Origin of the sequence: Haloarcula onubensis, from assembly GCF_031624605.1 — an archaeon.
GTDB lineage: Archaea > Halobacteriota > Halobacteria > Halobacteriales > Haloarculaceae > Haloarcula > Haloarcula onubensis.
In genome coordinates this window covers 114829-172353 of the sequence record NZ_JAMQOS010000006.1, presented here as the reverse complement: position 1 = coordinate 172353, position 57525 = coordinate 114829, and the positions used below count along the sequence as shown (strand labels likewise).

The window sequence follows — 57525 nt, the reverse complement described above, 5'->3', positions numbered from 1 at the left end:
TCGAATCGAATTAGAGAACTGCGGTGACGGCGTTGCAGAGAACTTGTATGTCCGTCCGAGTCTAACCGTTCAGCACAGGCCCGATAGTGACGCGATTGATATCGAGGACGCTTGTTTTATCAGTGACGACGGTGACCAGATTGAAATCGTTCCGAGATACGCTCGGTTAACGCGCACTGACGGGGATTTTATCGAGAATGACTCGGTTCAAGGCGGTGTGTTAAGCACAAATGAGGGTCGAGTGACGTTCTCGTCGCAAATAGAATTTCAGGACGTGACGCACAGGCCCGACGGCGGGACGGATTGGACGCGAGTGTCAGTGTCTGAGGCGATGGAACGGCTGTACAGTGCCGGGATTCGACGTCTTATATTCACGGTTCACGTGTTATTCACGGACGCGAATAAGAACCTGTACGCGGAGCAAATCATAGGGAAGAGAGGCGATCTCACAGGAGGACTGACGTTAGAAGACATTCAGGATTTCAAGTATTCGGTCGAATCCCCTTCGAATGAGCGTGTTCTGTCGAAGGTTGAGGATTCGATGAAGTACCCGCCGTGAGACGGTCAGCCTGCTCCCCTTCAAATCTCTTCACCATGCGTTGTAGTCTGGTCGCGTCGAGCCAAACGTCTTAGGTACTACGGCTCGTAGTACTTTGCATGAGCACTGACGCAGACGAGAAAACAACACGCGTCACTCGGAAAGGCCAGGTCACCATCCCGAAGGAACTGCGTGAGGAGTTCGGGCTTGAGGAAGGCGATGAGCTCCGCTGGGAAAAGACAGAGGATGGTATTCAGATCCGGAAGGCAACACAGTCGGCTGGACGCGGAATGCTCGTCGACGATGATATCTCTGAAGAAAAGCGGGAGGAAATGGCCGAAGAAATGGAAGCTGATATTCGCGAGAAGCGGCGGTCGGAGTGGCAGCCGTGAGCCACTACACTGCCGACGGCGTCGCAATGGCGCGGTACCTCGTCGACCGACTCCCTCCGGCTGCTGATGAAGTGTTCGAGCGCGCTGAGCAGGGTGTTGATGTGATCGAGGCTCCGACGGTTGCAGTAAGTGAGGCTATTTGGACTGTAGTCAACAAGGGTAATATCGCGGGTATCGAGGTCGATACTACACCGAATGCAGTGCTACGCGGGCTAGTTAATGACGGCCCCATCCAGATTGCACCGACCGATGAGCAGGATCTTGCGGTCTATGGGAGTCTGATTGACCACCATACGCTCCACGACGCATTGCTGATTGCAAACCACCGAGTCCGAGGGACTGACGCTATTATTTCAGCAGACGAAGAATTTGCCTCCGAATCAGTCATCTGGAACTAAGTAGACAAGAGTACTAATACCGAAACCTGTGTATGGATCTGACTGATATCCCTGGCGACGTGACTGAAGATGATGAAGCACGACCAGACTTCGATGCGTGGGAGTCTCCCGACGAGGTACTGAGGGAAGGGCCGACCAGAGAGCGGATATTCGATGTCATCGTGCAGTTGCGGGAGCCAACGGAGGTGTCAGTCATCGCTGCCCGAGCAGACTGTGGTACAGAGATAGCCCGCGACTATCTCGAATGGTTTGCTGAGATGGGGATTGTCCGTGAGCTATCCGGACAGCCGGTTCGATATGAGCGAAACGACTCCTATCTGCAGTGGCGCAGAATCGAGCAGATTCGCCAAAGCTATTCAGAGACAGAGATCGTGGCACATCTCACAGAGACGCTCGATGCGGTCACAGAGTATCGAGAACGCTTCGATACCGACTCGCCAAGCGATGTCTCGCCTGTCGCTGAGAGCATTGAGGCGTCTGTAGAAGATGTCTGGGAGGCCCTTTCTGAGTGGAAGGCGCTAGAGCAGCGAGCAGCACTATTGGATTCCGCTCGTCATCGGTAATCCGGGGATTGGCAGTGATCTTGCTTTTTTAGTTACAACATAGATACCCCCTCGGTTTCGCGTTTCGCCCTTCCCGGGTATTTGGCCCCAAAGGGGACTGAGGGAGTCAGGAGTGGCGCGAGTCATACTCGTCCACGGATTGGTTCCAGCAGTGCTCGCTTCCGACCGGGGGAGAGTCAGCGTTCATCTTCCGACTTCGGCCGTGAGGTCAGTGAGAAACCTTCTCAGAAACTCGCTTCGCATTTCCCGCGTATTAGCCCCCAAAGGGGGCTGAGGGGATGCGGGGCGGAGCAGGTGCGAGAGATAGTTGTGATGTCATGACTATCGAGGTCTCGTATCTTGTACATGTCCACCCCGTGACCCCTTCAGAGAGACGACCATGAGTGTCAACACTAACTCCGACGTAGCGTCCCGTGCGGCAAACATCAGCGGCGAATTCGAGACAATCGGTGTCGACATGTCGCCGGCATCGGTCGAAGAGCAGATGGAGTCGATGACCGCGTTCAAGGTGCCTGTCGACGACGCACAGGTGGCGGTTGTTCGCAAGCTCATCGATGAGTTCGACCTTTCGGACGACGACGTCTCCGAGGACCTCGCGGCTCTGGCGGGCTACAGTTCCAGTGGCGGTCGGTCAGAAGACTTCGACCGAACGCTGCTCAGTGAGATAGCGGACCTCGGCGACGAAGAGTGGGTGGACGTTCGAGCACAGGTCGTCGACCTCTGGGATGTAACGCATGACTCCATGGCTCAGGTCGGCCTCGTGGCAGACGAGAGTGCTCAGATGAAGTTCGTCAAGTGGGCGAAGAATACTGACGAGCTCCCGATTCTCGAAGAAGGTGTGACCTACGACTTCTCGTCGGTCATCACCAACGAGTACGAGGGCAAGTTCAGCATCTCGCTCAACAAAGCCAGTAGCGTCGTGGAGGCCGAGGAGGACGTCATCCCGGCCGACGGCTCTGTGAGTGCCACCGGGACGCTCGTCGCAATCGAGGATGGCTCTGGGCTCATCAAGCGCTGCCCGGAGGAGAACTGCAGTCGACTGGTGACGAACGGCCGCTGCGCTGAACACGGTGAGGTCGATGGTGAGTTCGACCTTCGTATCAAGGCGATTCTCGACGATGGTCAGTCGGCAGTCCGGGCGCTGTTCAACGACGAAATGACCGAAGCGGTCTCTGGCATGAGCCTGGAGGAAGCTATCGAGATGGCGATGGAAACAGTGGATCCCACTGTCGTACTCAACGCCTTCCGAGACCAGCTCATCGGCCGAACCTTCGAGGTCAGTGGTCCCGTCATCGGCGACTACTTCCTCGTCGACGATGTAGCCCAGACGGTCTACTCCAGTGAACAGCCTGGTCTGGAAGACGGTGCCCTCGATCCGGCACGAACGCAGCGCCAACCGGCCAAGCGTGTCTTTGCACAGGACCTGAATCAGGCGACGCACTCCTTCACCCGTCCCGAAGACGGTGAGGAGGACCGAGCGCCGAACTTCTCACTGCTCCCCTCCGGTGAAGCAGCCAACCGGGTCTTCGTCGTTGGAACGCTCATGGAGACGAAGGATGTCGGGACGGACTCAGAGTACTGGCGCGGGACGGTCATGGCGGCTTCTGAGTCGGTCAGTGTCTACGCTGGTGAGTACCAGCCGGAGGCGATGCAGGTCCTCTCTTCGACCGAGACACCCTGCTATGTGGCTGTAATCGGGAAGATACACAGCTACGAAACGGATTACGGAATCAACGTCTCGCTCCAGCCTGAACACATTTCGGTGGTGGACGAAGCGGTTCGGGACTCGTGGGTAGCAGAGACGCTGGACGCTACGCAGGACCGACTGGGCGCACTGGAAAGCGGTGAGACGGAGGAAGCAGACGCTGTGTTGGCTGTTTACGAGGGGAATACGGCCGACGTCGAGGCGGCGGTTGAGGACGCTGTCGAGGAACTGGTAGCCGAGATGGACGTCCCGGAGACACCAGCTCAGTAGGAGCCCCCGTTCTATCTGTGATTGTCTGTTGGACCCGGTTGAGAAGAGCAAGGCTGCTTACGGTAGCGTCGGAAAACATCTTGGACAGAAGACGCTGGCAAACCAGCTTTTCACCACACCGAACCCACATTCCAAGCTCATCTAGCAGGAACCATGTCATAGGAGGAGTTTATCTATCCTCGGTGGAATTATTCTCACATGATTGAAACTGATACGATTCCCGTTTCTGTCCCGCTAAAACCCGGGATATCTTCCAGTATCACAGTTCCCCAGGGAGAAGCTATCATGTATTGGTGTGCTTTAGAGCCGTCAATCCCAGGAACTGACGATAATGCCAATGCGCGAACTACTATCCGTAATAGACTTGCTGAATTTTGTACGGCAACTCTCTACGTCGATGACGAACCAGTTGGGGTATTGGATGAATTCATTGGACAACATGGTTTGGCGTACTGGACATTGACTGACCCCCTGCCTGTTGGGCCACATGAGATTACATTCACCATTGCAGATAACGGAGGGAGCCTTTCAAAGGATGATTTACCACCGGTTTGCAGGCGAACTGATGGTGCTGAAATTTCGTGGCAAGACAGGGAAGTAATAGGGCAGATAGACCTCATAGTTACCGAGGCCGATGCAGCGGCATGTGAAATTACATCTGATCCATTATGGGAGAAAAAAGATGTTTACATTCCTATTGAGTACGTCACTCGAAATGAGCAGTGAGGCACGTGATAAAATAGCTCAGCCATGATGACAGAACGTGAGTACTGCGACGACTACGTATCAAATCAGTCGGAAGAATATGAACGAGAAGTTCCTGTTGGAAACATCTTGCTTAGAGACGTTGATTCTCTTCCGGATGCAGGGTCTGGTTCGCTTTCTTGCTCAATCGACAGATTACACACACCATCGGACATCGGTCGTGAGCGGCTTGTAGAATGCAAAAAGGAACCTACTTTCCAAGCCCTCGGACAACTCCTAATTTATACATATCTCAGACGGCGGGACCGGGAATTAATTTGGGATAAATATAACAGACGGGACGGCGGCTGGGAAGCAAAAACAGATATTAGTAGATTTGACAGTCATGTTTATAAAACCGATAAAAGATACCATGTGAAGCCGCTTATTGAAAATATCAATCAGATTCTTGTGATAGGTGAAGTAGACTCATCAGATAGTTTACTGCTTTCAACTTGCTTAGATTTTGGAATTCAGGTTGAACACCGGACTAGCGGAACATGGCGAGAATTGAGTGCTGAGATATTCCAAACTAAATCCACCGACAGATTACGACTGACATCTGAGTGGCTCCAGACTAACTCCCGAAGTACTCTGGACAGTTCTGCTGAGGAGAAACTATGGGATAATGCGTCAGATCGTTTTGAGGGTGGGCGTGTCTTCAAAGAAGTCCCTGTTGGCTCGACTCTTTATCAGGATAGACCAGAATCACATAGAGCCGATGTTATGGTTCGTGCTAAAGACCATTGGTTCATTGTTGAAGTAAAGAAAAGCACGAATGAGTCCGCAATGACGGATTTCCAGCAAGCATTTGGACAAGCAACCTCTTACGCAAATCTCTTCGCCCGTGAATGGGGGATACCTTCGGATCACGTTGCACCCGTCGTCATTCAAGACCCACTTGCGTTACTTGGAGGGGTTTACCGCCAGGACAGATATGGGGAGGACTACCATACAATGCGTGACGCTGCTTTCGCGGACTCGTCAGAGCCGTTTATACTTGGATCCCCTCAAACATTTGCGAAATGAGGTCTTGCAGGGCGAGTTTGTAAAGAGAGGAAATTTTGTTTCGCGAACTGGCCTATTACTAGGGATAAAATCCGCATTCAGTACAACCCCTCTCTCTGAATGTTTCTCTGAGATCGGCCCCACAACCAGGACATTCAGCCGCTTGTGCCTGACGAACTTGGTCTACCGAAATCTCAATCTCTATCGGTTCACGAGGGTCTAAATCTTCTGGAACCGGAGCACTGGAAATGATTAGCATCGCATCATACATTTTGTTCTCATCGGGTGGTTTCTGAATTGTCACATGAGATTCGATAACATCCTTGTCAAGCCAGACTGTTACCATCGGTCGATTCTTCTGGATATTAGATGGCCCGAACGGTTGACTCACCGCTACAGTAATATCATCTGTGTCTATATCTGAGATTTGAATTCGGCCTTGACCGTCACCAATTCCCTCGATTGCGTGGATGACCCCTTGTTCATGCATTGTCTTAACAATATTCGACCTCTCGAAATATACCTTTCTCCCGGTATGGCTATCAAGGAAGCAACCATTTGGATTGATGCGATTCGAAATGGTCTGCTCGCACATCTACTGAAAGGTATCTTGTTTCAATCACGTCTACCAGAGAGATATTCAACAACCGTTCCGTGCCGCTGCTCAGCTGAGAATCTCGAAGACTTCGACCGCTTTGTACTCTTTCCCGCGCTCTTTCCCGGTTACCTCTTCAAGGAGCCCGTCTGCTTCGAGGTCATCCACGATCTTGTAGGCAGTGCGGCGTGAGATATCGAGGTAGTCCACCAGATCTGGAGCCGTGAAATACGGGTACTGAAGCAACTGTTGGGCAAACTTGTCCGTATTCGTGTTGCCGGAGTATTCCTTTTCGTAGCGCTCTTGTAGTTCTCTCAGCTGCTGTGTCCGTTCGTAGGATGTCTCGGCTTGGCTTCTGAGCCCTTCGAGGAAGAACGTCAGCCACTCCTCCCACGCGCCTTCTTCACTCACGGCACGCATTCGCTCAACGTATTCGACTTTATTCCGGTTGAAGTACGCGCTGGGGTAGATGTACGGACTCTCGAGGTAGCCGTTCTTCGCAAGGTAAAGGATGATCAGCAGCCGTCCAAGCCGTCCATTCCCATCTGAAAATGGATGGACTGTCTCGAAGTAATAGTGGATGATGGCGGCATCGACGAGTGGGTGATATTGGCCGCCCATCTGGATATAGGATTCAAGCGACTGCATCAGCGGGGTGAGTCCTTCCGGCGTCGGTGGGACGAACGGATGCTTTCCCGGCCGTGGGCTCGTCAGGTGGACCATGTGGTCGCGGAAATCACCGACCACGTCGCCGTCATTTCGGACGTCTTCGAGAAGCATCGAATGGAGTTCTTTGATCAGCGAGAGCGTTATTTCCTCCCCGCTTTCGAGCCGGTCGAGTCCATACGTCAGCGCGGCTTCGTAGTTGAGGGCCTCTTTCAGGTCTTTCTCGACTGTCGCGTCTTCGTCCCCCGAGGGGTTCTGGGTGTGATACGCTTCGACGTCCTGGTACTCGACGTCAGCGCCTTCGATACGCGCTGATTCGACCGCTTCGATACGTATAAGAGAAGTGTAGAGAACTGCAGCAAAATCGACCGTTGAGCTAATTCCGTCGACACGACCGATTTGATACGCTGCTTCAGAAACTAGATCATGCACTTGCGCAGAAATTTCGAGCTTTGGCTCCACCGGCAACGGCTCTGGTGAATAGTACGGATTTGGATGATAGGGGACGTATTTTCCCGGTGCACTGTCGGGTAGGTCCTTCTCAGCCATTTCAGTAGTCCAATGTCTTCCCTCTATTGGTATAGTTGTTTTTATACTCGGTATACGTATACTGAGTGAGAGGCCGCTGATGTAACATTCTGCTCGAATTGTATACGTGGAGGCGCTGATTCCTGCTCTATGTGAAGAGGATACTTAAACAACTATATTACTGTGGTAGGATACCTGACCGACGTGCTAGATAGGTGGTGCTGCTGCACTTATTGTCCGGATTGTAATAGCGGATATCAGCCCAAATGACATCCTCCGCGCGTTAAACGGCGCGGTTTCCTCCGTGGGAGTCTCGGCTATGCCGATTCCCCGGAGGCAACATTCCCGTCAGGGTGGACGGTACTCGGGTCTGTGCGCTGTTCTTTGGGACTTTCGTGAGAGCGTGGTAACCCCGACCAGTTGTGGTCGTCCCACTCGAACCGCACGGGCCGTGCCATCGGCCTGACTGTCTGTTCTGTGTGCCGTCTCAGGAACGTGTCTGACGCTGTAAGGTCAGCGTGCCCTTCAAATCCACACGGACAGGTGAGTGTGTCTTGGTGCCGTGTTGTTCGGTCCGTCGAACCGCACTGCGGGCACTCTTGGCTGGTCCACGCTTCCGACCGGACTTTCACCGAGATACCGTACTCTTCGGCGGTACAGACCAGTCGTTCGGTGAACTTCTTGAACGACCAGAAGTTGTGGGTCTTGGCGTTCGTTTTGACCGACCAGTGTGTCTCCAGCACGTCGGTCAACCCACCGATATACACTGTGTCCACACCATCCTCATGCAGTCGGTCCAGTAGGTCACGACACAGTGCCTCTTGAGCGTGGTCACGGCGACGAGTCCGTTTCCGGTACAGCCGCCGGATGCGCTTGCTGCTGTATCGGCCAGCTTCGAGTTTCGACTGTAACCGGGCGATTTCTCGCGTCGTCTGCCGGAAACGGTCGAACAACCTGCGGCCTTCGTACAGGTATTGCTGGCCGGTCGTGGTGGTACAGGCAACGAGATTGTTTGCACCAATGTCCAGAGCGGCCTTCTCTGAGGCCAGTGGAGTGTCCCGTGTCCCGTCAGAAACAGTCACGGGTTGCGAAGCTCGGAAGGTGCTTTCTGTCTCGTCGTACCACAGTTCGAGGCGGCTCTGGTCCTCGTAGTCGGGCCAGTTCGGGTCGCCAACGATTTCCATCCGGAGACGACTGTTCGGGCTGTTGTGCCTGTCTCGCAGGGTTTCACCGACGACAATCTCTAGCCGGGACCGCTCGCCCCATTCGACGGTGTACGCATCTTTGCGAATGACGCCTTTGAGAACACGTCCGTCGTCTTCGTTCCCACGGAATCCCGGTGGTTCGGGGTGTTCCGTGACCGACGTGTTTGACTCGTCGTGATACTGGTCTTTGAGCGTGAAGAACGACTCCCACGCTTCGGTGTTTTTCCCAATTACTTGTTGGGCAGTGGATGCACCGAGAACGCCTTTGTACTTACCTTCGAGTCGGCCTGTATCGGCGTCCCACACGCCGCCCTTGAAGCCGTCTTCGTCGTTGTAGCGCATGAGGCGCTGGTAATTCGTCTCATTCCAGAGAGCGGCGGAAGCGTCCAACAGGTCCCGTAGCACCTGCTCATCGTCGTGGGTGAGCGGTCGCACGGCGAACGTATTGGAACGCTTCATCAGCAATTCAATATACCTTTGCGGAGGGCTTGAACCTCACCCATCCACGGTGAAAGTAAAGTTCGGGGACGCTCGTTGGAGACTCAAAACGAGCAATAACATGGCGGTATTTCACCGGAGCTTACGCGATTCACGCCCGCCCTGTTCAGTCCTCGGTTCCGACGGACCGTCGGCACGCTTGTCCCTCACGGAAAGGCCGGGACTCTCTCGCTGTCAAAGGTAGGAGGGTGCGTGTGCCCTTACTTGATTAGGAGGGTAAGGAGGGCACGAACATTAGTAGGGGGTGCAGTAAGAAAAACTAAGAGCCTGATATACACTGTCTTCAATATTTTTGATACTATTTCAAGACAATGTCTTGTTATCTCCAGATTTGTTGGTGTTTCTGGAACTCGAACGATCTGTAGCCCCCTGACGATTCTCTGCTGGAAGACCGAGTTCGGCAAACGAGACCGATGAGTCTTCGATGTCGTCGACGGGGATCGAGTCGACGACTGTTAGTGGGATATCTTTCATCCGAGAGCCGAGTTCGCGTTTGACCAGGATCGTGCTTTCATCTACTGAGCTGGCCTCTATCTCCACTGTAATGTCCAGTACGACCATGGCGTAGCCGTGTGTGCAAAGCACTGCTTCCATCTCCCATTCACAGTTTGGGCAAGCAACGTCCTGGACCGATATATCGGCAGAGCGAACCGCCGAGGCGTCTGCTCGACGGCCTACCTCCGCAACGGCGATATTGATTGTATCTTGGACGCCCGGAGCTCCCGGCACGACCCACGGCAGCGTGAGTCGTACTTGATACCAGCCTTCTGACTGTGCTACATCCGTGCTCATAGCACGCTCCTAATGGGTGTATTCGTCTTCACACAGCTAGGTACATCGAGTGCTCCGTTGGCTGTTGAAACTGTGCTACTCTTCAAAATCTGGCTATGGATCATGATTCGGGGGGTATCCAAACGAGAACTAGCAGGAGGGCTGACACATTGGAGGGCCATGACCCCTCTCCTGTTATCGACGAGGGGTAATTTGATGTGCTGACTATGGAGGGCTATCTCACCCGCAAGCGGCGCATTGCAGGGCTTCGATTCAGGCTTTCTCCGCAATGCACTCTTTAGCGGGGATTGATATAATGACTCCAGAGTTACAACGGTTGCAACGGTGCCTGATTCTTATCGATATGGTTGGTTCCGACCAATTATTAGCGGCCTTCAAGCAGTCCTAGGGGTGGACATGAGATCGTTTCAGACCAGCTCAACCGCACAGAACACCTATGACCTCGCATCTCCGATGTCAATCTGTGCAAGTCGGTCCCTCTTTGGTCGAGAATCCACTGCTAGGTGCAGCCCTCACTCTGACAGTGATAATCCTGGTCGGAAACTTGGTGGCGTTGGGATACTGGGCTCAGGCGGAGGCGTCGGCACGAGACGGTTCGACACTGTGGACGTTCATCATGCTCTCTTCGGGCTACGGGCTGGTCTACTACGTCTGGGTCCGCTACATCAGAAACAATTGGGCAGCCCGCACGCAGCCAGCTGACCGGCGCGAACGGCTGGTCACCGCTTACTCGGTGGCAGTCCTGCTGGCGTTCGTGGTCGGGGCGTTTGTCACACCCCCTGACCCGTTCACGCAGGTCCTCACATTCCCGGTGCTGTTTGTTGGGTCGTTTGTCCTTTCGTTCCTCTTGGTCTCGCGAGATTCAGTTGGCGGCAGCGGTGGCCATGCTGCCTAAGTTTTATCGACATCCCTTGCTCATTGGCGACAGCGTAGTTGGTGTGGGCTAGCTGGCCCGGGCTCACAGAGTCTGTCCCCGCAGTGGCCCGAGGCGACTACCTACTGGTCAATACCACTTGTCACCCACTGTCACGAACACTACCATCGGCCCTGCGCTGACTCCAAACTCTCTCTCGACTAGTCTTAACCAACATCCCAGACAAATCCCTGCAGAGTGTTGGTTAACTGTGTAAACAAAATACACTCTCCCAGGCCTAGCTCGCCACCTGGTCCCTCGCGTGAATTTATCTTGGCAGCTAATCGGTCCGAACGTCCGGCGCGACGGGTTTTATCTGACCGCTGGTCATCGAGAGCGAGTATGGTCGTCGTTGAGGAGGTCACCAAACTGAGTGAGCGCCGTACCCAAACCTCGTCCGAGGCGTTTCCAGACGAAGCACTGATGTCGGTTCGATCGGCCGTCGACGCTGTTCCGGCGAGCGTCTTCGATGGCTCGACCAAGCATATCGAGGTCGGTGGGTTCGATGCCGCGATCGCCGACGGCCTCTCGCAGTACGAGTACGAAGGTGACGCTGCCGGCGGCTACAACCCGAGCTGCAAGCTCTGGTCGCATCTGGGGTTCAATTACAGCGTCGACCTCTACGACGCCGACGCCCGAATCGCCATCGAGGTCGAGAAGAGCGAGCGGAAGAACGTCAGCGACGATCTGCTCAAGTTGCAAAAGGGGTACCGCACCCAGAAAGACGGCCGGCCGAAGATCGAGTTCGGCTGTCTGGTGGTGCCGGTGAATTATCTCGGGCGACATAACCTCTATCGGCACAGCCTGACCAAGCTCGACTTCATGAAGGGCGTCCTGTTCATCGACGACGTCGCCGTCATCGGCTATCGGGACCCGCGACCGGACTGACGCTGTCCGCCCTGGCTGTTTGTCGGCACCGGGGGGCGTGCTGCGCGCGACAGATGCGCGGCTGAAATTACCATGCTTGGTTCCGATCCTCACGACGATACGAGTTCCGACTACGAACAGTTCGAGAAAGAACAGCTCGCAAAAGAGCGCGACGCCATCGGGGTCGACACAGCGGATGTTGACGACGCGACGGCTCAGAACCTGGTCAGCGACCTCGTCATCGCGGATGTCGTCACTCCGGTTCCCGAGGACCGAGTTCTGGTTCACGAACCGAGCGGCGCCGCGTTCGACTCGACGGCACAGCTTGCCGTCTTCCACCGTGGCTGGACGGCCGGTCGTGATACCGACGCAGAGGCCGAATGATGCAGCACTCGCTCACGGGGTGTGCGTTCTGCGATGCCCCGCCCGGTAGCTAGACTAGCGAGGTCCACACCTGGGGCCCGGACGAGCGGGTCATCCACCCGATCTGCGTTGACTGTGCCATCCAGACCGAGCCGGATCCCGACGAGCGCGATCACTACGCCTGCGACGACAGTGGGTCGTTGTCGACGCGCTGGCAGCGCTGACGTGCTTCCTCGTGGAACTCGGCCATTTCGAAGGCCCGGTGTAGCTGTGCGAACGATGTAGCCCAGGTGGCTTAGCGACGTACTGGACGTGCGACCTCGAGGGACACTCGTTGCCGACTGTCGAAGCAGTGTTCTAGCGTATCCCCAACTATCGATGCATCCTACACCCCCATGTTTGATGGACTTACACAGTACGTTGAACACCGTGGACAGCATCCAGAATGATATGGACTGCCCCGCGTGCGGGTCCTCGGTAACACTCGAAGTCGGGCCGGACCACCCGCTTTCGGCATCACCCACCGACGCCCTACTTGCAGCGGATGAAGACGAGTGCATAGAGGTCTCACGGAATTGTTGGAACTGTGGATGGCACGAGGAGCGGAAGGTTTGCGTTGCCTCAATCGAGACGACCGAGGGAGACGAGGCTGCTATCGAACGAGCTGCACTTCTCGACGAGATTACCGACGAATCTGCGGCGATCGAAAGTCTAGCCGCGCTCGAAGATGCCTTGGCCGAGGTTCGCCGGAAGCGACGATTGGAGCAATCGACAGCTGATACTGACGCGGATACCTCAGAGTGAGTGCCGATGTCCGGATCAGAGACTCCCTACGACGTTCGCGAACGTACCGAGAATCCAGAGCATGCATCAGTAGACGACGTGGTAGAACTTGTGTTCGAGCGCGCCCAGCATCCCCGGACAGATCACCAGGACGGGCATCTCGACGAGCTAATGGCGAGTGTCGTCGACAGGCACGGGAACGGCCCTGTTCGTACCGTTATTCAGCGTGTTCTCGTTGGCGGTACGCCTTTCCGGACCGCCACTTACAATCTCGAAATGGCCAACGTCGACGGCGTTCGTATCGGAACGACCGCAGGCCTGTTCCTCAACGAACTGAACTCACAGGGCGATTGAGTCCAATCCTGATACCGCCCCTCAGAAGGTTCCGAGCAGAACCCCCGGCAGCCTTGGGTAGTGTATTCGACAGTCCTCCACGTCGGGTCTCCCATGCGATATACCCGAGCTCCATTTCGGAGATATCCTACAACAACTAGGGTACATACGGACCGAAGGCAATTAGGAGCCCACTCAGCATGTGGGGCCACTCGTTCGACAGCTTCCAATTCTCGATCAACAAGTGCAGATACCACATACCGACCACGGGTAGGAGCCCACCGGTCTGGACTACAACGAACGGTAAGGGTTCGACCAGCTGAGGAATCACAACGTCGACCAGGAGGCCGGCGCCGACACCAACTCCGAGGATAATCTTGACATCCCCCCGCGCCTGAAGACGCGGGAATCCCACGGCACCGCACCGCTGGATTGGGATATTAGGGTTTGCAGTCCACCACTTGTTCCTGCGGTTGGAATCCGCAGGACAAGTCATACAGGTAGACTCCGGGCTGTGCCAACCAGCCGGTACTCCTATCCTCGTCCAAACTGGCCGAAGACTCGGGGTTACTTTCGTCGTTGATATTCAGACGGATGTTCTCCGCCCCGTTCACGTCTGCGTTGAACGCCCCATCACACTCTTCACATACGAACAGGCCACGCTCGACGCGCTGGCTATCGTCCTCTCTACCGCACACACAACACGTCTTACTCGTGTCGCGCTCCGACACTTCCACAACTTCGATGCCCTTGACCTTCGCCTTGTACGTGAGTATCGACGTGAAGCGGTCGAACGCCCACCCGTGCAAGTCGAGGTTGCCGTGCTTGCCCCAGTTTTTCGACTCGCCATTCTCGTCCTCACGGACACCAGCGAGCTTCCCGACGTTGACTCGGCCAACCTCCTTCTCGACACACTGCTCGGTGATGTGCTTCGCTAAGGAGTGGAAGAAGTGAGTGCGGCGCTCCGACCACTTCGAGTGTAACCGAGTGGCTCGTTCGCCACCCGAGTCGTCACATTTGGCGATTTCTTTCGGGAAGTAGTAGCCGTCCTGTTTCAAGCGGTTGCCGGGGTACAGGTCGGTTTCCTCGGTGCTGTAGGCGACAGCGGCGAAGTTGCAGATGCCGAGGTCGATACCTGCTGTCTCCTCGCCGGGTGCGGTGGGTGTCTCGATTTCGTCTTTGCAGACGAGGTGAAGTTCCCATCGTCCCTTCGCCTTGTCGTAGATGGCGCGAACTTGTTGCAGGTTCTCGACGGTGACGCCGGGACGAGTTTCGTATTCGAGAAGGATGTATTCCCACGCTTTTGGATGTTCCTTGTGATTAGCGCCTTTCGAGAGTCTGACTCGGTTGTTCTTGGTGTCGTGTTTGATACCGTTCTGCTTCCACGTCACCGTGCTACGCGGGTGTTCTTCGTGGACGCGGTTTCCGTGGTCGTCGTAGTAGTTTTTCTTGCGGTAGCCGGGCGGATTCGCTCGGTCATCAGACTTCCTCTTAGCATACCATGAATTGAAGGCTTCAGCGAGTTCCTCCAGAACGCGCTGACTGGACTGCGAATGCAGCCCCTTGTACATATTGTGGGTCTTCAACTCGTCTTTGAGGTCGCCGTGGTCGGGAATCTTGCCCGTATTCTCCCACACTTCGCGGGAGTGGTAGTTGGCGACGTTCCAGAGTTTGCTAGCCGACCACCCGTGTCGGTCAAGTGGTTCCTCTACCTGCTGGTGGTTGAGGATTTTCGCTTGGTGGGTGCGGTGAACTTCTAGCATTCTGAACGTCTGTATAATCACTTATACTCGTGTTTGTGTAAAAATTCGGATTGAGAATGTGGAATATCCAGCACTGCTATCGACGGTGGACTGTGTCCGAGTTGTCGGATTCATCCCGCGCCTAAAGGCGCGCGGATTCTTCTCGCTCTTTATAATCGCATCATAGATTCCAGACATTCGGGTTCTGATAGTGAGCATACGTTTGTAAAGCATCACCGTCGGCGTGTCAGATCTTCCGGAGCGCCCAGAACGAGGATCTGCTTCGGGGTAGATTCATTGAGGCCATCGCCGCGGCCAGCGTGTACGGGGCCTGCCGGTGCAATGTCCTCTCGTGGTTGGTGGATGACAGCATCGAGATGGCCTGCGTCGCGGAGTCACGGGTCACGAACGCCTACAAAACGCTGAACGGAGAGTTCGGACTCCCTGCCGAACCCATTTCCCTAGCATGCTCGTGCCGCGACTCGCCTCGGATTTCGAGTGTCCGGACAAAATCCGTCAGCGGGCTCGAACCCTCGCGGAGGAGAGCGACTTGACGACGGGCGCAATCCGGCCGGGTTCGCAGCGGCCTGCTTCTACAAGGCCGGCCGCGTAGAGGACCGATGGCTGACTTAAGATGACCTTGCCGAGTCCGGTAACGTCATGCCAACTACGGTTCGGAGACATCACGAGACGTTAGAGGAGCAAATAGCCTGACAATACCTGTGTACAAGCTCTGCCATTAGATAGTTTTCTCAGGAAATTATTTGTTCCTAGAGCGCGTAACACCCAGTATGACCGAGACGTGGGACGACGTCAACGAGCAGGTCAAAGCGGACTGGAAAGACGATACCACACCGTTTGAGCGGGTGTACGAAATAGTCGAACAGACCCATGACGGGCAATCGGCAGCTAAGATTGCCGACCGGGCTCTTGTGAGCGAGCCGACTGCCCGTCGCCATTGCAAGACCCTCGTGAACACCGGGTTCGCGGAGACGGAACAGGATGGCCAAACAACGCTGTACAAGCGCAACAGCGACCGGGTTTTGATGTCCCGAATCCGCGAGCTGCGTGAGGAGGTTACTCGGCCGGAGTTGCTTGACAGTATCCAGGATATGAAGGCCGAAATCCGACGCTACGAGGACCGTTACGAAGTGGTGTCTCCAGAGGAACTCGCCCAGCAACTCGACGCCGACGAGACGGATGGCTGGGACGACCTCACCGCATGGCGCACGACGCGGCAGAATCTCGCCGTTGCCCAAGCAGCACTCGCCTACGACGAGGCTAGTCACCAGCTCGCTGTATGAGCGATGACGACCGCGCCGGCGAGTTCGGACCGATCTATCTTCCGGCACTCCAGCGGATTCGTGACCTCTGGCTCGAACTCGAGCCGTTAGTCGATACAACGTCGTATGATGACATCGTCGCACCCACGGAACTGCAGATCAGTCTCAGCGACGGGCTCGGCGACGCCGAGAGCGCTCGGCTCGATATCCAGTGGAGCGAACTGGGGATGTATTCGTTCCATTATGTCGATAGCGGCGACGTCAATTGGCGCTTCGATCGCCACCCCAATACACACTCTCCCGAGATCCATTTCCACCCGCCGCCCGAGGCCGCGACGACGGACGCCGAACCGTCCTGTATCGGGGTGACCGAGGTGTCACTCGTGACGCGTGCAGTTCATGCGATGTGGCGGGCAGCGTACGAGAACGACCACATCGATCAGCTGAATAGCGCATCAAACCCCCCGTAAGCCGACATTAGCGCATGGTTCGGTCAGCCACGTCGATCATCTGGTCGCGAGCAGCTTCGACATCCGAGTAGAGTTCCAGTGCATGCCTGATGAGGCGGCGGTCGTCCAGATTCTCCTCCCACTGCGTGATTACGTCGCGGCGTTCTCGGAGCTCGGCACTTGTGAGGTCGCCGTTGGCGAGTGACTGTTCGAGCTCCTCCCACGTCTCGATGTCGTAGGTCGCCTGCCACTCCTCAATCTCCTCGGTGATTGCGGTCAATTCGTTCCGCAACTCCTCGCGCGTGTTTGTCTCGATGAGCGTACGGATCTCCTCAAAGAGCAGTCGCGTGTAGTCCGGCTGGTAGCACGTCGTCTCGCCGGCCTCGACGCGGCGCAGCTGGCCTTGTTCGACGAGAGCCTGGAGTTCCTCGTTGGTCGTGCTCCAGGCGGCGTCGGCCTGCTCGCTGATCCAGTTGACCGAGCGGGGTTCGCGAAGCGTCTCGACGACTGCCCGTATACGGTCGCGGGCGCTCATCGACTCAGTCCACGACTGGACCCCATCTCGCGAGGATTCGAACATGGTTGGCACCTCTTATGACAGTGTTGGCGCTATACTCTCATATATATTTGTACACTCTCGCATAATTGTGAAGTGATTTCGAGCGAGGGCGTCCGGACGTTGAAATGCCGGTTCTGTATTTCCAACCATCTCGGGAGTGAAGCCATCAGCATGGAGAGGCGGCATCGACGACTGATTCAAGATCGGAAAGCGCATCGTTGGCGGCGTGTTAACCAACACTGGAGGGGCCTCAAGCGGATTTGTTGGTTAAGACAAGCGGACACTTCCGCTCGGGAGGTATCGAAGGAAAGGATAGAGTTCTGAGTTCGTTGCTGAACTCGGGGGGTGTTAGTAGTCGTTACAGTTCGGTTGGACAGCTGTAGGACTCTCGCTAGTGAGAGAGACGTACACTGAAGTTCTCACGGCGGTTTTGGGAGTGTTCAGTGGTGAACCTCCTGGGGCCGGAGTTCTTCGTACTCAGAGCAGCTGTCGACACCAGCACGGTCGAGGCAGATTGGGTGATAGAACGCCCGGACATCGCTGTCGTAGGACATCGAGCCGGATTGCTGTTGGCACACCCAGCAGGCTGAGGAATCCCATGCACTATCCGAAGATAGGTGGGTATCAGTCTGCTCATCCGCTCCGTTGGAGACAGTCTCACCGGCGGTGGGTTGCGCCATCGTCGATTGACGGGTGACGGTAGCGATCTCGGCAGACATAATCCAATTCAGCCAGTCCGAATCGGGCCATTCAGTCGAGGTATCGCCAGTGTATCTCGCCATTGCGTTCGCAGATTCGCCCGTAGACTCGTCTTCACTGGCAGCGTTGCTGCGCTTGTGGGTCGGAGGCGTAGGGCGGTGTTGCGTTGGCGGTCGTCTCGTTGACGTTCGAGCAGCCTTCTCGAGGATGCGAATGTCGCTATCCCATCGAGAATTAAGTGAGGGCTGGTCATTGAACTCGCCTTTGCGGAAGTCCGTGAGACGAACCAAATCGCCTTCGTTCGGTTCCACAAAGATGCTCTCAGACACAATAACCTCGCCGTCGGCATCATCTGGATCCGAAGTCGAACGGGTGATGACTCGTTCGCTGGGTTTCCAGACTGCAACGTACGCGAAGCCGGAATCATCCTCCAGAATAAACCCGAACTTGATCTTCGGATTATCCGGATAATACACTCGCTTCACTCGTCCCTGAGTGGAGACATACCCCCTCGTAGAGTAGGTATTGGTGTACTGGATGTTGCCAATCTTCAGTACGTTCCGAGGATCGTGTTTCTCCAGTTCTGATTGGCTCAGGACTGCAGATGAGAGATCGCGTCCATCTAACACGCAGCGTGCTAAGACGGATGCCATCTGGACAGGCGTCTTCGTTCGAATTTCGTGGGCATGCGGGAAGTCCGTATAGAAGCGCTTGGCTTCAGCCAAGACTTCAGGCACACTCTCAGGATAGCTTGCTTCGAGTTCTCGAAGCGGGTCTGATTGTTCCTGAACCGATTGTTCGAATCGCTCGCTACGTCGCTGTGGGACGATGCTGTTCTGCTCCTCGCGATAGATCGCTAAGGCATCAGTGTGTGCATCGAGTACAGCAGCAACGCCAGACGTCTGACCGTGTTGGTCGATTCCGTTGGTCACCTTCTTGAGCTCGTAATCGAGTGCAAGTCGGCGTTCGATACCTGGAATCGAGGACCGCGAGTACTGCTCCGGGTTTGGAACGATTGCTCCGAGTGGGAGCGTCGAACCATCCGGGAGTGATACTTCGAGGTCGCTCGGTTCTATCCCCAAAGCAGACGCAGGCGTCTGCTCTGCGTTCGGGATGTAGTCACGCGAACGGAGTCGAAGCGTCCGGAAATCGAGTTGATTCCATGGGACGAGCTTCTGGTCCGTTGGCGTCGTGGTATCAGCGGAACCACTGGGGTAAGATTCATCGAGGCCAGAGGACACACCAACTAACTGATCGCCAGTCGGGTCGGTGAGTTTGTCTGCGCCTTTCAGGATAAGTGCGCTGCTCGGCGGAACAGAGTCAGGTTCGGACAGTGCATCGGGTGCGCTGCCGATCATGTTGATCTCTGCCCTCCGTTCGTCGCTACGAGAGGGAACCATGGGTTGCCCATCGAACCATCCGTAGCAGTCGCTCTCGGGGAACGTCGCGCTTTCCTGCCCAGCCACGTCCCAGTCAGCAGGAATGTCGTCACTGCGAGCCTCGACCGCATTGAGGCCCATGTAGCGTCGGACATACGGGGACTGGGGAACGTCGCCATGGTGGGTGTCGGTACTACCGCTCTTCTTGTGATCGTCCTCGTCGGAGCGATCGCTGTTGCTGTCGCTGTTCATGTAACATAGAAAGCAAGCCGATGCTTTCCAGTCTCTAAAACGCTTGAACTGAGTATAACTGTAGCTGCTGATTACTTCGCTATCAGGCGATTATCGAAGGATAACCACACATAATCCACACATCCACCGTGGGGGCTGTTTTTGTGGTGTTCACTGTCTTGGTATCGGTTGATTTCTAGTGGCTTGCCTGTTCAGAAGTGGCTCAGGAATATTGAAAGGAAAGGCGAGGTTTGCCTTTCTATGTTACATGGGACCGTTCAAGGTCCGTCTTCGGATACGCTGAGCGTGGATATAACCATAGCGGTGGAGGTGGTTTGCTTCGGACGACGTTTCACGCCTCCAGAAGCAAACAGAGGGGTAGATGCACTATTCTACAGTCGAGATATTCCCGAGTCAAGAATAATACTCTAAAGTATCATACTCTAGAGTACGATTCTCCAAAGTATTATTATCTGTGAGGGGTTATGTGGACCATGGTGGATTTCGTAAATCGGACAGAGGAACTCTCTCGGCTTCATTCCCTATATGAGTCCGAGGAAGCTGAACTCGCCGTGATATTCGGACGACGTCGACTTGGAAAAACAGCGTTGGTTAAGCAGTCTCTCGAAGCCTATGATGATGCCGTGGTGTATCAAGCGAAACAGAAAACCACGGACCTTCAACTCCAGCAGTTCATCGATGCGGCTTCTGACACATATCCGGGCGTGAAACGAATTAGAGAGGACTGGGAGGACGTTCTTGGATATCTCGCTGAAGAGGATGCGATTATCGTTCTCGACGAATTTCCGTATCTCGTTGAGCAGGACGAGAGTCTTCCGTCCGTATTACAAGCGATGTTCGATCACGAACTCGATGAGTCTGCTGCGACGTTCGTGCTTGTCGGGTCGTCAATCAGTATGATGGAAGAAGCTGCGCTGCTGGGCAATAGTCCACTGTATGGCCGCTCGTCGCTCAAGCTGGATATCAGACAGCTCCCGTTCGCGGCTGCGATGGAGTTTTTCGATGACGCCTATACCCCGGCTGAACAGGTCCTTACGTGGGGTGTCTTCGGTGGCGTTCCATACTATTTAGAGGAGGTCTCTCCTGGGGCCTCACTCGGAGAGAACATTCAGGAAACCATCCTTTCCCGGCACGGGACGCTCCATGACGAACCAGACTACGTCCTCCGTATGGAACTCAGGGAACCGACGCGATACTTCTCGATTCTTGAGGCCATTGCAGGTGGGAGCACAAGTCGGAACGAAATTGCGGGGACGACTGGCATCGCTTACAACCAGCTCTCAAAGTATCTCAAACGGTTGTCTCGGCTCCGTTTGGTCGACCAGCACGTTCCGATCACGGAGCAGAAAGAGCGGAGTAAGCGGAGTCGGTATCGTATCCGGGACCCGTTCTTCCGCTTTTGGTTCCACTTCGTCTACGGTACTGGAGAGCAATATGACGAACTCGGTATCGATGCATATGAAACACTGATAGAACCTGAGTTACCAGATTTCGTTAGTCGATCATTTGAAGACCTCTCTTGTTCGGCGCTGCGTACCCTCTACCCAGACCATACTATTACGCAAACCGGGCAGTGGTGGTACGATGACCACGAAATCGATGTTGTTGGTCTGACCACTGCTGAGACGCTAATCGTTGGTGAATGTAAGTTCCAACAGTCACCGCTGGGATACGACGCACTCTCGAAACTCGAGAGTCACACAGCAGAACTTAGATGGACGCCTGATTCTGGTGGAGATCGAACTGAGCGATATGCACTTTTCTCACGCAGTGGCTTCAAATCGTCAGTCGAAGAAGCTGCTGCAGAACGTGACGACCTCCGGCTCTTCACCGTTGGAGATGTTGTGAAAGCACTGGATGGGTCAGAGACTGCTCGTTAATCTCTTGCCACCGATATCATTTTGAACCACGCCGAGATGGGCATGTCTTCCTCCATAGCCTCCCCTGTTCGAGACGAACGACGACAGCGTCCCCACGGCGGAGTTCTAACACGGGCTCTTTAATCAAGTCCGTTCCACGCCTCAGCCGATGTCACGTCCCACTCCCCTGACAGTGAGATGGCGTTCTCAGATGCATCTTGGTATGCCGCTGCCAGTTCTTCCTCTTCAGGTCGGTCTTTGTCCACTGTGACCACAACGACTATACTCTGATTTCATCCGCGCAAGCATATTTTTTTCAGCACTCTCTCTTCTTTATGAGTGGGTGGTAGTGCGACTCGCGGCTGGATGATACACGATTCGTGTTCACTCATCGTTCAGCTCTCGGAGATTCGACAGTCCTCGCTCGAACTGCTTTTGATGGATAGGCGACCCGGATTCGATTCGCTCTAGCAGGAATTGCTCGAACGACTCGTACTCAGAGCGGGAGAGATTGGCTGCAACGACAGACTCGACGAAGCCGTCCAGGCCCTCGCTGAAGACCGTTGCGTAGTGGTCGTACGCTCCATCGACGAGTTCGATATTGTCGTCGATTCCAGCCACGAGCCCGCCGTAGACCGCTGCAGCCTGACGGTAGCACTCACGCTCTTCATATCGTTCGCCGAGTTCGATGAACCGACTGAAATCGATTGCTTCAGTGACGACCGGGTACTCTGTGGTATGCTCCTCGAACAGTTGGGCGACGTCTTCACGATATGCGTCGTGAGACTTTCCAGATGCTGTACCGAATGTGGCGAAGAACCGATCTAGCATCCCAACATCGCGAGCAAGTTCTTCGCGAACAAACGCTTCGAGTGCACTGCTGTCGATCTCTTCGAAGACGTCATCGATTCGCTTACCTTCGTCCTCGGGCAGATCGTCGGAGAGAGACAACAACAGAGCAACGACATGTTTGCACTCCCCCGATCCGTGGTATGGACAGGTACACGACGGATTGTAATTTGGCTCGGAGAGTGAGAGCGTCACATCGTATAGCTTCGATCCCTCGACTGTGGCGGTGATATGGTCACCCACACGTCGTCGCTCATGGATGCGACCGTCGGTGTAGTAGTTCTGACCGCGTTCGAACACAGCGTCGGTGCAGAGTTCTTGAATCTCAGATTGGTCTACTGGCATCGGTAATCTGGTTCACTTTATATTGTTCTCAGAGCGTTCAATTGCCTTGCCTTCCGATGTAACTTGCTCAAAAGGTTCGACGCATGTGATGCGTTCTCTGAACCCTGAAATCTCGAGACTGAGTTCCTTTGACACATACTCCATTGACTTTGGTTCATTCTGTGAGTGTCACCTCGTAGTCAGCCGCCAATTCTTCGAACACGGACCATTCGGGAAGTCGTTCCCCCTGATGGGCTCCATGATTTCTCAAATATCGAAGCAGTGTGTTAATTTCATCTCCCAAACCGTACTTCGACGCGGTTTCCCGAAGATCGCTCTCGTCGATATCGACGTGGCTGAGGAGTAGCAAACAGTACGACCGATAGCGGGAACCATCGTCAATCAGCAGAGTGTGACAACACAAATCCGCTGGTTCGACCGCTTCAATATGCTCCGAATAAAAGTAGTAGCGCTTCTCGGTTAGGAGAAACTGAAGATCATACACAGCGAACCTAGCTAGTCCGGTCTCGTGAAACCCTTCAGCGTTGAGTTCCGATTCAGCCTGTGCGAGAAATTCGTCGTATCCTTCCCAGAGAATTGTTCCTCGGGACGTGGCTGCTTCGAGGTGCTGGCGATGCAGATGATGTACGAGTTCATGGGCGAACTCGTTGAGTCGGTCGAAATCCTTGTTGAACCGGTACTGGCCATCGTCTGAACCCACGAGTCCACGGTTTCGCAAACGCTTCAGGATGCGATTGACGGTATTCCGGTAGTTGCCGCTCGCGTCGGCAATTTCAGCGACTGTACGAGGCTCGTCGAGATAATAGAGTATTTCGAGACTCTTTCCGGTCAAGAGATCCGGAAAGTGGATGTGTGAGTATTCTCGGACAAGGCCTTGGTAGACTTCGACGACACGCGCATCAGAGAGACTGACCCGCTTTCGACGACCATCTTTTTCAGTGTGACAGAGCCCCTTCTCGTTGAGAGCGGAGATTGCTCGGGAAACATAGCTCTCACTGTGGTCAAGTTTCTCTGAAATCTGGGTGATCGTATCACCACGTTCGGCGGTGGCGAGGACTTCGAATTCGATTCTCCCAAGCACAATGTAACACTATACGAACCTCATTTATACAATAGTTTCTAATATTGTTACAATAACGGGATGCAAGCTGCCCAGTCCTGTTGAATGGTACCATTATTCTATGCGTCGCTACCTTTTACTAACTCATTGTAGTTGTCCACAGTACGGGTTACAACTACGGCACGGACCCGGTGATGACGAACGATGAAGGTCTATCCGAAGATACCGCGCTACGATCATCCAGTCGTCAGTGATTCGCTGTTCGAGGCTGAGGATCTTACACTCCTTGAGAAGTTCGACGGGAGTAGCTTCCGGTTTACCCTGTATGACGACCGCTATGCAGAATTCTACCCGGACCAGGTCGAATCTGCAGCGGATGGCGATGGCAGCCTTGTTTTTGGGACGCGTAAAGCCATCAGGGGCTGTCATCAGGATAATATCGATGATATCGACGGCGCACTCCACCGGGCAGTTCGCTGTCTTCGAGATGGAATTGATACAACGGTTCTCCGTGGATTCCACGACGAGTATGAATCACCGCTGGTGATCTATGCCGAGAACCTCGTCTATTCGACGTTGGACTATGGGTACACTGAACGAGAACTGCCGGCTCTCGTCGGATTCGATGTACTGCCGTATGCAGAAACCGAGACGATGACGCCCCCTGGTAATCCATACGAAGAGACGTTCGAAGGATTCCTCTCACTGGAGGCGGCCTGGGACCTCTTTGAACAAATTCGCATCGCGGATGTTCCAGTTGGTGTCTCGTTTGTTCCTGCGGAGATCATTGAGCCTCCCAGCGAAGATTTTGACCCGAAGTCTTACGCATTCCCGACATCGTCGCTGGCCACGGATGTCACAGTTGAAGGAGTCGTTGCAAGGAGTGACGAGCACGGGCAGCGAACCAAACTAGTCCGTGAAGAGTTCGAGGAACTGAATCGCGAGCAGTTTGGCCGCCGGCCCGAGGATGCGGAAACAGGTGCTGAGTACGTGGTCGCGTGCTACTGTACGCCAGCACGGATTCGCAAGCAGATTCGCACGATGGTCTTAGAGGAGGGTCGTGAGTTTGGTCTCCACCTCAACGATGACCTCTACCCACGGGTTGTCGAAGACATATGGGCAGAGAACTGGCCGGAGCTGATGAATCTCGATATCGCGCTCACACCTGCCGACGTGTATCCTCTGGTTGCTCAGCGGTGTATCACCGAGCTTCGAAAGATGCAGACGAACGCCGAACTAAACGAGACAAATCCGACAGCGGTCTGGGAGCATCTTTCCTGAGTCTGTCTGTCATAAATTGCGCTACCACTCCTTCTGTCTGGCTTTCGAAAGGTTAGTTACCGATTCGCTGTCTGTTGTAGCACGAAGATGAGTTTCTCTGGCGACTGATACTGGAGATAGCACGGGTCTGCTTGAGGTGATCGCTTCCACGCTAACAGGTTTGTAGCCTCCAAAGCAGGTGGCGAGGAGCCCAGTAATCCTATACGAGACTCCTTCGTAAACCGACCCAGAACGTGGTTGGTGTCAATTGCTCCATTGGCTTGAGCTGGGTGCTGCTCCCTGCGGTTGACCGACGGATGAACTGGTTCAGCAGCTGTGAATTCCTCCCGAGCCAGAACCGGAACTTACCATGACTGACAATCAGCGACCAGACGAGATTGCGCACCAACTCGTGACGAATGTCGATTCCCCTGTACGGATCTATCTCGAAGATAGCACGGCGACGATTCCGCTTGAGCCGTGTCGAGGCACCACGCCCACCACAACGACTGTCCCACTTGAGTACTTTGACGCCGTCATAGAGCAGGCTTCGATCGAAGACGGTGGACTCACCCTGTTTAGTATGGATGGGCTCCATCTTCCAGAATCCGAGTGGTCTCGGACCGGCCTTGATCGCCACTGGCGCCACGAAGATGCTGATCTTGCTGATCCGTTCTTTCCACCACAGCGCAAGCTTGAGGTCTGGGCGAGTCGGGAGGATGGGCTCTACAATGCGACTGAGCCATATGATTTCTCACACCTCGATGGCATTCCTGCAGACTCACCACTGTTGCTCGAATGGAAAGCAAGCGCCCCAGAGGAGGATCCCGAACGCCCTCCTGTCCCCTTTGACCGCCCAAAGCTCTCCGTTCGAGCGTTGCGTGCCGAGGGAGTTACCGATGTGCACGGCTTCGACCGTGTGGATGTCGGCCGAATAGCCCGAGTCGAGATTCTCGAAGCAATTACCGAACAGCCAACAAACCCGGACATTCAGCCCCGCGAGGTAGATTTCTCGCCGCCATCACTCCATCCGGAGATTGATTACGAGGAGATCGACCCACTGCCACAGTCAAAGAGGGTACTTCAAGCAGTGTTCACCATCAATCGGCATGCGAAGCGTCTCGACGAGGAGGCCGATATGGCTTATCAGCGTGGCGACGGGGCGAAAGCGCGAGTGAAGGCGCTCCAAAAGCGCGCGCTGTATCGGACGAAGACCGTCGCACTTCACCGACTCGGTAAGTCTGAGCCAGATTCGATTCGTGTCGTTCGCCACGAGATTGATGGCAGTTATGAGCTATTGTGCTTCTATTTTGGGGACTATTCGTTTCATCAGCCCCTTGAGGCAGTGGAGTCTGAGTTGCTCGAAGCGACGGCTGGAAGTGATGACCGCTCTGAGATTGAACTTGAGGAAATAGAGTTGGAGCCGTCATCAGCAACTGACTCCTTGGAACTATCACTTCCCGAGGCCGTTGAAGTCCTCCGTCAAAATGGTCTCGAGCCAAACGACTATCTGGACAGTGATGTCGTTGAGGACTTCACTTCCGGGATTAAGATATCCACCACGTTTTAGAGATCTAATACTCCCGCCAGTATTTGCCCCCAAAGGGGGCTGAGGGAGTTCGAGAGGTGGCGATGGTGACATCGTGGCCTTCGTCCTCACGTGGTGTTCCAAGCAATGAGAGCCAACTACAGACAGCGTGGACAGAACCGACTGACGAACGCAGAGATTGAACAGGGTAGCCGCTTCGACGAATTAGATATGCGCGGCCTCTACGCGAGTCCGCATCTGCAGAGTGACTGCTTGGGGACTCGCCTGGAGAACGCCGGCGAACTGTTGCTCGCCGTTCGTTCCGAACCCGAATACGATGAATTCGGGGAGCCAATCGAAGGTACCGGTCAGGTAGAACTCGACTCCCACTGGGTGAACGCTAGCCTCCGAACGAGCGTTGCCACAGATATCGACCCAATAGATCTGGCCGACGAGGATCTCATTGGCCTCCCACTGGAAGCGCAAGAGCGCCTGCATGGGCTTCGATCCGAACGCAAACGCCAGCGTGAGAAAGCCTTGGCTGCAGCTGTAATCGGTATCGACCGAGAGGCTCGTCGACGCGATGAACTCCTCGATGAGCAGCGCAATCGTCGGGAGGACTACCTGGACCGCGTGCTCGGCGCCGGACTCACTCGCTACGACCCCTTTGCCCGACTCGACGACGAAACGGTAGCTAGCGTTCGCGAGACGGCCGCGAAACTGTCTGATCGGTTGCTCACTGGTCCAACACTCGAGGCGCTCGAACACCGCCTTGCGGGCAAGGTTCTCGGTGAGCAGTCACTCTACACAGCGATGTCGAACCTTCAGGATGAGTGCTTCCAGGAGGCAGGCGTTATTCAGCCCATCGCGACGGTCCCTGTTATACCATCAAAGTACAACGTTGAGGCCGACATCCAGGGCGAGGTCACGACACTCTGGCAGCCAAAATCGTCGTCCCAACAGCAGGTCGGCATCATCAAAGACGACACGGGGACAATCAAGTTCACTATCTGGACCCGCTCAGGGCAGGATGTCATCCTCCACGAAGGCGACCTCGTCCGAATCGTCGCCGGAAAGGTCGGAAAGTACAACGACCAAGCGACGCTTGCGGCGGATTCTGAGACGCTCATTACCATCATCGACCGGGGGGATGGTCCGGCGCCGCGGGGCGACATCGCTGACGTCGACTGGGAGGCGGTCAAAGAGCGCAACATCAAGCGCGGAATCGAACAACCCCACCAAGTGCATTCGGCGAAGACGATCCCGGCTATGGGTGCGCCTGGTGTCGAGAAGGTTTCTCGTCCGGTCCATACGCCACCCGCCCGGCTTGATGAGTCGGAGGGCAACGGCGTCGACGCCGGTGAGTGGCTGAAGGCGACGGAAATCTACGAAGAAGGTGGCGCGATTCCACTCCCCAAGTGGTGGCGGACTCAGGATAACGTCGTCACCGTCGACGTCGACGAGGATGCCTCCAGTCAAGCGGTCAATGTTGCTATCCAAGAAGTGGTCGCGAATACGTCAGCACCGGATTCTGACCCTGAAACGGCCGGATTAGAGGTCATTGATACTCCTGAGGCCGGTGACGAACAGTTGGTCGTTCCGGATGGCGGGCAGACCATCCACACGACTCCGACTCCTCCCGGGAAACGCCGATTCTGGGCGCTCATCCGTGATGAAGCGTTGTTCGGAACTGCATTGCAGTCCGCCAGAGAATCCGCGCCAGTGTCGACTGCAACTAGAGATCTCGTCGGTGTCGCAGAGCCTCAGGAAGATGTCGAAACGACGGCTACCTCAGAGCCGGATATCACCTTCCCATCGACAACTGCGACGTGTCCGGAGTGTACTCACGACCGAGCACACTATCGCCTCGTCCAGTTGCGTTCTATCGACGAACCGCCAACGCGAATGCTGACCTGCTGTGAGTGTGCTAATCGATGGCGTGAGGACAACTGATTCAGAATCGTAAACAAAAATCCAGAATCATATAAATACGATTTTGACTTGCAGTTTACGCAGCTCCCTGATTACACCGTTCAAAACACCCGGTTTCTTCCCTCCCAGTGAAGAGAGAGGAGAGCCGGTGAGTCTTTCACTCTGGGATTGTTCTTCCCGCTTTCAGTTTCACGTATCGTGAACCCACTCATCAGCGCTTCCAAGCACTATCATGAGCTTCTACGCTTCTATTTCCGGCTACATCACGTACCGTTCGAACGAACATCTCGAAGCTGTACTAGACTATCTCAAAGATAGAGACTGGATCAATGACAGCGAGCAGTGGCTTGTCTACGGTGATTCAACTCACACCCGAGGCCAGCCCGCTGTCAATCACCACAGCAATTCTCTCTTCATCCCATTTGGACACTATCGCAATTTGGCCCGAGTGACGACGGAACTTTTTGCAGGAGCGACTGAGGGGTGCGTCGTCACCGCATCTACCGATGGTTGCTTCGATGCCTGGCGTGAGACACCGCTTGACAGTGCTTCTGGTGTCTCCCCGGGGGCAGGCGGAGCTGTTTCATCGGTTGAGTGCATCGATCTCCTTGACTATGCACGGCTCCGGGGGCTTGGAACGAGAACCCCCGGCGAACCTGGCTACATTGAGTGGCAGCAGTCTGTAGTCGGTGCATTCCACGATGAGTACAATCCTGATCCCCCTGCGGCTTTGACGCAGTCTGGATCTTAGACCAGTGATGTCTCGATGGAGAGTATTCACTGGATTGACGCTCCAGTTGCTACGTTCTATTGTGACTAAGCACAAGACACCGATTCGGAATTTGAAGCTGTGGCTCTGTTGAAATCCTTAGAAACTGACAGGGATGTCGTTCGAGATACAGAGGGTGTACGCAGCACTCTGACTGTTAATCTTAATCCGGTGGGATGTCACAGTACGTGCTATGAGTAGTGGAATTACACTCTATATTGCAACCAGCGTAGACGGCTATGTTGCCGACGCAGACGGTAGCGTTGACTGGCTGGAAGAGTTTCAAACAGAGCCAGATCGCGAAGAGGATGTCGAGGGATATGCAGAGTTCTTCGAGACCGTAGACTGTCTCGTGATGGGGGCAACAACTTACGAACAGGTTCTCAGCTGGGGGGAATGGCCGTACGGCGACAGGCCGACGTACGTGTTTACTCATAGGAATTTCTCACCCGCAACCGAGGCAGTACAGTTCGTTAGTCGAGAGGTAGCTGATATTGTCCCTGAACTCAGACAGCAAGATACCCACGTGTGGTTAGTCGGCGGAGCAGACCTCGCACAATCGTTCTTCCAAGAACACGAGATTGACTCGATTCGATTGTCATTCATCCCGATTCTGTTGGGAGATGGAATCCCGCTGTTCTCGGGCGAACACGACGAACAGGGACTGGACCTGATCGATACGACGACATTTGACAGCGGAATCGTCGAACACCATTATGAGGTGACCAATTAGAACAGTACATTACTGATTTCGCGCCCTGAGTTCAGCACGACCACAGAAACCTCACCAAATGCTGTCAGAAAAGCCGTGCAAGACTTAGAGCATCTATACAGCACACGGCTATTGTTCGTTTCAGCCCACGAGTGATGAAATAGCTGTGAGGACAAGCCTGCCTATTGAGCAAATACCGTGTCCGTTAGACCACACATTCTTTTGCGACTTGTGTTGATATTGGTGTGATGGAACAGTCTAATGAACAGGAAGCCAGTCCCACCTCCGAACAGAGGCCCTCATTTGGCCACCTACTGCTGGCCTGGTTTCTTGTCGGGTCGTCGTTCTGGACTCTCGGATTCGCTTTGTTCGAGACAGTTCCGGCTGCCATCCCGCTCTCTCGAATGGGTGCTGGGCTGCTGTTTGGAACGATCGTTATTGTCCTGCTCTGGTCAGTCGGCTGGCACCCCTCACTCTCGGCCTGTGCGGGGTACTTCATCGCTGAATCAGCCTTCAATCTGCTACTGCTCCTCGGTATCGCACCTGTGTTCAGTCGTGAGTTGACGCCCTGGACGGTAGTCAGCCTTCATAGCACATCAATTGCATTGGCAGCGGCCCTCGTTTTCACAAACTACGGAAAACAGATACGAAACCGAGCCCGTCAACGAGCACGGTCTCTACTCAAACTACCGTCTGAAGACCATTCACCCAGTCAGGAGTAAGGAAACCTGCATCGGGAACTATTCGGCGAGCGGTAGGTAAATCTCCTGTACTCAGCACGGTCGCTGAAACCCATCATCGGCTCTGATGAAATCCTTAGAAGCCGCTAATCTTTACGACTGAAACCGAAGTGATGCTGTGGCACTCGCTTGTGACGATATGGCTCGACTTGCAGGTGTGCTTGAAGACTTTCTGAGTCGGGACAACCTTACCCGCGGTCAGCAGCGCGGGCTGGCCGACGCGCTCGATCGGGCATTATCGCTTGAGGTAGAAGTCCGGCAACACGTTGAAATACAGTAGTCGAGAACGCTGCTCTGCTGACCTCTCTGAAGGTTAGCAGAAATCGCGTGTTGAATACAGAGAGTGGTTCTTGTGAGTTTGAGATCGCTGATGATAGCGATATAGGCGCTGGTCAGTAAATATTGGGACAATATCTGTCACTCAAACACCGAAATGGTACCCAACGCAGTAGCATGGTAAAACAATATTAATATCTCCTGAATTAGAACTGTTACCAGGGGATTCTGTGCCGATAAACGACAAAAAGCCATCAATCGAGGGGGAGAGTTTGTCAGAAGACAAAATATTCACACTGCTTTCAGCGAAGCGCAGGCGAGAGTTGCTTCGTCTCCTCAAAGAGTCGGGTGGTGAGTCGACGATGGGTGATATCACTATGGAGATCGCCGCTAGTGAACACGATGCAGATGGTAACGCAGGCAAACGAAAAGCAGTGTACGTATCGCTACACCAAACACACGTCCCTCGACTCGTTGAAGCAGGGGTGTTGGAGTCCAACGAAGTCAAAAAAACAATTCGACTCACAGGGCCTTGGCAGCAGCTTCATGCCTATCTTGAGTTTGATCCCGCAATAAAAAAACAGGGGTTGTTATCACGAATGTTTCGACCTCGAACCGGCAGGAAAGAGAAATGATTCTTTGTGATTCTCGAAATCAAGTGACCGACAGGCGCGTTCTATGCAGCAGTTCTTGTTCGGAGTACTCTATGTTTGTCAGTCTGGCGGGACCGATACAGAAGGTGTAGTAGCCAAGCCATTAATGTTCGATTCACACCGTCGATAGAACATAGACACTACAGCAGGCGTCCGAACAATAGACTTAGCAGTGTAATGGCGACAAGGGATTCCTTATTCCCTCTCAGACTCTTCATCGTCGATTACCGAGTCCTTTGAGTCATGCAGGTCCGACAGATCGTATACGTCCACGCTGCCATCCGAGGAGAGGAAGAATCGGTATTCGCCGAGGCAGAAGCTAATCTCACCCGGGAAATCCATGTTCATCGGATTCTGGAACAAATTATCGAGGGCATCGAGGTCAATAATGCTGTATGCAACCGGTAGGTCCGCCAGATCCGCACCTTGGAGCGTGACCATCGCCTCGATAACCGCTTTGCTGGGCCGGCCAACGAAGCGGGCTTGATACTTTGGCTCTGTGTCAGCGAAGTCGCTAATTGTGATGTGATCTGAGGGTCCCTTGCGCCCAGACATAAGGAAGGACTCACCGGGTGCCCTGTGATTCTCGAAATTTTCGTTCTGATCTTGGAGGTTCTCTTTTGACATCTGTTTCTCCGCTGAACTCGTCGTGTAACAGTACTTCTCCCCGCTCAGGAATCCACTCGATTAGCTCAAATGCGACTAGTTTCGGGAGGTGTACATGGATAAGTCGTGCACAGACTTCGTCACGTTCACCGGCTGTAATAGCTGCCGAGGATGTTTGTCGGTCGCGGGCAGCGACGTATTCCGATAGCTCTTGTATCGATACTGGGGTCCCGTTATCGATTAAATACTGAATCACGTGACGGCGCTGGCTCTGCGAAAAGACTTCGAAGGCAACTGACGGCATCGACAACATTTGTTCCAAATAATGGGTATTGTCACTGAATCCAAGTTTAGATGCGAAATGTTCAATCGTATGTGGATCTACCTGCCCGGTTTTGGGAATATTGTGGTCACTCCTTTCGACCATGGGCTTACGCTCGGCTATGTGAGAATATAACTGATTTCGCTGATTGCGAGTGTTTATTATGGTGATTTAGTGTATTGACTCACGGTTGCGTCAGATATGAATACCAGCTGCGGTTATATCTGCTTGGTAGTTTGTTACCGTCTAAAGGGCCAGCTTTGTGTCCGGCAGCAGCAGTATCGGTGTTCGAGCGTCATTCAATTGCTTACAATGGCTGCCCACTGCATATGTGGGCCTTGTAGTAACATATCCGTCCAACCCGTGCTGGACATTTACCTCTCCCGGCCCAGGCGTCGGGGTCATCGGCTGCGCCAGCTCAGCAGCCATTTCAATCGGTTCCACTTGTGGCCAGCACCAGCAAAGACTATGCGAGTTGTTCAATAATTTGCGGGCTGTTGGCCGACTTGTGCCCTGTATTCAGCACGGCCTGAAAAAGCTATTAGCGGCTGAGGATTTCAACAGAGCCGGAACTGTACGGATTCGTAGCGAAAAAATTCTCCACGCCCATTTGTGCGCCCCCCCCCCTGGGATAGGGGCCGACGAACTGTTGTCCCGTAACCAATGTCTACAGAATCTTCACCCACAACCGGTCATCGACATCAGAATCAAGACCGCTCAAAACGCTCTACGGAAGAAACGCCGACGGCCCGGCTAGCATCTGAGCGCTGCTGTCCTGAGTGTGAGAGCGACGACTTGGTCGTTCAACAAAACGAAACGTACTGCGAGGGATGTGGCCTCGTTGTCCACCGTGACGACCTTGATCGTCGCCGGAGGTGGAACTACACCGAGAGTGGACGTGAGCCCGAACGGACTGGCTCTCCAACCACCCATCGGCTTCACGACCGAGGCCTCTCGACCGATATCGGCTACTACCGGGACGGCGCCGGAAACCCGCTCGATGCGAATACTCAACGGCTGTTTTCGCGCCTCCGTCGCTGGGATGCTCAGTCGAAAGTTCCCTCAAAACGAGATAAGTCACTGCGGGATGGCCTTAGCGAAATTGCTCGGTTAATTAGCGTTATAGACCTCTCTGACTCGGTATTCGACGAAGCCGTGGATATCTATCGGAAAGCGTGGGATGCGAACTTGCTCAAGGGTCGCTCTATCGAGGCGATTGCCAGTGGTAGTGTCTTCGCTGCCTGCCGACTGGAACAGCTACCCCGGCATAGAAGTGAGGTCGCCGACGTAGCCCGTGTCGACAGTGATGCGATCAATAACGCCTATACGCAGCTGAATCGGGAATTGGAATTAGCAATCCCACCACCCCTTCCGCAAGATTTCCTCCCACGTATTGCGTCGGTAATCGGGGCGGCCAATCACGTTGAACAACGTGCCCGAGAGCTGCTTCTTTGTCCTGCGGTCGGCAGAGTTTCGAATGGACGACCTCCGTCGGGGGTTGCAGCCGCCGCATTATATCACGTTCAACAGGCTGAAACCGGGGAAAAACGCGCATCTCAAAAGGCCATTGCTGAAGCTGGCTTCACTTCCGCACTCACCATTCGAACGATCTGGCGGAAGCTTCAGGAGCTCGAAGAGGAAGGCAAATTGTGCGAGAACGCCGACACGATCCCTACGTTACACACCCGGTAGTAATCCGGCCAAGCAGTAGCGTAGGAAGATTGAAGAAGAATATCTCCACTGCTGATTTGTCACCCCCGATGCGGTGAGGGGAGATAAGCCTGCAAGTGTGCTACCAAGGAGCCACTGCATCCTTGGACTTTCCCGCCACTGCGAATCTATCGCAGAGCAACTAATCGATTATGAGCACGAACACTGAATCCACAGCGGACGCACAGCCCGAAGAAGATATCGACAATCTGGAAATCGAAACCGACCCGGAAGGTACGGTTGAAGAAGACGCTACTGACACAACAAACGAAGACGTCGATGGTGAGGCTAATATCGACGGTGAGCCGGCAGCCGACCTGACCGACGAGCAAGACACCAGTGGAGAGTCGATAGCAGAGGCTTCCGACGAAGCTGATGCCGAAGATGAGACTGAGGAGGAAAGCGTACTCACGGGCCCTCCAGAGCGCTTCCAGGCTGCGATCTTGGGTGGCGAACTCAAGAATTTCGTCTCAACGCTGCGAGTCATCGTCGACGAGGCGAAACTGACCGTTGGATCGGACGGCATTACTAGCAGAGCGGTTGACCCAGCGAACGTCGCGATGTACGATCTAGAGCTGTCGGCTGCTGCATTCGAATCCTACGAGTCCGGTGACGGCCTGCTGGGAGTCAATCTAGAGCGATTCGAGTCCGTTCTCAAACTCGCAAAGAAAGATGATCTCGTCCAGGTTTCGTTCGACACTTCCACGTACAAGCTTCTCATCGTCATCGACGGTGTCGAGTTCACGATGGCGTGTATCGACCCCGATAGTATACGGCAGGAGCCCGAAATTCCGGAGATGGAACTCCCAATCAGCCTTACCGTCGAGGGGAGCCAGATATCGCGAGCGGTGAAGGCTGCTGACATGGTCTCCGATCACATCGGATTCCGCTGCGTAGAAGCTGACAAGACACTGTTCATCGAAGCTGAAGGCGATACCGATGACGTCTCGCTCAGACTCACTGCTGACGAATACGAGAGTCTAGACGCCGCTGACGGGCGAGCACTATTCAGTCTCGACTATATCAAGAACATCTCGAAAAAGCTCCCCAAGACTGACGATGTCACTCTCACATTCGGAGACCAATTCCCGATGCTGGTAGACTACGAAATTGCAGACGGCGAGTGTAGTGTCGCAGCGATGGTGGCACCACGTATCGAGACCTGATGACGGCCAGAGAGCGGCTCCGAATGCATCTCGTACAGGCATTGACGCGGGCGGAATCTCCAGATGTAATCGCGCATCTCCAAGCGGCAATTCGAGAATGCGATTCTCTGCCGCCGGCATCGTTAACCGAGTGTCCGATCTGTGGTTGCTGTGGTCTACCAGAACGCCTGCTTTCACATGACTGTTGCAACGGATGCGATGGGTAGCCGAATGTTCGATGGTTCACGCGGAAATCGGTGGGTCCAGCTCTCTCACGGATTAACCAACACAAGGCCCCTACTCTATGCCACTGTTGGTTAAACTATCTCTGTTTTCCCGATTTGGAGGTTATCTGTGTCGGCTCTGTTGAAATCCAATCCTTCAGATGGGTTCTCGTGTGATACAGTCAGTCAGTAGAACTGCTTATTGAGCGCTTCGTCCAAGTTGGAAGAACGGATAGGAAAGAACAGCAGTGTACACGATAATAGCTATAACAATCACATAGCTAATAAATCCACCCAAACCACCGTAAGTTGCCCCCCGGAAAATCTGTCGAACAGCGAACGGAGACAGCAAACAAATGACCAGTGCCATGCTGAGATTGCGGTGAATTTGCTCAGTTGCAGCGCCGCGAACAGATGCGAATCCTGGCGCGGCTCCGGCAAGCCCAATCTGAATGGCCCCGACAACGGACATGAGAGGATATAGGGTTAAAATTGCACTAATCCCAAGAAGAGCACCTGTAAACCCGCTTACAAGGAAAATAGTTGTCGCTGGTTGATTAATATGCATGTGACAAGCGACTGCAATGCCAATAGTCACCGCAGCACTACCAACACCGATTGGATAGCCACCACCCAAGCCAACCGCTCTTATTGGATCAAGCACTGGTGCGACACCAATATCCATCAGAAAATCTTGATATAATACTGGAACAAGAATGAGCAAAATCCCGACAATACACGAAAGCAAACTCACTCTTTTATAATTCATATGAGTTTTAAAACACAGCGTGCGGTAAGTGTTTTCTCCTGACACCACCATTTGTCATTTTATCGATTATCTGTACTGAGCGGGACGTTTCCTTTCTGTATTGACCGCGCAGAGCCAGAATCTATCACCTACTGAGGGTTTCAAGAAAGCCTCTGTGTCGTAATACACGCAGTCATCAAGCCCGGCTCACCGCCGATACTGTCTTTCAAAATGTGCAGATCAGAGAAAAGCGGACTGAAGGGGCGGAATTGAGGAATCAGGCATCCAGAGAGAGGACGATATCCGCATCCCACAGGAGAGTGTACTGGCTGTAGTGTCCTTTTCCTTCACCAGTCCCCCGTCGGCTGCCCGCAATCTCCAGGAAACAGAGTTCGTTGAGCAATTGCCGTGTTCGTTCAGCTGATAGCGGATCGGCACCACTCTGCTCACACACGCCGAGATACGTCTCGCGTATCTTCATCGTCCGGAACCACTCCCGCTCAGGCTGGTTTTTCGTGAGATTCGCCAGCGCAATCAAGACATGCTTGCTGTGAGGAGGCAATCCCGATATGAGTTCGAGTAGACGATCAACTTCCGCCGAAGCCCGTGCATCGGAGAGGTGAGATTCCTTCACCCGGTCGGCGTTTTCCTTATTTGCCTGGTCACCGGCATACCGAAGGAGTCGCATAGCCTTTCGAGCATCTCCGTGTTCTTTCGCGCTCAGAGCGGCCGCACGAGGAATCACCCCGTCGTCGAGAACTCCATCGGCAAAGGCATCAGTCCGATTCTGGAGAATTTCCCGGATTTGACTGGCGTCGTAGGGCTCAAAGATGAATTCGTTGTGCCCGAAAGAGCTCTTTGTCCGCTCGCTCATTTTCTCCCGGTAGTTAATTTTGTTCGACACTGCAATCACGCCAATCGGAACATCCACACTCCCGTCTTCTCCTGCCCGAGAAAGCGCCATCAACAGGTCGTCGTTATTGAGTTTGTCAACTTCATCGAGGATGATGATCGCAGCATCGTAGAACTCGTTCAGCACCGACCAGACTCGCTCGAAATACTCATTCTCGGAAATTCCCCGGGCCGGGAACGTCATACTGCTCTCTGGTGGGTTGATTGCCCGACCGTACTTGCTCAGGGCGTCGGAGTTACCCTTTGCCTGCTGGCAATTGACGTATCCCGTTGCAAGCCTCACACCGCGATTCTCAGCTTCTTCTTTAGCGATTTTTGAGACGTGCTTTGCGACGAGGGACTTTCCACAACCCGTTTTCCCGTAGATGATGATCGAATTCGGTGGCTGACCAACGACTATTGGCCCGATCTCTTCTGCCACCTTCTCAATTTGCTCATCGCGACCGACGATGCGCTTCTCACTGGGGACATAGTCGATTTGGAGTATCTCCCGTTGTTCGAAGATTCCCCCACCACCTTCGTCGACATTCTCAAAGACACTGTGGATGGTGTCTGACCCGTCTTCGCTATCCATTGTCGGAGTCAAACAGCTGTAACCGCAATAAAGATTGGGACCGAGTTAGGAGTAATAGTGTGAATATAGGCCCTGAGAATCTTGATATATAGATTTCCGTCTTATGCAAAACTCAGTCGAGACACACCAGATTTTGAGTAAGGGACTACAGAGACACACACCAAATTTGGAGTAAGAAATAGAAGAGGGGTGAGGTCGGAAAGAACCGCAGTTAGAGCTGTGCTTGTTGGTTCATAACTTCTACAACTACTACATTACTACTTACTAGAATAGCTAGACTAGAGAGACACACCTAGTTTGGAGTAAGATAACCGCCCTAGACATCAGTATCCGACCCCCTAACCCACTGGCTCTACATTCCTTACTCAAAATCAGGTGTGTGTGTCGTCTGCTGACCTTCCAGATACTGATATTTCAATTGGCACAATAGCCGCTTCCATTACCTGCAGATTTGTTTCCCCCGAGGCGGTGTGGGGTTGATGCCTGACTGGAAACACTCCTGAGTCCAGTGGCGCTCTCTCTAAATCAACACCCGAGAAGTCTCGGTCAGGCTTATCACACTCCCACTCCGCTGTCTGCTCCATTTGCGGCTCTCCCTTTCTCTTTTATACAATACCACAGTACAATGTCAGCAAACTCACCCACACGTTCTGACCAGCAGAGCGCAGTGACATCCAGTGAACAGAGCGCCGATGGATCGGCTGAACCAACTTCACAGAAGAACGACCCGCCAACTGTACCGATAGCCGACCTTCTGAAACAGGAATCTGTCCTTCGATTCGCTGGTCTCACTGAACACGATTCTCAGGACTATCCAAACGAACTCGAGAGTAACATGTGGTGTCGGTCGAGTACTCCACGGACGTTCAAGGATGTCGTAAAGGCACTCCCAGCAGCGTCTTCTGGTGAACTATGGGCGACAAATGAGTTTATCGGGACTTCCGGAGACATTGATATCGACACTATACGCTCCGTCGAGGGGCTGGATATCGAGGGTCTGGAACGAGGCACTGGCTCAGCTCTGGAGACGATAGCACAACGGTCGGCTGCTGAACCTGTGGTGGGAGTACAGGACCACCAGGACATCGTCGACGAGCGACGAAAAGCGTTGCACGCTCTTGGCTACGATGTCAAATTCCGGTGGCAAATCGCCAGCGACTCATACACCATCATCAATCCGCAAGAGGCGTATCTCCCAATTATCAGTGCCCTCCAGCAACGGGGAGAAGATGACGTATTCGGATGGGCTTCCTACCGGGATTGGGGTGGACTATTGAAGATGGTCGTCGTCTGTCCGAGTCTTCGCCGTGTCGTCTCTGCCGGTGAGGAAGATCTGGAAGAGCTGGATGACGATGGTCTCACAGCTGCCACACTCGAAAACGAAGCTCCGGAAACAGTGGTGTATGGGGGCTTTCAAACTGGCTACGATTTCCGGGGAACACAGACACTCTGGGCACGGCCTGTTCTATTCTTCCCTGCTTCTGGAACTGTCCTTCCCGACACGGGAAAGCGATACACCCGCCGTCACTACGGAAAGGCGACTGATGCGGATCACGAACGGGCAAACAATCGGACTCCTATCAACGAGTGGTGGCGGTCGATCTACGACGACATCGATACCCGGATGGTCACAGTCGAAACGGCAATTCAGCGGTCGCGGGCAATCGCGTATGACTTCGAAGAACTCCCGTTCAGTCTGCAGGAGTGTTACACGTACTGGGGGATCGCGAAGAAGTACGCCGAACGGGCGGCGAATCGAGCACAGACAATTGCCCGTCCGACAACTCGCCCAACCGTGTTCAATATCCAGTTGTCGTTGCTTATTGCGCTTCTTGAAGAGTACAATGGGTCGATGGCTTCGAATTCCTATCAAGAGTACATCGAAGTTGCGGGCGAGCTCTACCGGACGCCGTCGATGATGATTCAACTGGCCATGCAGGAGCACGACAAGCAAACTACCGATTCAACTGACCGAGTGCTACCTGAGGACCAGCAGACACTCTCTGACTCGTTAGAAGATCTCGCTGACGTTCCTGGAATCTCCGTTGACTCGGAAGTGGACCTCTCGAACAAGCAGGCGCAGCGTGTCCAACACGGTGTTCAGCGGCAATTGGACCACTTGGGATGACTGATCTGCAGCAGCACGGCGACACTATATTATAGATTCCGCGGAAAATATAATATATGTCCGAGGCCCCTGCTCGACACTCCCATCCCCTCGATTCGATGCTCGCAGTATCTGATGTCGTGGCGAATAAGCGGTATGCCCAAATCTACGCTCAGGTGCTTACACTAGATACTCCGACTGTGGAGGAAATCTCTGAAGATCTTGATAGTTCGACCACCACTGTCTATGAAGACGTGAAGCACCTAGTCGAGAGTGACATCCTTGAGCGCGTTACTGAAACGCAACCACACCGATATCAGGCCCGAGAGATCGATCTCAACGTCCAAGCCGGAGATGAAACCTACGAGATTACGCCGGCGCTGTTCGTTGCTCTAGCTCGCAGTGAAACGAATGAGAATCTTCGACTGTTTATAGACCGTCACGGCACAGGCGGGCTTGCAGGCGCACTTGAGTACGCTCGTAACTACGTTCAGGGTCAGATGAACGCCCGACTTATGGCACGCGAGCAGGAAATACCTGTCCTCGAAGCGGAGACCGTTCTACAGGAACTGCGTGACGTGCTTCTTGATGTCGAACCGGATCCAGAACAGAGTCTTGATCTCGAAGAGGTGGAAGCTGAGGTTGACGAAAGATAGCAGACGTGAACGGCGTCAAATTACGACATACCCTGGGAGGCCATTCAAATTTGGAGGCAAATTATTTTTGCGAGCAACTGTAATCTCTCACCATGTCTCAGGAAGTCGAAGACGAAACTACGGTGAACGAGAGCTACTCGGTCACGGTTCCAGCAGCAGTACGCCGAGAAGCAGGTGTTGAGGCAGGCGATAAACTCCGTTGGCACGTCGACGAGGATGGGGCACTCTCTGTTAAACTCGTGAAGCAACAGTATGGCGCATTTTCAGAGCTAGAGCCAGTTGATGTCGGTGAAGCAACTGACGCCGCTGAGGACCACGATCTCATCGCCGGAGACTATTGATGGCCGCAGTCGTGGTTGACGCGAATGTTCTCATTGCCGCCCGACTGTCTCGCGACCAGAACCACGAGCGAGGTGCCGCTATCTCCGAAGCTATCGATCAGGGCCAACTCCCCACAGCATATGTCCTTAGTGATGTCCTTGAAGAGGTCATCAATTATCTGCAAGCCCGGGGTGGGCATGACGTCGCTACTGAGACGCTGGATGCACTCATCGAAAGTAGCGGATTCTCACTCAAACAGACACCAAAATCTGACTTTGACGCCGGCCGTTCGGTGTTCCGTCAGTACGAATCGCTCTCGTTAACTGACGCTGTTATCGTGGCAGCGATGCAGCGTGAGAACATTGAGTATCTCTACAGCTTCGATGACGGATTCGACGGTGTTCCTGAGATCACTCGTCTAACCACGCCGGACAATCCGTTTGACCAATAGACACAGTAGTTGGGACTTGCAATTCAGCGGCTCTGTCGAGATGCTTCGTGATCAACACGGTACAACGAATCGTTCGATACAGACAAAGCACTTGTCAAAAGGAGCGAAATACTCGATCAATGCCGGAGTCTCGGTCACGTCGAGAATTTCTAAGCCGCATTGCTGGAATCGGAGCGGTGACAGCCATTGCGGGGTGCTCGGTACTGGAAAGTGACCAAGCGGGACTACACATTTACAATCATCAGGCAAGCCAACACCGCGTGTCCGTTGAAATTACTGATACTGAAACAGCATCAGCCGTGTACGAGGACACATTTGATGTGGCAGGCGACGAGGATTTAGCTATCTCCGATGTCGTCGGCGAAGGTGAATACGACGTTCAAGCAGTGATTGATGGAGAACAGGAACTTTCAAAAACGATCACTGTTGTCTGTACCACGGCGTTGATTATCACAATTCGAGAGCCCGGGAATAGCCGAATTTCGGGACCGGACTGTGGGTAAATACGCGTTCTTACCAAGCGGTCGCTTCGTCCCATTTGCTACCGAACTAATAGGATTTCGACAGAAATAGCGCAGCGGACGACTGGTTTAGAGCTGAATTTATGCCTCCCTACTGGATGAGGAGTCCAGAACACGCCTCCACACATAGAAGCATGTCTGCCAATTCATCCACAACACAGACGAGTAGCGATGGGTCTCCGGGGGGACAGCGGATTCTCTCCCATCTAGTACATCGACTCCTGCAAGTCGAGGGAGGAAGCGTACCTGTAGAAAGGGTCACACTCCGCGTCTCGGACTTCACCGATTTGAGCGATCAGCAAGCAGCCGATTTCATTGACGAAGGAGAGACGAGCGGAATCTACACACTCACACGCTCAAGTAGCGGTAGCGCAACTATCGACAACGTCGTTCCGCAGGGAGAGGAACCCGAAGTGATTACTGCCGCATTTGGTCAGCGTCAAACAGACGGCAATACAGACTTCCGTATCCTCGGTGTTGTAACCGATTCAATCAACGATGCACTTCAGGATGCCGGCTACACTGGCTTTCGGGCGCTCTCGGAGGCTGACATCGACCACCTCGAACACTTGACTAGTACCCTCACTGAGAGCCGAGCTGAGGCTATCGTTGCGGAAGCTAAGCAACACGTTCCTGTTGGTCATGCGCTGGCCGAGCGAGCGGCGTCGTACTATGCTCAGCGAAGCAATCCAGCAAGTGGCGTGGGTGAGGCCCGCGTTACTGATCTAACCAACATTACAGAGACAGTCGGTGAGCCGCGCTACCTCTCTAAAGGATGGGATGCTGGGGATGAACGCGGGATGTACGTCTCTGATGTCGGTCGCAACAAGACTGATCCAGTTCTGACTGGATTGCATATCCTCGATAATCCGGACTACCCAGGTGTTCCCAAAGCAGAGACTCACCCCAATGCCAGCTACGATGCCCTGCCTGTTGACGAAGATGGGGAGGTTATCCCTCCCGCTGTCCCCCTCGATCCGCGTCTTCAGCTCCCACTCGACGAACTCATTGCGAAGAAACTCTCACGAGGACTCGTTCCTATCCGAGTGGTAGGACCGCGAGGGTCGGGCAAGAACTATCTCATCAAGTACCTCTGCCACAAGACAAATCGTGGCTATCAGTCCATCGACGTCGACCGGGCGACGGAGCCCGAGGACCTCTTTGGGCCACTTGTTCCCGACGGCGACGTGATCGTCCCACGCAACGGCGCCGTGAAACAGGGGCTGATCAACGGCGATACAATCGTCATCAACGAATTCCCTGTCATGCAAGCCGGAGCAGCGATTGCGCTGCACCGACTTCTGAACGAGGGGACACTCCTGGTCAAGAGCCACGGCGAACTCGTCGAACCACACCCCTCGGCGCGACTCATCATTACGATGAATCCGCCAACCAGAGAATACAGAGACTCGGAACCGATGAACTCGGCGACCAGAGGGCGCTTTCGGTCGTTCGAGCAGCCGTACATCCAAGATATCGACGAGGAAGTCGAGACATTGTATCCGCAGGTCAACGGTGAGACCGAAGTTGTTGACCGTACGACGCTGAAACGGATCGTCCGATTTGCTCACAAGACTCGCGAAAACGAGAACTGGCCGACTCTCAGCACACGGAATCTCACAATCCTCTGTGAACACATCGAAGACGGCGCGTCACCGAAAGCCGCTACAAAAAACGAACTCTGGGCTGTGGCAGAACCCAATCAGTATCCAGAAGATGCTCACGAGACGCTGAACGATATTTTGTGAATCTGCCTACGGCGGGAAGGGAGGTAGCCACTATCCGTCGTCATACTTACTTGCCCATCTTCTGTCTGTGTTACGTACTGCTATCAAATCGCGCACTCATGGCGTCACCTCGTACTTTTCAGCTAGTTCCTGGAAGTCCTCCCACTCGGGAAGTCGAGACGTCCGCTGGTCTCCGCTGGTGTCGAGGTATGTGCAAAGATCGTCGACGACGTCGTCGACGCCGTACTTGGTGGCCTGAGCTCGGAGTTCGTCCCTGTCGATACTGGCGTGACTGAGCAAGAGTAGGCAATATGACTGAGCCCGTGCACCCGAATCAATCACGAGCATATGGCAGCACAATATCTCCGGTGAGAGTTCACTCATCGTCTTCGAATAGAGGTAGTATCGGCGGTCACGGGCCAACAGCGGCAGGTCATATCGCTGGAATTGGTCCGGCCCTGTCGGAATGAAGTGTTCTTCGGTAATCTCAGTCGTCGTCTGGACAAGGAACTCGTCGAGGGCTTCCCACAGAATGGTGTACGTGTTGGCCTGTTGTTCGACAGTCTGGCGGTGACCGTGATGGGCAAGCTCACGAGCGAATGCATTCAACTGTTCGAAGCCGTCATTCAGTGCGTACGTCCCATTGTCGGTTTGGTAGACGATTCCGCGATGCTGAAGCGGGGAAAGCGCACGGTGGACGGTACTCCTGTGGACATCGGCGTAGCGTGCGACTTCGGTAACAGTCCGTGGGCTATCGAGAAAGTAGCAAACACGGAGGGCAGCCCCTGACAACAGCTCCGGCCAGTCGATGTGTGAATACTGCTGCGTGAGAGCGGCGAGTAATTCGAGTGCTTTTGCGTCCGATAGTCGAATCTGCTTTGTTTTTCCTTGTCGACGTGTCTCGACGAGTCCAGACGTTTCGAGCTGTTCGACGAGTTCTGAGGTATAGCTGAGACTTCGATCGAGATTCGCCGCGAGCTCAGAGAGTGTCTGCTCACCGTGGAGGGCAGTGAGGGCGCGAATCTCGCCTTCTGTGAGCATACTGTTGCATACTAGCGAACCGACATATAGATCACTTCGGTATTTTGCGACACCCAACCGTTGTTTCTCAAGAGGGTTTGTTGCTATCGCCGAACTGACAGCAGGTGTTCCCACTAGTACTGATTTAGAGAGCGCGAGTCCGGTCAGTACAGTGAACTCAAATATCCGTCAACCTGGTGACTTACCCGGGACCTGTCAGGAACACCGTACGAGATACAGAGCATAGGCCTTGTTTAGACGGTAAGACTCGATCAGTCTGGAGGTTGTTCCACTAGTGTCGCCAAACTAGCATCTCTAACGAAGTACCAAATTTACTAGGAACTGAAGCGGGACGGGTTGGGTGTGCAAACCAAGACCTCCCGCTTCGCAGAAACAATTGTATCGCTCGCCAAAAAAGCCGTCGCTGGCGAGCCAGCTCCGGCATACCAACCCGGAAAAGACGGGTATGCCGACTGGGTAATTCTCGCCGTTCAGGGGTTCAAAGAGTATCTCAACCACGATTACAGGAAGCTGATGGATGTTTTGCGAGAAATGCCGAGAGTTGCAGAATCGCTCGATTTAACGGTTGAGACGCTTCCTCACTTCTCCACAATCTGTGCGCGCAAGCAAGCGATTCCGATGAAGCGGTGGCGAGCGATGCTTGACGCGTCGGTCGAGCTGTACGAACTCGGAGATGTACAAGCAATCGACGCAACCGGCGTAGATCGTGTCCAAGCGAGCCAGCACTACGCGAAACGGACAGACTATACGTTTGAGGCGGTGAAGACGACGCTGCTCATTGATTGTGAAACAAGTACGATTCTAGATATACACTGTTCGATGAAACAACCGCACGATACACAGGTTGGTTTGCAGGTTCTGGTGCGGAATCTTGACGATTTGACGGCTGTGGCGGCGGATAAAGGATACGACTGGGAAGCACTTCGCACGAGGTTGCGTGCTGAAAGTATCACACCGCTGATTCCGCAACGCGGCCCAGGTTTCCGAGGATGGGCGAGAAACTTACTCATCCATGATCGGGCGTATAACCAGCGTTCGAATGCTGAGTCCGTGTTTTTCGGATTGCGGCAACGATATGGTGAGACACTGTGGGCGAGAACGTGGTTCGGTCAATTCCGCGAACTTGTCATGAAATCAGCGGTGCGAAACATCGAACGCGCAATCGAGGTGGCTGACCGCTGAACGCTGGCGTCTAAACAACGCCCAGAGCATATATTCAGCAAGCAGCCAATCGACTGAGTTCTCCTGTGGGGGTAGTCGGCCGCGTGGGCGTTGCCTTCGTGCCCCTGCTTCCCGCAATTACGATCGCGCAGTGGCCCGCTTCGCCCCGATACCGAGCGCAACTACCCCGACACCGGCGACACCTAGGAGGAAGATCCGCAGGACAGCACAGAGCCCCGCCAGACACCGTCTCTGTGAGGCGCGGACGAGGTAGTGGGTGTCGCCGTCGCTGACGACCGTGACACCGGCTGTATCGGTGCCGTACTCGAACTCCTCGGGCCATCGGTTCGTGCGGATCGTTATGTCCTCGCCGGCCGCCGCTCGCCCTTTCCGGAACACGCTCTGTGCCTCCGGGTCGAGTTCGTCGTACGCGTACACCGCCGTATCGCGCTCACTCGCGTTCGCGGCGGTGTCGGCATCGCTCGCCATGACGTGCAGTCGGTAGGCCTCGCCCGGCACTGCCGTGTACAGCCACAGGCCGCCGACGAGGGCCAGCACGCCGAAAGCGAGGAGGATCAGGGACCTTGAGTCCATTGTCCGCACTCGTCACACCACTGTAAAGTGCTTTCTGCCCTCTGGAGGGCGGTGTTTAGTTAAGCGTCAAAAGTGAGGCGGATGACGAACCTCCTCTTTTTCGAACTGTTTCAGCCACGTCGAACCAGAAACAGGTCACACACTTACCGCGCCCAACGGCTACTTCTCAGAAGTCTATTAGAAAAGCCATGCAAGACTTAGGGGGCGCACGTATCGGTTAAGATAGGGAGATTGCTCAGCAAATCGTGTACGTCGATGAGGGAGTACCGTCTTCCTGAATCATCACATATGCGCCTCCATAACACTGATTCGTCTTGATAGTTACCTGCCCGGTTTCATTACGCGCAGTCCAATAGATCTGAAACGTCTCGATACCTTCAGGAGACGCTCTATCGGTGTTGTAGACCTCTCGGTCTTCGTCGGGGTCAAGTACATAACTCTGATTGTGAACGGTCTCCCCCGTCGCATTTCGTACAACAGTAATGTCGAACGATGCGCTCTCATTGCCATAGTTTTCGAGATACACTGGATGATCTGAGGCCGGTTGTTCCGAAGCGGGAGTCCCCATACATCCAGTTACGAATAATATCGCTGTGAAAGCACAGAACGCCTTCAGCCAGCGGTCACGCATGACTTGAGCATATAGTAATCAGCATGAATACTTTCTGTTGCATACGCAAACCTACTGAGCAGATAGTTCAGAATTCTTTGAGCGCAACAAACTGAGGCATCGTGCCGACTTCAAGGTCTATATTCAGCACCGAAGCAAATTTAGCGCAAAATAATATCTTTCACCACCGCCTGATTTGTGTTCCCCAACTCACAGAGGGCGTTCCATTCAGGAGTTTTCAATCGTGCCACTATCCGCCACTAAGCTCACCGCCAGAAGTATCGTCGACGAACTCAATCCCCAGGTGACTGAAGTTACTCGCCTGTCGTCCCAGCGGGCTGACCGACTGCGAGAGTTTATCTGCGGCCATCTACCACCCGACATATCGGTCGCTGTCCGAGTCTCACTGGGTGTGCAGACCGCAGCAGTGCTCCCTGCCGACGTCGACGCAGTTGTTTCATCAGATGCGACTGAAATCGAACGCGATCAAGCGGAGGCCCTCTTAGCCGATATCGATGCAGACTACCTGGTGCTGATAACGGGGAATGAGGCCGACTTAGACCGAATCCCACTCAACGACCAGCTCACTGCCGATCATGCACACCAGTTCGGACTTGCATTTCACGAACTGCTGCACATCCTCAAAACCGCTATTAGTGGCATCGGTGACCTCATCGAAGCTAACGTCGAATCCCAGTTCCACGAGCAGGTTCACGACCTCATCAATCTCATCGAGGATGGGGCAATCGAGTCAGAAGCGATTCACGGCGACAATTTCAGTGACAACGCTGGCATCCGTCTGGAATTGACTCGGCGTCTCCACTCACAGACGCCAGAGGAGTTACCTGCGGACAAGTGCCTCAAATATTCTTTCTGGGACGCAGTGACTGGATATCTCTACGACAGAGCTATTTTCGAGACTGGCACAATCGACTGCTTGCTCAACCCGAAGGATACACGACTCGAGTTCTTGACCGAGGTCGATAGAGATGCGTTTCTTAACGTCCGGAAACAGCTGGATGAGATGGTCGACAGCGCCCTCAAAATACGGAGCGCAAGTCGAGAGGATACCGACCACGGACATGATAAGACCGCTTCACTCCGCAGAGCACGGGTCGTAATCGACACCTGGAACAATGCCATCGAGCCGTTGCTCGAAGTCGACGACGAACCCAAACAAACTTCCACCGAAGATGGTGCTACTGCTCCGGAAGTAGACAACAGTGCTGCGAGGGGGGCTGAAGCAACCCACGAATCACAAAATGGTGATCGAGATGCAGATTCGAGCCGAAACGAAGGGGGGTTGTCAGATTCACTGACGACAGAACCCGCTGGTGACCAGGACGAGAATTTCGACACCGACGTTACACTCGACCGTCAAACCACGGAGACGTCTGGACAGGATATCTTTGAGCAGCCGCTGATTACACCTGAGCCTGATTCGACTACACCGGGGAGGTTAGATCCGTCTGGTGGAGGCGGCGGAATTGAGCCAGAAACTGCTTCGGCATCGAATAGTTCCCCCTCCCAAAGAAGTCCAGAACGACCCTCGGATAATTTGGATAATATGGATGATCCGAGTTATCAAGATACTGCAGGTGACCGGACTGAGGACGAAACTGTTGAACCACAAACGAAGGCGCAGGCAATCGCACAGGCGACGGAACGTGCAAGGGAGACACAGCAGGCCGATGATGGTCATCATGGGCAGGATGCGGTAGACGATGGTGACGACAAGCTGGAGTCAACAGCCAGTCAACTCACACTCGATACTTTCGAGCGAGACCGCCAACAAACCCCTGGAAATAATCCAAATTCGGAGGTTGAGGAGAGCGCCGGCGACGCCGAAGGAGGTTCGACGAATCTTCCCAGTCCCGATTTACAAGGGTCGATATCATCACCTGACGCTGAGAGCAACCGTGATGGCGCGGAGATGGGGCAGAGTGGCGGAGTCGATAGTATGGCCCCCGAACTGCCAAGCGTCGCTGAAATCCCATCAGGACCGGCTCACGGCCAGCAAGAAGATAGCTCCTCGAGAGGAGATACCGAGACCTTCGAGACGGCGCTCTCTCAAGACAAGCGAGCAGCCCACGGTGAAGCCACAAGAAATGGTATCGATGAAGAGGCCCTCGAAATTGAATTCGAGGCGCTAGCGGACCAATTCGCACGTGAGACAGGAGAAGAGCAGGAGAAATCGTCCGCTCCCTTAGAACAAGATGAAGGCTCGGCAGGCGGCCCCGGCAGCCTTGAGGAATTGAATGTCTTGCCAGTGGGTGGAACTCCCGTTCCGAGAAACGAGTGGGCTGACGTAGAGAAAAGTGCTGAGCGGGTCGGAGACACGCTCGATATGTATCTCAGGTTAGATCGGCGAAAGAGTGTTCGTCGAGGACTCACAGCCGGCGCGTACGACACCAGGGCAGGACATCGGTTGGCAATCGGAGACCCTCGTGTGTGTAAAAGTCGGACCCTCGGAAACGAGAAGCAGTACTCCTTGGTCCTTATTCTCGATCGGTCGGGGTCGATGCGGAGAGGGACACCCGCAAAAATTGATGTCGCCACGAAAGCCGTCGCACGATTCGCTGTCGCAGCCGAAGGGCTGGGAATCAACGTTGCAATCGTAGACTTCATAGACAACGAAGCCCGTCTTGCCAAGCCGTTCAGTGTCGACAGCAGGCACGTCCAGGCAACGTTGCTCGATACCTCCTGTGGCGGTGGGACGCCTCTGGCAGACGCTATCTCACTTGGGAACCAACTAGTGGAAACACAGCGTGACGAGCCGCTTATCATCACAATGACGGATGGACTCCCCAGTGACAGCGACGATGTCAAAGTTCAGATTCGGGACTCAATCGCCCCGGTCTGTTCGCTGACGCTCGCAACAGACTGTACCCCTGGGTCTCCTCCAGCTAGAGCTGAAGAACTAGCCCCGTATTTCGAGCGGGAGTCAGTAATCTACTCGGCCGAACGGCTTGATGATCGGCTAGAACAGTTTGCGAGTCTGCTAGCGGGCTTTTAGCCTCCGTTGGACGTCTGAATTCATCGCTAGTTTGTGGCCCCCACTAGGGTGAGGGTGCTTCGTCCGAACTCCATGAGCAATCCGACTATCGAATCTGCAGACGACCGTGTGCCACCGCTCTCGTTACCAGCTGGAGCTCTATCCCGTAGCGACGGGCGGTATGAGTACGAGGTAGGCGTTGATCCGCCAGATATCGAACCCATAGAGCATCAAATCCGTCTCGATTTCATTAGCGGCGAGCGGGTTCGGGCCGACCACCTACTGAGCGATTACAACCATTGGACCTACGATGCTGATGATCCGTCTACCGACCCTTGGCTCCGAGGGCCGGCGAAACCGAATGGGCTACAATTCGCTGAGCAATCCTGTCATAACCGGGTGAGAGAAGAAGAACGCTTCTTTGAATACCCAGAGGACAGCGCTGTGATAGCGGGTGCACCAGTCTACCTTGAAGCACAATTAGAGGAGGTCAGAGAGCACGACGACACCGAAAGCGCACTCGAAAAAGCGAGAGAACGACGCGTAAACTGGTACCGAGAATCGATTCCCGGTAAGAACCTGTACCAGATACTCAAGAAGTCCTCATATGGAACGCTCATCAGTGGTGGGAAGGGGCCATCAATGGCCACTGCTGCATTGACCGAGGATAATGTGTTTGAGGGAATAGTCGTTGTCAGTGAGGACACGGACCCGAAAAAATACGCCAGACAGCAGAACCTCCCGGAAGAGTTCGTCTATCGTGAGTCAGAATTCAGCCATACGGATTCGGATCCCGCTCCCTCTATCGCGGACTTTGGAATCGAATTGCCTGCACCCCTCTTGATTGGTTGCTTCGTTAACGGCAGTCGGTACCCCTTCATTCCTTGGGGAGATGGATTGACCTGCTCGTGCCCGTATAAGCATGACCAGCCGTGGCGGGTCATGTGCAAACACGAATTGCTTGCGAGCAATATCTGTGGGTTCGAATCCTCATCGATCTTCATCCCGAAGACCAGAGGTATCGATATTCCACATAGGGCACGGCGCTTCGTCAGTCCCGAAATAGCTGCGACGCACCGACCGACGACCAACTGAGCCGACTTTTGCTTGTACTCACATGACTACGCTACTGAAAAACGATATCCGAAAGAGGGTCACTGACCCTCTCGATTCGATTCATCAAGAAACCGGAGACACCCCGTTTCGAGTGTTTTCCGACTGGGTCAACCTAACGCTCGCTAGCTTCACCGGTGATGAAGAAAGCTATCAGAAGACACTCAGCCGATACAGGAGCAACGGGTTCGACGAGGATGCTGTAGACCGACTAGTCAATCTTCATGCTGAGGCTCTCGGGGGGTTAGTCCTCGGGTTGGAAGAGTCAAAGGAGGATATTCTGGGAGGGGTGTACGAACACTACGGCCTTACTAGCGACCGCTTTGGTCAGTACTTCACACCAGGACCGGTAAGCCGAGCGATGGCAGCGATGACTATTCCAGACGACGCGGAGCTACGAGAGGGAACACTTGATGATCCTCTAGTCATCGGTGACATATCCGGGTGTGGGAGTGGACGACTCATTGTAGACACTGCTCGGCAGTTACGGGTAGTTGCCCCCGAGGTTCCGGCTGTCTTCCTTGGATACGAAAAGGATTCGCTGTGTGCAAAGATGGCAGTAATCAATTTCGTACTCAACGATGTCATTGGGTATGTTCTCCTCGGTGACGCTCTGAAACTCAAGCCTCAGAAAGTGTGGTCAGCTGGAACAGGACGGATGCTCAAGGGGGAACGACCAGTATCCGTATTGACTGTTGAAGAGACGGATTGGGTTGTGTCACGATTCTTCGGAGAGGAAGACAGAATCGCTGCTGAAGAAACCTCACAGGGATCTCTTGTCGACTTTGAACTCGGCTAGCCGATGTGGAGAGACTGAAACCGCCGATAGATCGGGTTGTAACGGTTGTAAACTCCGCTATTTTATGCGAAATATCGACGTATTGTAACCCGTGAATGTCGCCCAACGATATCCCACTCTCAGTCGTGAACTACCCCGCCCTACTCAGCAACGCTTCGCGTTGCTTCCTTGAGGGCGGTGCTTCCTGCTTCTGTGACGCGACTTGCATCCACGACCATGGACGAATACTCGCCCCCGTCGGTGGACACAGCGGTTGCAGTCTCCACAGGCGTTTCTTCGGAGTGAACCACTCCTATTTTCGAGAGTCCTCTGTTGAGGACGTTCAGGGCCGCGTTCCAATCCCTATCGAGCTCGAACCCACACGTCGGGCAGGAGTGTTCTCGAACCCATAACGGCTTGTATACCGATTTCCCACACGACGCACAGTCCAAGGTAGTGTTCTCTGGTTTGACCGTGACCACGTAGCACCCGTTTTTTCTGCCGTGGTGCTTGAAAATAGTGATGAGGTCACGCCAGCCAGATTCGGCCTTCTTTCGGGCGTTCTGCGGACTTTCAAGCATTCTTTTGATTTTCAAATCTTCGAGGAACACCGCTGAATTCTCAGCCGTGTAGTAGTGGGCGATTTTGTTCTTGAAGTCCCACTTCTTCTCGCTCATCCGAGAGTGGACTTTCGCCACTCGTTGGCGTTGCTTGCCCCAGTTATTCGACTCGTATTCTTTGCGAGATAACGCCCGTTGCTCACGTTCGAGTCGCTCTCGGTCGTCGGACAGGTCGAGCCGGTCAACGACAATACCGTTTGAGTCGTGAACGAAGTTGAGCACGCCAAGGTCGATACCTACACAATCATCGACAGACAGTGATTTGACTGGCGGTTTCTCGGGTTCTTCAACTTCGATGCAGAACGAAGCATACCACGCTCCGGTGGGTTCTTTCTTTACCGTGACTTCCGAGATTTTTGCGTCTTCGAGGATGTCTCGGTGTAAGCGGATTGGCACCCAGCCGATTTTCGAGAGATATAGCACTCCACGCCCGTTCGGGCCACTCTTGTGGTCGAGTTTGAAGCCTGATTGGTTGTATGTGAAACTGCGGAAGTCTCTCGGTTTCTTCCAGTTCAACGAGCCAACGTTGTAGCCTTTCTTTTTGAGTTTCCCGAGATTTGAGATGTTTCGAGCGATTCGCTCGATGTGGGTTTGCAAGACTTTCGAGTACACGTCTTGCAAATCTGTCCAGTCTTGTTTGAGTTCGGGGAGCTCGTCTCGAATTTGGGTGACTCGTTGTTTCACGGTTCCGTTGGATTCGTCGAGTTGGTTGAATCGGTAGAGACCGTGGTTGTATACTTGCCGTACGGTGTTTCGTGTCCAGTCCAGTGTTTCGCGTTGCTCTTCGGTGGGCAACAGGCGAAAGCGTGGGCTGTACTCCATACGACGTGTCAAAACGTACGATTCAAGCTGTGTTAACGGTATGGATTAGGGTGTCTGATACTCGTGCGGGTGCTGTACCCCCTCCCTACTCGCTCACTTCGTTCGCTCCTTGAGGAAGGGGGCTTAGCACCCTACTTTCCAGCTAAATCCGATGTCGAAGTTGATTCTTACAGGATGCTAACGATAATGGATGGTCCAGGAGTGACAGGGTTAGAGCGGTATTGGCTCGGTTATTTTCGAGAGGATCTACACGACGATGATGGGGCGTTTCTGGCACGGCCAGTGGGACATCACGAGCTACCCCACCCGATGACACGACCTGAAATCGAAGACTGGGCACTTGACCGGTTGAGTGTTCCTGACGACGCGTTCTGAATACTGAAAGCGTTGGGACAGGGGCTGAGTCGGCTCTGTTGAAATCCTCAGCCGGTGATAGCTTTTTCAGGCCGTGCTGAATACAGGGCGCTTATATCGCACATGAGTGGTTACAGAATCAATCAGATTGGGCGGTCAGTACAGATCATAGATTGACCGTCTTCCTTACAGCCACCCGTCGGGCAGTTCGTCCTGATGGCGGTCGATCAATTCGAGGAGCGGTCGCAATTCATCGAATGCAGGACCTCGTGTGACGACGTTCTTTTCGCGGTTCCATTCGATGATGTCGAGGGACTCTAGTTTTGGGAGATGGGTGTGAGCCATCGCAATGAGCATCTCCTCTAACTCCTCGTCATCTGTGGTCAGGTCGCCGGGGATAGACGCCTCGTCTTCGGGATTGTGATCAAGGAGCGTCATCACGAGCCGTCGGCGGTAGGGGTTCCTCAACAGGTCAAACGCTTCTCCAGAACTGAGTGCTCCTACCTCTCGGTTGCTCATGTCTCCAAATGGGCTTTATGCCTGAAAGCCCGTCCCTGTAGTACAACCGGTCTTTATGTACCGTGGCACTGGCAGAGGTGATCATGGCCATCGATTGGGGTTACTCGCTCTCGGAACCCCGTCATGAGGAGACTCGGTGTCAGTCCGTTTTGCCTGCGACCGAATGGCCAACGACGATGTCGAGACCACGACGCATTCGTTGTGAGGCTGCGTTCGAGCTGATACCAATGAGGTCGGCTAGCTCCCCAAGATCGATGTCGCGTGGGATATGCCAATACCCGTTCTCGTGGGCGGTCGCTAGGAGGTCATACTGTTCGCTGGTGAGTTCGCCTTCTTCGAGCTGCTCACCAGGGATCGTTGGATTGTACAGTGCCTTCAGCTCGAAATGGATATTGTTGTCCTGACAGCGTTGGCGGAAGTCAGCAAGCATCGACCGGTTTGCGAACTGCAGACGAAAGGTCCAGCGATCAGAGTTCCCTTCGGCGATCAGGACTTCGGCTCGGCTCTCGATCATCGGCTGGATGAGATGGTCGATCTCGGTGCTCCAGTGAATCTCGAAGAGATACCGCCCGTCGGTCTCCGTGAGCAGTTCGATGTCCTCAGCCAACGGATCGTCGTGAATCGTGGCTTCGATGTCGTCTGGGTCTGCGCCATCAACCCAGAACAAGGGGATGATCCCGTCTCGAATGGGAATGACACGGACGAGTTCGATTTCGATGTCGGGATACTGTTCGAGGAGTTTTCCGAGCGCGAACTTATCGGCGGGGATCTCGATATCGGTAATAACGGTCATGTGAATGTGTACGCGCTACACGATTTTATCACTGGCTCTGAAGAGTAGTAGTGGATATCATGTCCGGTAGCTCTGAGAGCAACCTATTTACGCGCCAATGGACAAGACAGGCGACCGACAGGTGTGAACTTGACAGGCCTAATCAGCGGATATTCTCCTAATTCGCGTCGGAACAAAAGAATCCGTCCTGCTGAATTCACTCTCTGTATCTCGCACGACATCCCTGTCAATTTCTAAGGATATCAACAGAGCCGCTGAGTCGGTGGGTGGTTAGACCCTCCGCGAACTACTCTGGTTTATTTTCCGCGGGCGGACTGGCGGGACAGTGACGGCTATCCAGTGACGCCGTTGACGGAGTCTTTTCCGCCGACGAGGATACCATGGCTACAGAGAATCCTAAGAAAAGCAGCTGCACAGAGCGATCGTTCGCGGTCCACCATCAGAGTGTATTCGTAGAAGATACGGTCAGCTCTGACGGTATCGACGAGACTGAACTGCTCGAAATCGATGACACACCCTTCGAAACCACACTGTCTGACCACGGGCTGGATATCGACACACAGGCCAGAACCCCACGAATCGACAGTGGAGGGAGCCAAGAGTTCGTCGATGACAGACCATTGTCTGCTATCCGAGCGAGCAACGGAGGGAACGGCACGGAGGGGAGACAAGATGCACTCTTCGTCAACACCGAGGTTGACCAGCGGACGTTGGGTGGCGGCCAAGCCAACGCCAGGTGCCTGTTCGAAACTGAACCTCGACAGAAATCCAGACTCAATGCCGATGAGGAATAGCTTGTATCTCCTGCAGGTTTGTCTCACCCGACGAGGTGATGGCTTCGAGAAGTACAGATAGGAAACCTGGCCGGGAACAGCAAGTCTACGATGTCGTAATCGAAATAACTCTGGAAAATACCGACCGAGAGGTAGCTGATGAGTTCTCGATGGCACTGCAGATTAGGGAACTCGACCTCGCCTCAATCGAGGTGATTCTATCGGTGGTTGCGCCAAACCAATGCGCTGCCTACGCCAGAGGGAACGCGCTAGCCCGGGCCGTACTGGATGCTGCCGGTCTCGTCGATGCATATCGTATCGGAGACGTCTCTCTAATCGAGGTACGATGATGCTCGTCTGTCCGGAGTGTCTGGAGGGTAAATTCTCGTGGGTTGTCGAACAGGTTCAGTTCGGTGCAGTGTACGAACTGGAGAACGGGGGATACACCGAAGAGACTTGGAAAAACGGGGATATTGTGGGTGACGACATCGCTGACAACGGGGTATTCTGCTGTAGGTGCATGGAAGCTCGAGCCCACGAAGATCTTGTCCCGACAAACGGTGCCACTGACGACGCTGCAGTCGGGGCAGAATAAGGCCAGTTTCTACCTGTGATAGATCCAGTAGTGTTAAAGACGGTTTTCAGAGCTTTCTATCAAGCCGTAGGATGTGTGAAACGGCCTTAACTAAGATAGATGCAGGAAATAGATACTAATGAGTGAATCCTTCCCAAAGACAGAGAGTGGTGAACCGGATTACGAACAGGCGATTGCGGAATTGACGTTCGACGAAGCCACCCCGGCTTCGCCAGTGTATATCTCCGATGGTACGGAAACGCTGGGAGTTACCGAGGTGGATGAGAAGAGCGGCTCAGTCCGGTTGGAATATTCCGGAGGAGGAACTGGGACAGTCAACCTAGAACAGCTCTGGAACGACTGGGTAGACGGGGGACTCATTTACAAGCAAAAGCGATTCCTGAACACCGAAGAGAGCGTGTATAATACAGAGACACATGCGCCAGTCGCTCGAACGGTTATTGCTGACGCACTGAGCATTGCCCGAGATGAGCTGGGGAATCTCGAATCACGTGCACCCGAGGGTGGTCCTTGGACAGAAGATGTCCGTAACACCATTACCCAATTGCAGATGGCATTAGAGACGGGTGCAGAGCGGTAGCAATTGGATTTTGGCGGATTATAGCGTAACCAGAGTACACTATTTCGACTATCTCAGCATAACGGAGCGAGTCCTGCACCCCGATGTGGAGAACTTCGGAACGTGAGAGACAGCTGAATTTGTCAGCGACGAGCCTATGCGCCGTCAAATACCCGGTTACACCTTCGTCATGGGAAACTCCATTCATTCTAAGAATGTCGCGTCAGGGCCGACTGGTCAACCGGAAAGACGCTCTGAGGGACTCAATGACCACACCGATGTCGCCGAGAAAGTCGCACGAGCCCGACAAGCAACCTATGTTGCATTTCTGTCTCGGCACCCATTCGCGACAGACGCATATGAGGCAGGCTTCGTGACCGGGATTCGTGAAGACTGTAGCCTGCAGACAAATGCTCTACGTAACGTCGACGTCCCAATACTGATGTTGGATAATGACTTCAAGAATCCAGACCGGCAGAGATATCTGTCGCGATTTCGGGAGATCGAGCCCGAAATTGGTGTCGTCGGAGACGCACGTTCAGCCGATGAAGCACATATCTTCGTCGAGGAGGCCCGTAAGCTGAAAACAGAGTACCCAGACTCAACGCTCATCATAGTCCCAAAATGCCACGAGGCAATCGATATCATTGGTTCAGCCGATGTACCG

At 54.0% G+C, this 57525-nt stretch carries 58 protein-coding genes and 3 pseudogenes (2 of these 61 cut by a window edge); 41 read left to right on the top strand and 20 right to left on the bottom strand.

Annotated elements, in window-relative coordinates:
• The 7 genes from NDI86_RS17430 to NDI86_RS17400 form a co-directional block, all read left to right on the top strand.
• On the top strand, positions 1-559 hold the 3' portion of the coding sequence (locus NDI86_RS17430; RefSeq protein ID WP_310901650.1) for a hypothetical protein. Its footprint begins 233 nt before the window's first position; only the last 559 of its 792 coding nucleotides appear in the window; its start codon lies beyond the left edge, outside the window; it ends in the stop codon at positions 557-559.
• A gap of 98 nt (positions 560-657) precedes the next feature.
• On the top strand, positions 658-930 hold the full coding sequence (locus NDI86_RS17425) for an AbrB/MazE/SpoVT family DNA-binding domain-containing protein (RefSeq protein WP_310901649.1): 273 nt from the start codon (positions 658-660) through the stop codon (positions 928-930).
• Complete coding sequence (locus tag NDI86_RS17420) at positions 927-1328, top strand: hypothetical protein (protein WP_310901648.1); 402 nt, start codon at positions 927-929, stop codon at positions 1326-1328. The genes NDI86_RS17425 and NDI86_RS17420 overlap by 4 nt, the downstream gene beginning before the upstream one ends.
• 32 nt (positions 1329-1360) lie before the next feature.
• On the top strand, positions 1361-1891 hold the full coding sequence (locus NDI86_RS17415; RefSeq protein WP_310901647.1) for a DUF7342 family protein: 531 nt from the start codon (positions 1361-1363) through the stop codon (positions 1889-1891).
• Positions 1892-2270: 379 nt separating this feature from the next.
• Complete coding sequence (locus NDI86_RS17410) at positions 2271-3866, top strand: hypothetical protein (protein WP_310901646.1); 1596 nt, start codon at positions 2271-2273, stop codon at positions 3864-3866.
• A gap of 198 nt (positions 3867-4064) precedes the next feature.
• Entirely contained in the window at positions 4065-4592 is a 528-nt protein-coding gene (locus NDI86_RS17405) for a hypothetical protein (protein ID WP_310901645.1), read from the top strand.
• Positions 4593-4616: 24 nt separating this feature from the next.
• Positions 4617-5639 carry a hypothetical protein gene (locus NDI86_RS17400; RefSeq protein ID WP_310901644.1) on the top strand — a complete coding sequence of 341 codons (1023 nt, stop codon included), beginning with the start codon at positions 4617-4619 and terminating at the stop codon, positions 5637-5639.
• A gap of 58 nt (positions 5640-5697) precedes the next feature.
• Here the strand turns inward: NDI86_RS17400 and NDI86_RS17395 are convergent, their stop codons facing one another.
• The 4 genes from NDI86_RS17395 to NDI86_RS17380 all read right to left on the bottom strand — a co-directional run bounded on the left by NDI86_RS17395 (position 5698) and on the right by NDI86_RS17380 (position 9902).
• Complete coding sequence (locus NDI86_RS17395) at positions 5698-6108, bottom strand: hypothetical protein (RefSeq protein ID WP_310901643.1); 411 nt, start codon at positions 6106-6108, stop codon at positions 5698-5700.
• A 174-nt stretch (positions 6109-6282) separates the two neighbouring features.
• Complete coding sequence (locus NDI86_RS17390; RefSeq protein WP_310901642.1) at positions 6283-7428, bottom strand: Fic family protein; 1146 nt, start codon at positions 7426-7428, stop codon at positions 6283-6285.
• A gap of 296 nt (positions 7429-7724) precedes the next feature.
• Positions 7725-9071 carry an RNA-guided endonuclease InsQ/TnpB family protein gene (locus NDI86_RS17385; RefSeq protein ID WP_310901641.1) on the bottom strand — a complete coding sequence of 449 codons (1347 nt, stop codon included), beginning with the start codon at positions 9069-9071 and terminating at the stop codon, positions 7725-7727.
• A 342-nt stretch (positions 9072-9413) separates the two neighbouring features.
• Complete coding sequence (locus NDI86_RS17380; RefSeq protein ID WP_310901640.1) at positions 9414-9902, bottom strand: DUF555 domain-containing protein; 489 nt, start codon at positions 9900-9902, stop codon at positions 9414-9416.
• Positions 9903-10365: 463 nt separating this feature from the next.
• Here NDI86_RS17380 and NDI86_RS17375 point away from each other — a divergent pair, with 463 nt between their 5' ends.
• From NDI86_RS17375 to NDI86_RS17355, 6 genes and pseudogenes are all read left to right on the top strand, one after another.
• A complete protein-coding gene (locus tag NDI86_RS17375) occupies positions 10366-10797 on the top strand; it encodes a hypothetical protein (RefSeq protein ID WP_310901639.1) in 432 nt (143 codons plus the stop codon).
• A 360-nt stretch (positions 10798-11157) separates the two neighbouring features.
• Positions 11158-11703 carry a hypothetical protein gene (locus tag NDI86_RS17370; protein ID WP_310901638.1) on the top strand — a complete coding sequence of 182 codons (546 nt, stop codon included), beginning with the start codon at positions 11158-11160 and terminating at the stop codon, positions 11701-11703.
• 72 nt (positions 11704-11775) lie between these two features.
• Positions 11776-12066: a DUF8069 family protein gene (locus tag NDI86_RS17365; RefSeq protein WP_310901637.1), complete on the top strand. Its 291-nt coding sequence runs from the start codon at positions 11776-11778 to the stop codon at positions 12064-12066.
• Between the two features lie 92 nt (positions 12067-12158).
• Positions 12159-12406: pseudogene (locus NDI86_RS22160) on the top strand (DUF7558 family protein).
• A gap of 89 nt (positions 12407-12495) precedes the next feature.
• Positions 12496-12849: a DUF8105 family protein gene (locus NDI86_RS17360; RefSeq protein ID WP_417936287.1), complete on the top strand. Its 354-nt coding sequence runs from the start codon at positions 12496-12498 to the stop codon at positions 12847-12849.
• A gap of 6 nt (positions 12850-12855) precedes the next feature.
• A complete protein-coding gene (locus NDI86_RS17355) occupies positions 12856-13182 on the top strand; it encodes a DUF8158 family protein (RefSeq protein WP_310901635.1) in 327 nt (108 codons plus the stop codon).
• 136 nt (positions 13183-13318) lie between these two features.
• Here NDI86_RS17355 and NDI86_RS17350 read toward each other — a convergent pair whose 3' ends face one another.
• On the bottom strand, positions 13319-13576 hold the full coding sequence (locus NDI86_RS17350) for a hypothetical protein (RefSeq protein ID WP_310901634.1): 258 nt from the start codon (positions 13574-13576) through the stop codon (positions 13319-13321).
• A 25-nt stretch (positions 13577-13601) separates the two neighbouring features.
• Positions 13602-14924, bottom strand: coding sequence for an RNA-guided endonuclease InsQ/TnpB family protein (locus NDI86_RS17345; RefSeq protein ID WP_310901633.1), 1323 nt, complete (start codon positions 14922-14924; stop codon positions 13602-13604).
• A 221-nt stretch (positions 14925-15145) separates the two neighbouring features.
• Here NDI86_RS17345 and NDI86_RS22155 point away from each other — a divergent pair.
• From NDI86_RS22155 to NDI86_RS17330, 3 genes and pseudogenes are all read left to right on the top strand, one after another.
• Positions 15146-15617, top strand: a pseudogene (locus NDI86_RS22155) (transcription initiation factor IIB family protein); the annotation flags it as partial.
• A 77-nt stretch (positions 15618-15694) separates the two neighbouring features.
• Positions 15695-16207: a winged helix-turn-helix domain-containing protein gene (locus NDI86_RS17335; RefSeq protein WP_310901632.1), complete on the top strand. Its 513-nt coding sequence runs from the start codon at positions 15695-15697 to the stop codon at positions 16205-16207.
• Positions 16204-16656: a toxin-antitoxin system TumE family protein gene (locus tag NDI86_RS17330; protein WP_310901631.1), complete on the top strand. Its 453-nt coding sequence runs from the start codon at positions 16204-16206 to the stop codon at positions 16654-16656. The genes NDI86_RS17335 and NDI86_RS17330 overlap by 4 nt, the downstream gene beginning before the upstream one ends.
• 7 nt (positions 16657-16663) lie before the next feature.
• On the opposite strand, the gene NDI86_RS17325 is transcribed toward NDI86_RS17330, so the two are convergent.
• Entirely contained in the window at positions 16664-17215 is a 552-nt protein-coding gene (locus NDI86_RS17325; RefSeq protein ID WP_310901630.1) for a DUF7342 family protein, read from the bottom strand.
• A 419-nt stretch (positions 17216-17634) separates the two neighbouring features.
• Positions 17635-19524, bottom strand: coding sequence for a hypothetical protein (locus NDI86_RS17320; protein ID WP_310901629.1), 1890 nt, complete (start codon positions 19522-19524; stop codon positions 17635-17637).
• A 473-nt stretch (positions 19525-19997) separates the two neighbouring features.
• On the opposite strand from NDI86_RS17320, the gene NDI86_RS17315 reads away from it, so the two are divergent.
• Complete coding sequence (locus tag NDI86_RS17315; RefSeq protein ID WP_310901628.1) at positions 19998-21404, top strand: ATP-binding protein; 1407 nt, start codon at positions 19998-20000, stop codon at positions 21402-21404.
• Positions 21405-21767: 363 nt separating this feature from the next.
• Here the strand turns inward: NDI86_RS17315 and NDI86_RS17310 are convergent, their stop codons facing one another.
• Together NDI86_RS17310 and NDI86_RS17305 are read right to left on the bottom strand one after the other, a co-directional pair.
• Complete coding sequence (locus tag NDI86_RS17310) at positions 21768-22577, bottom strand: SWIM zinc finger family protein (protein WP_310901627.1); 810 nt, start codon at positions 22575-22577, stop codon at positions 21768-21770.
• A 154-nt stretch (positions 22578-22731) separates the two neighbouring features.
• On the bottom strand, positions 22732-23658 hold the full coding sequence (locus NDI86_RS17305; RefSeq protein WP_310901626.1) for a winged helix DNA-binding protein: 927 nt from the start codon (positions 23656-23658) through the stop codon (positions 22732-22734).
• 183 nt (positions 23659-23841) lie between these two features.
• Here NDI86_RS17305 and NDI86_RS17300 point away from each other — a divergent pair, with 183 nt between their 5' ends.
• The 7 genes and pseudogenes from NDI86_RS17300 to NDI86_RS22245 all read left to right on the top strand — a co-directional run bounded on the left by NDI86_RS17300 (position 23842) and on the right by NDI86_RS22245 (position 31489).
• Complete coding sequence (locus tag NDI86_RS17300; RefSeq protein WP_310901625.1) at positions 23842-24918, top strand: hypothetical protein; 1077 nt, start codon at positions 23842-23844, stop codon at positions 24916-24918.
• A 349-nt stretch (positions 24919-25267) separates the two neighbouring features.
• Positions 25268-26467 (top strand): hypothetical protein, encoded by a 1200-nt coding sequence (locus NDI86_RS17295; protein WP_310901624.1) that lies wholly within the window; start codon positions 25268-25270, stop codon positions 26465-26467.
• Between the two features lie 105 nt (positions 26468-26572).
• Complete coding sequence (locus NDI86_RS17290; RefSeq protein ID WP_310901623.1) at positions 26573-28378, top strand: hypothetical protein; 1806 nt, start codon at positions 26573-26575, stop codon at positions 28376-28378.
• A gap of 211 nt (positions 28379-28589) precedes the next feature.
• Positions 28590-29108 (top strand): hypothetical protein, encoded by a 519-nt coding sequence (locus NDI86_RS17285; protein ID WP_310901622.1) that lies wholly within the window; start codon positions 28590-28592, stop codon positions 29106-29108.
• A 211-nt stretch (positions 29109-29319) separates the two neighbouring features.
• Positions 29320-29859: a dihydrofolate reductase family protein gene (locus tag NDI86_RS17280; RefSeq protein ID WP_310901621.1), complete on the top strand. Its 540-nt coding sequence runs from the start codon at positions 29320-29322 to the stop codon at positions 29857-29859.
• Positions 29860-30693: 834 nt separating this feature from the next.
• A pseudogene (locus NDI86_RS22250) lies at positions 30694-30858 on the top strand (hypothetical protein); the annotation flags it as partial.
• Positions 30859-31084: 226 nt separating this feature from the next.
• Complete coding sequence (locus tag NDI86_RS22245) at positions 31085-31489, top strand: DUF7344 domain-containing protein (RefSeq protein WP_470303452.1); 405 nt, start codon at positions 31085-31087, stop codon at positions 31487-31489.
• 213 nt (positions 31490-31702) lie between these two features.
• Here the strand turns inward: NDI86_RS22245 and NDI86_RS17275 are convergent, their stop codons facing one another.
• Positions 31703-32134 (bottom strand): HalOD1 output domain-containing protein, encoded by a 432-nt coding sequence (locus NDI86_RS17275; protein ID WP_310901620.1) that lies wholly within the window; start codon positions 32132-32134, stop codon positions 31703-31705.
• Complete coding sequence (locus NDI86_RS22240) at positions 32073-32417, bottom strand: DUF7344 domain-containing protein (protein WP_470303458.1); 345 nt, start codon at positions 32415-32417, stop codon at positions 32073-32075. The genes NDI86_RS17275 and NDI86_RS22240 overlap by 62 nt, the downstream gene beginning before the upstream one ends.
• A 681-nt stretch (positions 32418-33098) precedes the next feature.
• On the opposite strand from NDI86_RS22240, the gene NDI86_RS17270 reads away from it, so the two are divergent.
• A complete protein-coding gene (locus NDI86_RS17270; RefSeq protein ID WP_310901619.1) occupies positions 33099-34127 on the top strand; it encodes a transcription initiation factor IIB in 1029 nt (342 codons plus the stop codon).
• A gap of 170 nt (positions 34128-34297) precedes the next feature.
• Positions 34298-35311 carry a DNA polymerase sliding clamp gene (locus NDI86_RS17265; RefSeq protein ID WP_310901618.1) on the top strand — a complete coding sequence of 338 codons (1014 nt, stop codon included), beginning with the start codon at positions 34298-34300 and terminating at the stop codon, positions 35309-35311.
• Positions 35312-35713: 402 nt separating this feature from the next.
• Here the strand turns inward: NDI86_RS17265 and NDI86_RS17260 are convergent, their stop codons facing one another.
• Both NDI86_RS17260 and NDI86_RS17255 read right to left on the bottom strand, forming a co-directional pair.
• Complete coding sequence (locus NDI86_RS17260; protein WP_310901617.1) at positions 35714-36283, bottom strand: hypothetical protein; 570 nt, start codon at positions 36281-36283, stop codon at positions 35714-35716.
• 256 nt (positions 36284-36539) lie between these two features.
• Positions 36540-37748, bottom strand: coding sequence for an orc1/cdc6 family replication initiation protein (locus NDI86_RS17255; protein WP_310901616.1), 1209 nt, complete (start codon positions 37746-37748; stop codon positions 36540-36542).
• 667 nt (positions 37749-38415) lie between these two features.
• On the opposite strand from NDI86_RS17255, the gene NDI86_RS17250 reads away from it, so the two are divergent.
• The 6 genes from NDI86_RS17250 to NDI86_RS17225 all read left to right on the top strand — a co-directional run bounded on the left by NDI86_RS17250 (position 38416) and on the right by NDI86_RS17225 (position 43552).
• Entirely contained in the window at positions 38416-39876 is a 1461-nt protein-coding gene (locus NDI86_RS17250; RefSeq protein WP_310901615.1) for a hypothetical protein, read from the top strand.
• A gap of 56 nt (positions 39877-39932) precedes the next feature.
• Entirely contained in the window at positions 39933-40511 is a 579-nt protein-coding gene (locus tag NDI86_RS17245; protein ID WP_310901614.1) for a DUF7437 domain-containing protein, read from the top strand.
• 92 nt (positions 40512-40603) lie between these two features.
• A complete protein-coding gene (locus NDI86_RS17240; RefSeq protein ID WP_220599921.1) occupies positions 40604-40852 on the top strand; it encodes an AbrB/MazE/SpoVT family DNA-binding domain-containing protein in 249 nt (82 codons plus the stop codon).
• On the top strand, positions 40852-41283 hold the full coding sequence (locus NDI86_RS17235) for a type II toxin-antitoxin system VapC family toxin (RefSeq protein ID WP_310901613.1): 432 nt from the start codon (positions 40852-40854) through the stop codon (positions 41281-41283). The genes NDI86_RS17240 and NDI86_RS17235 overlap by 1 nt, the downstream gene beginning before the upstream one ends.
• Positions 41284-41543: 260 nt before the next feature.
• Positions 41544-41786 (top strand): Ig-like domain-containing protein, encoded by a 243-nt coding sequence (locus NDI86_RS17230; RefSeq protein ID WP_310901612.1) that lies wholly within the window; start codon positions 41544-41546, stop codon positions 41784-41786.
• Positions 41787-42091: 305 nt separating this feature from the next.
• A complete protein-coding gene (locus NDI86_RS17225) occupies positions 42092-43552 on the top strand; it encodes an AAA family ATPase (protein ID WP_310901611.1) in 1461 nt (486 codons plus the stop codon).
• A 96-nt stretch (positions 43553-43648) separates the two neighbouring features.
• Here the strand turns inward: NDI86_RS17225 and NDI86_RS17220 are convergent, their stop codons facing one another.
• Positions 43649-44572 (bottom strand): ArsR family transcriptional regulator, encoded by a 924-nt coding sequence (locus NDI86_RS17220; RefSeq protein WP_310901610.1) that lies wholly within the window; start codon positions 44570-44572, stop codon positions 43649-43651.
• A gap of 342 nt (positions 44573-44914) precedes the next feature.
• On the opposite strand from NDI86_RS17220, the gene NDI86_RS17215 reads away from it, so the two are divergent.
• A complete protein-coding gene (locus NDI86_RS17215; RefSeq protein ID WP_310901609.1) occupies positions 44915-45754 on the top strand; it encodes an IS5 family transposase in 840 nt (279 codons plus the stop codon).
• Between the two features lie 117 nt (positions 45755-45871).
• Here NDI86_RS17215 and NDI86_RS17210 read toward each other — a convergent pair whose 3' ends face one another.
• Together NDI86_RS17210 and NDI86_RS17205 are read right to left on the bottom strand one after the other, a co-directional pair.
• Positions 45872-46327 carry a DUF7979 domain-containing protein gene (locus NDI86_RS17210; RefSeq protein WP_121513003.1) on the bottom strand — a complete coding sequence of 152 codons (456 nt, stop codon included), beginning with the start codon at positions 46325-46327 and terminating at the stop codon, positions 45872-45874.
• Between the two features lie 235 nt (positions 46328-46562).
• A complete protein-coding gene (locus tag NDI86_RS17205) occupies positions 46563-46958 on the bottom strand; it encodes a hypothetical protein (protein ID WP_310901608.1) in 396 nt (131 codons plus the stop codon).
• 391 nt (positions 46959-47349) lie between these two features.
• Between NDI86_RS17205 and NDI86_RS17200 the strand changes: the two genes are divergently transcribed.
• The 3 genes from NDI86_RS17200 (at position 47350) to NDI86_RS17190 (ending at position 51844) form a co-directional block, all read left to right on the top strand.
• Positions 47350-49953 (top strand): VWA domain-containing protein, encoded by a 2604-nt coding sequence (locus NDI86_RS17200; RefSeq protein ID WP_310901607.1) that lies wholly within the window; start codon positions 47350-47352, stop codon positions 49951-49953.
• Between the two features lie 72 nt (positions 49954-50025).
• Positions 50026-51027 carry a hypothetical protein gene (locus NDI86_RS17195; RefSeq protein ID WP_310901606.1) on the top strand — a complete coding sequence of 334 codons (1002 nt, stop codon included), beginning with the start codon at positions 50026-50028 and terminating at the stop codon, positions 51025-51027.
• 22 nt (positions 51028-51049) lie between these two features.
• Positions 51050-51844 (top strand): N-6 DNA methylase, encoded by a 795-nt coding sequence (locus tag NDI86_RS17190; protein WP_310901605.1) that lies wholly within the window; start codon positions 51050-51052, stop codon positions 51842-51844.
• A 140-nt stretch (positions 51845-51984) separates the two neighbouring features.
• Here NDI86_RS17190 and NDI86_RS17185 read toward each other — a convergent pair whose 3' ends face one another.
• The 3 genes from NDI86_RS17185 to NDI86_RS17175 all read right to left on the bottom strand — a co-directional run bounded on the left by NDI86_RS17185 (position 51985) and on the right by NDI86_RS17175 (position 54931).
• On the bottom strand, positions 51985-53265 hold the full coding sequence (locus NDI86_RS17185) for an RNA-guided endonuclease InsQ/TnpB family protein (RefSeq protein WP_310901604.1): 1281 nt from the start codon (positions 53263-53265) through the stop codon (positions 51985-51987).
• Positions 53266-53805: 540 nt separating this feature from the next.
• The gene (locus tag NDI86_RS17180) at positions 53806-54138 is read right to left on the bottom strand and encodes a DUF7344 domain-containing protein (RefSeq protein WP_310901603.1); all 333 of its coding nucleotides are present in this window, start codon (positions 54136-54138) and stop codon (positions 53806-53808) included.
• A 139-nt stretch (positions 54139-54277) separates the two neighbouring features.
• Entirely contained in the window at positions 54278-54931 is a 654-nt protein-coding gene (locus NDI86_RS17175) for a helix-turn-helix domain-containing protein (RefSeq protein WP_310901602.1), read from the bottom strand.
• A gap of 380 nt (positions 54932-55311) precedes the next feature.
• Between NDI86_RS17175 and NDI86_RS17170 the strand changes: the two genes are divergently transcribed.
• The 5 genes from NDI86_RS17170 to NDI86_RS17150 all read left to right on the top strand — a co-directional run.
• Positions 55312-55725: a hypothetical protein gene (locus tag NDI86_RS17170; protein ID WP_310901601.1), complete on the top strand. Its 414-nt coding sequence runs from the start codon at positions 55312-55314 to the stop codon at positions 55723-55725.
• A gap of 38 nt (positions 55726-55763) precedes the next feature.
• The gene (locus NDI86_RS17165) at positions 55764-56054 is read left to right on the top strand and encodes a hypothetical protein (protein WP_121578230.1); all 291 of its coding nucleotides are present in this window, start codon (positions 55764-55766) and stop codon (positions 56052-56054) included.
• Entirely contained in the window at positions 56051-56299 is a 249-nt protein-coding gene (locus NDI86_RS17160) for a hypothetical protein (RefSeq protein ID WP_310901600.1), read from the top strand. The genes NDI86_RS17165 and NDI86_RS17160 overlap by 4 nt, the downstream gene beginning before the upstream one ends.
• Before the next feature lie 118 nt (positions 56300-56417).
• Positions 56418-56879 (top strand): hypothetical protein, encoded by a 462-nt coding sequence (locus tag NDI86_RS17155; RefSeq protein WP_310901599.1) that lies wholly within the window; start codon positions 56418-56420, stop codon positions 56877-56879.
• Positions 56880-57186: 307 nt separating this feature from the next.
• A protein-coding gene (locus tag NDI86_RS17150; protein WP_310901747.1) for a DUF6610 family protein crosses the window boundary here: on the top strand, positions 57187-57525 show its beginning. Its footprint extends 492 nt past the window's final position; the window shows 339 of its 831 coding nt (coding positions 1-339); it begins with the start codon at positions 57187-57189; its stop codon lies off the right edge, out of view.

Bases quoted from the DNA above. Each gene is read 5' to 3' on its own strand.
- NDI86_RS17330 (WP_310901631.1), top strand. From the start codon at position 16,204: ATGAGCGATGACGACCGCGCCGGCGAGTTCGGACCGATCTATCTTCCG.
- NDI86_RS17245 (WP_310901614.1), top strand. From the start codon at position 39,933: ATGTCCGAGGCCCCTGCTCGACACTCCCATCCCCTCGATTCGATGCTC.
- NDI86_RS17295 (WP_310901624.1), top strand. From the start codon at position 25,268: ATGACTGACAATCAGCGACCAGACGAGATTGCGCACCAACTCGTGACG.
- NDI86_RS17185 (WP_310901604.1), bottom strand. From the start codon at position 53,265: ATGGAGTACAGCCCACGCTTTCGCCTGTTGCCCACCGAAGAGCAACGC.
- NDI86_RS17220 (WP_310901610.1), bottom strand. From the start codon at position 44,572: ATGCTCACAGAAGGCGAGATTCGCGCCCTCACTGCCCTCCACGGTGAG.
- NDI86_RS17180 (WP_310901603.1), bottom strand. From the start codon at position 54,138: ATGAGCAACCGAGAGGTAGGAGCACTCAGTTCTGGAGAAGCGTTTGAC.
- NDI86_RS17410 (WP_310901646.1), top strand. From the start codon at position 2,271: ATGAGTGTCAACACTAACTCCGACGTAGCGTCCCGTGCGGCAAACATC.
- NDI86_RS17205 (WP_310901608.1), bottom strand. From the start codon at position 46,958: ATGCGTGACCGCTGGCTGAAGGCGTTCTGTGCTTTCACAGCGATATTA.
- NDI86_RS17290 (WP_310901623.1), top strand. From the start codon at position 26,573: ATGAGAGCCAACTACAGACAGCGTGGACAGAACCGACTGACGAACGCA.
- NDI86_RS22240 (WP_470303458.1), bottom strand. From the start codon at position 32,417: ATGCCGTCAGTTGCCTTCGAAGTCTTTTCGCAGAGCCAGCGCCGTCAC.
- NDI86_RS17355 (WP_310901635.1), top strand. From the start codon at position 12,856: ATGTCCGGATCAGAGACTCCCTACGACGTTCGCGAACGTACCGAGAAT.
- NDI86_RS17335 (WP_310901632.1), top strand. From the start codon at position 15,695: ATGACCGAGACGTGGGACGACGTCAACGAGCAGGTCAAAGCGGACTGG.
- NDI86_RS17165 (WP_121578230.1), top strand. From the start codon at position 55,764: ATGGCTTCGAGAAGTACAGATAGGAAACCTGGCCGGGAACAGCAAGTC.
- NDI86_RS17310 (WP_310901627.1), bottom strand. From the start codon at position 22,577: ATGCCAGTAGACCAATCTGAGATTCAAGAACTCTGCACCGACGCTGTG.
- NDI86_RS17300 (WP_310901625.1), top strand. From the start codon at position 23,842: ATGAAGGTCTATCCGAAGATACCGCGCTACGATCATCCAGTCGTCAGT.
- NDI86_RS17275 (WP_310901620.1), bottom strand. From the start codon at position 32,134: ATGTCAAAAGAGAACCTCCAAGATCAGAACGAAAATTTCGAGAATCAC.
- NDI86_RS17425 (WP_310901649.1), top strand. From the start codon at position 658: ATGAGCACTGACGCAGACGAGAAAACAACACGCGTCACTCGGAAAGGC.
- NDI86_RS17195 (WP_310901606.1), top strand. From the start codon at position 50,026: ATGAGCAATCCGACTATCGAATCTGCAGACGACCGTGTGCCACCGCTC.
- NDI86_RS17395 (WP_310901643.1), bottom strand. From the start codon at position 6,108: ATGCATGAACAAGGGGTCATCCACGCAATCGAGGGAATTGGTGACGGT.
- NDI86_RS17325 (WP_310901630.1), bottom strand. From the start codon at position 17,215: ATGTTCGAATCCTCGCGAGATGGGGTCCAGTCGTGGACTGAGTCGATG.
- NDI86_RS17280 (WP_310901621.1), top strand. From the start codon at position 29,320: ATGAGTAGTGGAATTACACTCTATATTGCAACCAGCGTAGACGGCTAT.
- NDI86_RS17405 (WP_310901645.1), top strand. From the start codon at position 4,065: ATGATTGAAACTGATACGATTCCCGTTTCTGTCCCGCTAAAACCCGGG.
- NDI86_RS17270 (WP_310901619.1), top strand. From the start codon at position 33,099: ATGTCTACAGAATCTTCACCCACAACCGGTCATCGACATCAGAATCAA.
- NDI86_RS17320 (WP_310901629.1), bottom strand. From the start codon at position 19,524: ATGAACAGCGACAGCAACAGCGATCGCTCCGACGAGGACGATCACAAG.
- NDI86_RS17175 (WP_310901602.1), bottom strand. From the start codon at position 54,931: ATGACCGTTATTACCGATATCGAGATCCCCGCCGATAAGTTCGCGCTC.
- NDI86_RS17345 (WP_310901633.1), bottom strand. From the start codon at position 14,924: ATGCTAGAAGTTCACCGCACCCACCAAGCGAAAATCCTCAACCACCAG.
- NDI86_RS17370 (WP_310901638.1), top strand. From the start codon at position 11,158: ATGGTCGTCGTTGAGGAGGTCACCAAACTGAGTGAGCGCCGTACCCAA.
- NDI86_RS17400 (WP_310901644.1), top strand. From the start codon at position 4,617: ATGATGACAGAACGTGAGTACTGCGACGACTACGTATCAAATCAGTCG.
- NDI86_RS17315 (WP_310901628.1), top strand. From the start codon at position 19,998: ATGGTGGATTTCGTAAATCGGACAGAGGAACTCTCTCGGCTTCATTCC.
- NDI86_RS17365 (WP_310901637.1), top strand. From the start codon at position 11,776: ATGCTTGGTTCCGATCCTCACGACGATACGAGTTCCGACTACGAACAG.
- NDI86_RS17190 (WP_310901605.1), top strand. From the start codon at position 51,050: ATGACTACGCTACTGAAAAACGATATCCGAAAGAGGGTCACTGACCCT.
- NDI86_RS17170 (WP_310901601.1), top strand. From the start codon at position 55,312: ATGGCTACAGAGAATCCTAAGAAAAGCAGCTGCACAGAGCGATCGTTC.
- NDI86_RS17360 (WP_417936287.1), top strand. From the start codon at position 12,496: ATGGACTGCCCCGCGTGCGGGTCCTCGGTAACACTCGAAGTCGGGCCG.
- NDI86_RS17235 (WP_310901613.1), top strand. From the start codon at position 40,852: ATGGCCGCAGTCGTGGTTGACGCGAATGTTCTCATTGCCGCCCGACTG.
- NDI86_RS17255 (WP_310901616.1), bottom strand. From the start codon at position 37,748: ATGGATAGCGAAGACGGGTCAGACACCATCCACAGTGTCTTTGAGAAT.
- NDI86_RS17240 (WP_220599921.1), top strand. From the start codon at position 40,604: ATGTCTCAGGAAGTCGAAGACGAAACTACGGTGAACGAGAGCTACTCG.
- NDI86_RS17390 (WP_310901642.1), bottom strand. From the start codon at position 7,428: ATGGCTGAGAAGGACCTACCCGACAGTGCACCGGGAAAATACGTCCCC.
- NDI86_RS17265 (WP_310901618.1), top strand. From the start codon at position 34,298: ATGAGCACGAACACTGAATCCACAGCGGACGCACAGCCCGAAGAAGAT.
- NDI86_RS17285 (WP_310901622.1), top strand. From the start codon at position 28,590: ATGAGCTTCTACGCTTCTATTTCCGGCTACATCACGTACCGTTCGAAC.
- NDI86_RS17380 (WP_310901640.1), bottom strand. From the start codon at position 9,902: ATGAGCACGGATGTAGCACAGTCAGAAGGCTGGTATCAAGTACGACTC.
- NDI86_RS17210 (WP_121513003.1), bottom strand. From the start codon at position 46,327: ATGGACTCAAGGTCCCTGATCCTCCTCGCTTTCGGCGTGCTGGCCCTC.
- NDI86_RS17155 (WP_310901599.1), top strand. From the start codon at position 56,418: ATGAGTGAATCCTTCCCAAAGACAGAGAGTGGTGAACCGGATTACGAA.
- NDI86_RS17415 (WP_310901647.1), top strand. From the start codon at position 1,361: ATGGATCTGACTGATATCCCTGGCGACGTGACTGAAGATGATGAAGCA.
- NDI86_RS17385 (WP_310901641.1), bottom strand. From the start codon at position 9,071: ATGAAGCGTTCCAATACGTTCGCCGTGCGACCGCTCACCCACGACGAT.
- NDI86_RS17160 (WP_310901600.1), top strand. From the start codon at position 56,051: ATGATGCTCGTCTGTCCGGAGTGTCTGGAGGGTAAATTCTCGTGGGTT.
- NDI86_RS17260 (WP_310901617.1), bottom strand. From the start codon at position 36,283: ATGAATTATAAAAGAGTGAGTTTGCTTTCGTGTATTGTCGGGATTTTG.